This is a genomic window from Candidatus Scalindua japonica (assembly GCF_002443295.1).
In the GTDB taxonomy this organism is placed as follows: Bacteria; Planctomycetota; Brocadiia; order Brocadiales; family Scalinduaceae; genus Scalindua; species Scalindua japonica.
Genome location: NZ_BAOS01000003.1, coordinates 57,672 through 115,342, shown reverse-complemented (window position 1 = coordinate 115,342; position 57,671 = coordinate 57,672). Strand labels below are relative to the sequence as shown.

General features: G+C 38.0%; 47 protein-coding genes, 5 pseudogenes and 1 CRISPR repeat array (2 of these 53 cut by a window edge). Of the genes and pseudogenes, 6 read left to right on the top strand and 46 right to left on the bottom strand.

From position 1 onward, the window contains the following. On the top strand, positions 1–435 hold the 3' portion of the coding sequence (holB, locus tag SCALIN_RS01925; protein WP_096892575.1) for a DNA polymerase III subunit delta'. 603 nt of this gene lie to the left of the window's left edge; 435 of the gene's 1,038 nt are visible here — the last part of the coding sequence; the start codon falls outside the window, past its left edge; the stop codon is at positions 433–435. Between the two features lie 120 nt (positions 436–555). Here holB and SCALIN_RS01920 read toward each other — a convergent pair whose 3' ends face one another. The 4 genes and pseudogenes from SCALIN_RS01920 to SCALIN_RS01905 all read right to left on the bottom strand — a co-directional run. After that, complete coding sequence (locus tag SCALIN_RS01920) at positions 556–1,785, bottom strand: multicopper oxidase domain-containing protein (RefSeq protein WP_096892574.1); 1,230 nt, start codon at positions 1,783–1,785, stop codon at positions 556–558. 384 nt (positions 1,786–2,169) lie between these two features. After that, the gene (locus tag SCALIN_RS01915; RefSeq protein ID WP_096892573.1) at positions 2,170–3,654 is read right to left on the bottom strand and encodes a DUF3482 domain-containing protein; all 1,485 of its coding nucleotides are present in this window, start codon (positions 3,652–3,654) and stop codon (positions 2,170–2,172) included. Between the two features lie 21 nt (positions 3,655–3,675). Continuing rightward, positions 3,676–5,196 (bottom strand): DUF2868 domain-containing protein, encoded by a 1,521-nt coding sequence (locus SCALIN_RS01910; RefSeq protein WP_096892572.1) that lies wholly within the window; start codon positions 5,194–5,196, stop codon positions 3,676–3,678. 177 nt (positions 5,197–5,373) lie between these two features. Continuing rightward, a pseudogene (locus SCALIN_RS01905) lies at positions 5,374–5,843 on the bottom strand (IS1634 family transposase); the annotation flags it as partial. A gap of 439 nt (positions 5,844–6,282) precedes the next feature. Between SCALIN_RS01905 and SCALIN_RS01900 the strand changes: the two are divergent. Continuing rightward, positions 6,283–6,534, top strand: coding sequence for a hypothetical protein (locus SCALIN_RS01900; protein WP_133111605.1), 252 nt, complete (start codon positions 6,283–6,285; stop codon positions 6,532–6,534). Between the two features lie 110 nt (positions 6,535–6,644). On the opposite strand, the gene SCALIN_RS01895 is transcribed toward SCALIN_RS01900, so the two are convergent. Next, on the bottom strand, positions 6,645–7,763 hold the full coding sequence (locus tag SCALIN_RS01895) for an IS91 family transposase (RefSeq protein ID WP_096892569.1): 1,119 nt from the start codon (positions 7,761–7,763) through the stop codon (positions 6,645–6,647). Then, positions 7,760–8,667 (bottom strand): annotated as a pseudogene (locus SCALIN_RS01885) (tyrosine-type recombinase/integrase). Before SCALIN_RS01885 ends, SCALIN_RS01895 begins: the two are co-directional and overlap by 4 nt. Before the next feature lie 141 nt (positions 8,668–8,808). On the opposite strand from SCALIN_RS01885, the gene SCALIN_RS01880 reads away from it, so the two are divergent. Then, on the top strand, positions 8,809–9,327 hold the full coding sequence (locus tag SCALIN_RS01880) for a hypothetical protein (RefSeq protein WP_096892567.1): 519 nt from the start codon (positions 8,809–8,811) through the stop codon (positions 9,325–9,327). 1,022 nt (positions 9,328–10,349) lie between these two features. Here SCALIN_RS01880 and ileS read toward each other — a convergent pair. The 16 genes and pseudogenes from ileS to SCALIN_RS01800 all read right to left on the bottom strand — a co-directional run bounded on the left by ileS (position 10,350) and on the right by SCALIN_RS01800 (position 29,654). After that, positions 10,350–13,163: an isoleucine--tRNA ligase gene (gene ileS, locus SCALIN_RS01875; protein WP_096892566.1), complete on the bottom strand. Its 2,814-nt coding sequence runs from the start codon at positions 13,161–13,163 to the stop codon at positions 10,350–10,352. Further along, positions 13,160–13,444: a DUF167 domain-containing protein gene (locus tag SCALIN_RS01870; RefSeq protein WP_096892565.1), complete on the bottom strand. Its 285-nt coding sequence runs from the start codon at positions 13,442–13,444 to the stop codon at positions 13,160–13,162. Before SCALIN_RS01870 ends, ileS begins: the two co-directional genes overlap by 4 nt. A 36-nt stretch (positions 13,445–13,480) precedes the next feature. Beyond that, positions 13,481–13,759, bottom strand: a complete 279-nt coding sequence (locus tag SCALIN_RS01865; protein ID WP_096892564.1) for an acylphosphatase — start codon at positions 13,757–13,759, stop codon at positions 13,481–13,483. Between the two features lie 317 nt (positions 13,760–14,076). After that, positions 14,077–14,943 carry a cytochrome c biogenesis protein CcsA gene (gene ccsA, locus SCALIN_RS01860; protein ID WP_096892563.1) on the bottom strand — a complete coding sequence of 289 codons (867 nt, stop codon included), beginning with the start codon at positions 14,941–14,943 and terminating at the stop codon, positions 14,077–14,079. 191 nt (positions 14,944–15,134) lie between these two features. Beyond that, a complete protein-coding gene (locus tag SCALIN_RS01855; RefSeq protein WP_096892562.1) occupies positions 15,135–17,012 on the bottom strand; it encodes a cytochrome c biogenesis ResB family protein in 1,878 nt (625 codons plus the stop codon). A 111-nt stretch (positions 17,013–17,123) separates the two neighbouring features. Beyond that, complete coding sequence (locus tag SCALIN_RS01850; protein WP_096892561.1) at positions 17,124–17,801, bottom strand: OmpA/MotB family protein; 678 nt, start codon at positions 17,799–17,801, stop codon at positions 17,124–17,126. Between the two features lie 212 nt (positions 17,802–18,013). Then, complete coding sequence (gene hisI, locus SCALIN_RS01845) at positions 18,014–18,400, bottom strand: phosphoribosyl-AMP cyclohydrolase (protein ID WP_096892560.1); 387 nt, start codon at positions 18,398–18,400, stop codon at positions 18,014–18,016. Positions 18,401–18,513: 113 nt separating this feature from the next. Beyond that, positions 18,514–19,164 (bottom strand): thiamine phosphate synthase, encoded by a 651-nt coding sequence (gene thiE / locus SCALIN_RS01840; protein WP_096892559.1) that lies wholly within the window; start codon positions 19,162–19,164, stop codon positions 18,514–18,516. Positions 19,165–19,269: 105 nt separating this feature from the next. After that, entirely contained in the window at positions 19,270–20,736 is a 1,467-nt protein-coding gene (gene purB, locus SCALIN_RS01835; protein WP_230406538.1) for an adenylosuccinate lyase, read from the bottom strand. 245 nt (positions 20,737–20,981) lie between these two features. Next, positions 20,982–22,498 (bottom strand): annotated as a pseudogene (locus SCALIN_RS01830) (ISNCY family transposase). A 654-nt stretch (positions 22,499–23,152) separates the two neighbouring features. Continuing rightward, entirely contained in the window at positions 23,153–24,745 is a 1,593-nt protein-coding gene (gene groL, locus SCALIN_RS01825) for a chaperonin GroEL (protein ID WP_096892558.1), read from the bottom strand. 13 nt (positions 24,746–24,758) lie between these two features. Next, positions 24,759–25,046: a co-chaperone GroES gene (groES, locus tag SCALIN_RS01820; protein ID WP_096892557.1), complete on the bottom strand. Its 288-nt coding sequence runs from the start codon at positions 25,044–25,046 to the stop codon at positions 24,759–24,761. Between the two features lie 41 nt (positions 25,047–25,087). Further along, on the bottom strand, positions 25,088–25,492 hold the full coding sequence (locus tag SCALIN_RS01815) for a response regulator (RefSeq protein ID WP_096892556.1): 405 nt from the start codon (positions 25,490–25,492) through the stop codon (positions 25,088–25,090). A gap of 368 nt (positions 25,493–25,860) precedes the next feature. Further along, entirely contained in the window at positions 25,861–27,222 is a 1,362-nt protein-coding gene (locus SCALIN_RS01810; protein WP_096892555.1) for a hypothetical protein, read from the bottom strand. Between the two features lie 184 nt (positions 27,223–27,406). Then, positions 27,407–28,513, bottom strand: coding sequence for a 3-hydroxyacyl-CoA dehydrogenase family protein (locus tag SCALIN_RS01805; RefSeq protein ID WP_096892554.1), 1,107 nt, complete (start codon positions 28,511–28,513; stop codon positions 27,407–27,409). Positions 28,514–28,517: 4 nt separating this feature from the next. Beyond that, on the bottom strand, positions 28,518–29,654 hold the full coding sequence (locus SCALIN_RS01800) for a thiolase domain-containing protein (RefSeq protein ID WP_162532106.1): 1,137 nt from the start codon (positions 29,652–29,654) through the stop codon (positions 28,518–28,520). 368 nt (positions 29,655–30,022) lie between these two features. On the opposite strand from SCALIN_RS01800, the gene SCALIN_RS01795 reads away from it, so the two are divergent. Together SCALIN_RS01795 and SCALIN_RS01790 are read left to right on the top strand one after the other, a co-directional pair. Continuing rightward, positions 30,023–30,346, top strand: a complete 324-nt coding sequence (locus tag SCALIN_RS01795; RefSeq protein ID WP_096892552.1) for a hypothetical protein — start codon at positions 30,023–30,025, stop codon at positions 30,344–30,346. Positions 30,347–30,457: 111 nt separating this feature from the next. Beyond that, entirely contained in the window at positions 30,458–30,658 is a 201-nt protein-coding gene (locus tag SCALIN_RS01790; protein ID WP_096892551.1) for a hypothetical protein, read from the top strand. Between the two features lie 212 nt (positions 30,659–30,870). Here SCALIN_RS01790 and SCALIN_RS01785 read toward each other — a convergent pair whose 3' ends face one another. The 3 genes from SCALIN_RS01785 to SCALIN_RS01775 form a co-directional block, all read right to left on the bottom strand. Further along, on the bottom strand, positions 30,871–31,383 hold the full coding sequence (locus SCALIN_RS01785; protein ID WP_096892550.1) for a hypothetical protein: 513 nt from the start codon (positions 31,381–31,383) through the stop codon (positions 30,871–30,873). A 466-nt stretch (positions 31,384–31,849) separates the two neighbouring features. After that, the gene (gene hutH / locus SCALIN_RS01780; protein ID WP_096892644.1) at positions 31,850–33,385 is read right to left on the bottom strand and encodes a histidine ammonia-lyase; all 1,536 of its coding nucleotides are present in this window, start codon (positions 33,383–33,385) and stop codon (positions 31,850–31,852) included. A 17-nt stretch (positions 33,386–33,402) separates the two neighbouring features. Then, positions 33,403–34,092 (bottom strand): DUF1326 domain-containing protein, encoded by a 690-nt coding sequence (locus tag SCALIN_RS01775; protein ID WP_096892549.1) that lies wholly within the window; start codon positions 34,090–34,092, stop codon positions 33,403–33,405. A 607-nt stretch (positions 34,093–34,699) separates the two neighbouring features. On the opposite strand from SCALIN_RS01775, the gene SCALIN_RS01770 reads away from it, so the two are divergent. After that, on the top strand, positions 34,700–35,101 hold the full coding sequence (locus SCALIN_RS01770) for a hemerythrin domain-containing protein (RefSeq protein ID WP_096892548.1): 402 nt from the start codon (positions 34,700–34,702) through the stop codon (positions 35,099–35,101). A gap of 190 nt (positions 35,102–35,291) precedes the next feature. Here the strand turns inward: SCALIN_RS01770 and SCALIN_RS01765 are convergent, their stop codons facing one another. The 21 genes and pseudogenes from SCALIN_RS01765 to nuoL form a co-directional block, all read right to left on the bottom strand. Further along, complete coding sequence (locus SCALIN_RS01765; RefSeq protein ID WP_162532105.1) at positions 35,292–35,666, bottom strand: P-II family nitrogen regulator; 375 nt, start codon at positions 35,664–35,666, stop codon at positions 35,292–35,294. Positions 35,667–35,757: 91 nt separating this feature from the next. Next, positions 35,758–36,132: a P-II family nitrogen regulator gene (locus tag SCALIN_RS01760; protein ID WP_096892546.1), complete on the bottom strand. Its 375-nt coding sequence runs from the start codon at positions 36,130–36,132 to the stop codon at positions 35,758–35,760. A 550-nt stretch (positions 36,133–36,682) separates the two neighbouring features. Continuing rightward, positions 36,683–40,202: direct repeats of the CRISPR family, unit length 30 nt; unit sequence GTTTCAATTCCTCATAGGTAATATAAAAAC. Positions 40,203–40,341: 139 nt separating this feature from the next. Next, positions 40,342–40,608, bottom strand: a complete 267-nt coding sequence (gene cas2, locus SCALIN_RS01755) for a CRISPR-associated endonuclease Cas2 (RefSeq protein ID WP_096892545.1) — start codon at positions 40,606–40,608, stop codon at positions 40,342–40,344. Further along, entirely contained in the window at positions 40,608–41,603 is a 996-nt protein-coding gene (gene cas1b, locus SCALIN_RS01750) for a type I-B CRISPR-associated endonuclease Cas1b (protein ID WP_096892544.1), read from the bottom strand. The genes cas2 and cas1b overlap by 1 nt, the downstream gene beginning before the upstream one ends. Before the next feature lie 6 nt (positions 41,604–41,609). After that, complete coding sequence (gene cas4 / locus SCALIN_RS01745; protein ID WP_096892543.1) at positions 41,610–42,113, bottom strand: CRISPR-associated protein Cas4; 504 nt, start codon at positions 42,111–42,113, stop codon at positions 41,610–41,612. Continuing rightward, complete coding sequence (locus SCALIN_RS01740) at positions 42,106–42,693, bottom strand: hypothetical protein (RefSeq protein WP_230406537.1); 588 nt, start codon at positions 42,691–42,693, stop codon at positions 42,106–42,108. The genes cas4 and SCALIN_RS01740 overlap by 8 nt, the downstream gene beginning before the upstream one ends. 78 nt (positions 42,694–42,771) lie before the next feature. Next, positions 42,772–42,948 (bottom strand): annotated as a pseudogene (locus SCALIN_RS23720) (hypothetical protein); the annotation flags it as partial. A gap of 35 nt (positions 42,949–42,983) precedes the next feature. Then, positions 42,984–44,675, bottom strand: coding sequence for a CRISPR-associated endonuclease Cas3'' (locus SCALIN_RS01735; protein WP_096892542.1), 1,692 nt, complete (start codon positions 44,673–44,675; stop codon positions 42,984–42,986). After that, on the bottom strand, positions 44,659–45,456 hold the full coding sequence (locus SCALIN_RS01730) for a Cas5 family CRISPR-associated protein (protein ID WP_096892541.1): 798 nt from the start codon (positions 45,454–45,456) through the stop codon (positions 44,659–44,661). Before SCALIN_RS01730 ends, SCALIN_RS01735 begins: the two co-directional genes overlap by 17 nt. 21 nt (positions 45,457–45,477) lie before the next feature. After that, a complete protein-coding gene (locus SCALIN_RS01725; RefSeq protein WP_096892540.1) occupies positions 45,478–45,810 on the bottom strand; it encodes a type II toxin-antitoxin system PemK/MazF family toxin in 333 nt (110 codons plus the stop codon). Beyond that, positions 45,797–45,991 carry a hypothetical protein gene (locus SCALIN_RS01720; RefSeq protein ID WP_096892539.1) on the bottom strand — a complete coding sequence of 65 codons (195 nt, stop codon included), beginning with the start codon at positions 45,989–45,991 and terminating at the stop codon, positions 45,797–45,799. Before SCALIN_RS01720 ends, SCALIN_RS01725 begins: the two co-directional genes overlap by 14 nt. Before the next feature lie 50 nt (positions 45,992–46,041). Next, entirely contained in the window at positions 46,042–47,004 is a 963-nt protein-coding gene (locus tag SCALIN_RS01715) for a type I CRISPR-associated protein Cas7 (protein ID WP_096892538.1), read from the bottom strand. After that, entirely contained in the window at positions 47,001–49,022 is a 2,022-nt protein-coding gene (locus SCALIN_RS01710) for a hypothetical protein (RefSeq protein WP_096892537.1), read from the bottom strand. The genes SCALIN_RS01715 and SCALIN_RS01710 overlap by 4 nt, the downstream gene beginning before the upstream one ends. After that, a complete protein-coding gene (locus tag SCALIN_RS23715; RefSeq protein ID WP_096892642.1) occupies positions 49,016–49,135 on the bottom strand; it encodes a CRISPR-associated endoribonuclease Cas6 in 120 nt (39 codons plus the stop codon). The genes SCALIN_RS01710 and SCALIN_RS23715 overlap by 7 nt, the downstream gene beginning before the upstream one ends. A 549-nt stretch (positions 49,136–49,684) precedes the next feature. After that, on the bottom strand, positions 49,685–50,521 hold the full coding sequence (gene cas6 / locus SCALIN_RS01700; RefSeq protein WP_096892536.1) for a CRISPR-associated endoribonuclease Cas6: 837 nt from the start codon (positions 50,519–50,521) through the stop codon (positions 49,685–49,687). A gap of 533 nt (positions 50,522–51,054) precedes the next feature. Beyond that, positions 51,055–51,510 carry a four helix bundle protein gene (locus tag SCALIN_RS01690; RefSeq protein WP_096892534.1) on the bottom strand — a complete coding sequence of 152 codons (456 nt, stop codon included), beginning with the start codon at positions 51,508–51,510 and terminating at the stop codon, positions 51,055–51,057. Positions 51,511–51,649: 139 nt separating this feature from the next. After that, a pseudogene (locus SCALIN_RS01685) lies at positions 51,650–52,174 on the bottom strand (IS1634 family transposase); the annotation flags it as partial. Beyond that, positions 52,158–52,307 (bottom strand): hypothetical protein, encoded by a 150-nt coding sequence (locus SCALIN_RS21900; RefSeq protein ID WP_162532104.1) that lies wholly within the window; start codon positions 52,305–52,307, stop codon positions 52,158–52,160. The gene SCALIN_RS21900 and the pseudogene SCALIN_RS01685, both read right to left, overlap by 17 nt. Before the next feature lie 652 nt (positions 52,308–52,959). Then, positions 52,960–54,411 (bottom strand): NADH-quinone oxidoreductase subunit N, encoded by a 1,452-nt coding sequence (locus SCALIN_RS01680; protein ID WP_096892532.1) that lies wholly within the window; start codon positions 54,409–54,411, stop codon positions 52,960–52,962. 3 nt (positions 54,412–54,414) lie between these two features. Further along, positions 54,415–56,034: an NADH-quinone oxidoreductase subunit M gene (locus SCALIN_RS01675; protein WP_096892531.1), complete on the bottom strand. Its 1,620-nt coding sequence runs from the start codon at positions 56,032–56,034 to the stop codon at positions 54,415–54,417. Positions 56,035–56,062: 28 nt separating this feature from the next. Continuing rightward, on the bottom strand, positions 56,063–57,671 hold the 3' portion of the coding sequence (gene nuoL / locus SCALIN_RS01670) for an NADH-quinone oxidoreductase subunit L (RefSeq protein ID WP_096892530.1). The gene runs 335 nt beyond the window's last position; only the last 1,609 of its 1,944 coding nucleotides appear in the window; the start codon falls outside the window, past its right edge — the gene reads right to left on this strand; its stop codon occupies positions 56,063–56,065.

The window sequence follows — 57,671 nt, the reverse complement described above, 5'->3', positions numbered from 1 at the left end:
GCGCTGAAGCTGCTGGACCAAAATTATTACGAAATCAACAATAACATTGTCTCCCGTTTGACAGAAACAGGTATAGACAACCTTGTTTTTGCGGAGGAAATCATCAATTCGTATTTAAGTACCGGAGAGTCTTTAGAAGAAAAAAGGCAGGTTTTTAAAGGAATCTTAAATTGCATCTTGCAATTCTATCGAGACCTGTTGATAGTAAAAATCAGGAGTAGGAATAATACCCGCCAGAAGAGAATAACACTTTTCAATGCTGACCATGAAGATGCAATGAGAAGATATATCAATTACTTGACCCAGGAACAGATAATAAACATAATTGATGAAATATTAGAGTCTATCAAATTTATTGGCTTCAACCTGAATATTAATTTATTAGTCGAAAACATAATAACCAGTATTACCTTTTCGAATTCTAAAGAAAATTAGATAAAGGTATGCACGCTGACTGCCAAATAGGGAGGAACAGATATTTATCATCCACTCCCCCCCCACAAAAAAACAGTAAAAAACTATCATTTCGTGCTAATCTTAAAACGTCTTGAATCCTTAATTGTTACTCAACATCTTTTCAGTCTTAGGTCTCACATCAAAGATTGTTAAGCCACCGTGAGGATATATTCCTCCACTAACCATTCCCCTCAAATTATGGTCATGAGCGATGGTTATACCGGGACCACGGTTACAAGAGAGGCATGTGGACTGAGATGAAAAATTCGGGATATTATACAAAATATCATATCTTTCACCTGAACCTATTAATATGGTATCTTTCTGATACGGAGCAGGGTGTCTTCTCCCATCTGTCCCAATGATAAGTCCGTGATAACCGTGTGGATGCCATGCAAATATGTGATCATATCCGATTGCCATTAATCTTACCAATACAGTCTCTCCATCGTATGCAACCAGTCTTGTTTTCGGGTCATTAATTGTAGACAAAGGGTTATCCAGCTTATCAGTAAAAATTCTGCCATTCAGGGTAAAGTAATTAGATTTCCAACTCAAACAATCATTTATAGTTCCTTTGTCTCTCAACATTTCCATATATTCACTATCTACCTCAGAAAAGAACAGGGTGTACTCCCTGTCATACTTATAACCATAAATTTCGTTTTTCTCCTTTTCGATGACAACAGGAAAAAAAAGACCTGCCATAATATGGTTGGTTGAATCGACGTGACAATGCCCCATATATGAACCTTCTATATCATCAGGAATTGACAAAAAATATCTGAATGTTTCATGAGGGAAAACAGATGGGTATGGAATATTAGGAATACCATCAACTGCCGGTATTAAATCAAGTCCGTGCCAGTGAATGGTATGTGCTACGTGTGAAATACCTGAGTGCTCTTCTGCTTCATACCAACCTGCATTATGCAAGACCACAATATAGTTCCTACCGGAATGAAAACGCATTTCATCACCAGGGACCTTAATTGGAAGTAGTTTTGCGTCTCTCTCCTCAACTGTTTTAATCTCTCCAACATTCTCCCAGTTCGGTGCGTGAGTAAAACCCCATTGGTAGATATACTCTCCGTCAGCCATCTCTATGTATCCGTCAGTAACATAGATATGATATTCCCTCTCTATTTCGCCCTTCTCATGCAACTTATGGAAATCCGCAGCTACCTTCTCATCACCAACTATCAGCTTTTCAGCAGCACTTGCTACCATAGAAAAACAGATAATAGCAGCAAGCAAGAAAGGCAGTACCAGGCACATACCAGAGACACGTGAAACACCTTTGATAAAATTAGAAAATGAACAGAACATTATACTCCTCCTTATATAAATATACAAAAGTAAAACACAAATAAATACGTAGAGAGATAGCTCGCAATATTCATACCATTAGTTGACCCTGATCTTATCCAAGGAAAGGCAAAACGCTATAAGACTTTCACCAATAATGTATTACCACAACAAACTAAAAAAACTATTACCAAAGAACTGATATGATACAATTAAACTTTTAATAAAAAAAAGATTATACGAAATTATAGCGCAAAGCAATAAGGAAAAAGGACAATTATTGCGAATAATTTGCGCTAATCCAGAAAAGAGAATGTAAGGTTTTCAATACGACAATTTATTCTATTGACATAGAGTTGACTCGTTTTTACCATCAATAAATTGCATTCCCATTAATCAATTGTATCACTTAAAAGTTGGATCAATGTGATATGCTTCTGAATAAAACTCTTTTAACAACTGCTGCACCATATCGGTGAGAAGCTTTTTCGTTTGTACTGTTAATCGAGACGTATTTGTTTCACGTTTACCAGCCTGCCACAGGGCTTTAATCTCTTTTTGCCGCTCATGAACAATTTGCAGGACCGACGACTTCCAAAATTCTGGATATTCACTTTCAGTGTATTCACCTCTGCCTCTTCCAAAATGGGCGACAGCAAGATAGCGGAGTAGTGCTGAACTGAATAATTCCTGATATAACGGCAGTGACCATCGGATAAAAGAGTTGTTATCGCCACGGAAATAGTTGTAACCCCTGGTCAGACCAGCGGCCCCTACAGCACCTAGAATTCCTCCCACCACAGCCCCTCCTCCAAATGTTAAACCTCCAGCCAGAAAATCAGCACCCACACCACTTATCGCACCGGTAAAAAAACCACCTACAATAGCGGAGACTCCCTCATTAACAGGTTTATTTGATAAATAATCACTCGAGAGTCTTTTTAAAATCTCTGCAGCCGCATTACCTTTCAGTTGATGCAATTGAATAAGTTCATCCAGTGAACTTTTTACTTCTCCCTCTAACCTATCGGCCAGTTTTTTCATGGCATCTTCCTTCTCTTTTTTTATATCTGAAGACATTCCGGGTATGGGCACCTTATATTGAGCTAATTCCCATATTGATTTCTGGGTAATATGTTCCCGGTCACAGCATGCGGCTGTAATTTGTCCTGCAAGGGAATCCATTGATCTTTCAAAAACAGAGTTATTATTAATTGCCCAGGCTTTCCAGATTTCATCAAATGAGTTCCGTTTGGCAAAAGGAAGAACACCTTCAATCGTCTTCATGAGTATATTTTCCTGTATCCGGCAACGTGCAAAGGCATCCAGACTCATTACGTATTTCACGACTTCAAATCGTTGGAGGTGGTCTTCCCATAGCTTTTCTTCACCAGCCTCAACAACAGCTTCACGGGGAGGACCAGTCTGATTCAGGAGAACGATGACCGGTTTGCTAAGCCAATCCAATATCTGCATTTCACAATCTACATATCCCGCTTCTATAGGATTTTCAGCAGCGTTGACAAGATATAGAACAACATCCGCATCCTCTCGAACATTTCGTAAAGCTTGTTGATTACACCAGTTTGCACGATCGTCAATTCGGTCCCAAACTTCATTTACAAACCAACCTGTAGGCCTGGGAATATTCTGAAGACGTTTCAGTAATTTTGCAGAATTACCAAAGCCAGGTGTGTCCCACAATCGCAAAACAAATCCGTTGTTCGTCTCCAGCATGATATAAGCTTCACTAGTGTCTGTTACATGAGCATCATCACGGATAACTCCAATATCTTTTTTCAGTAGTGTTCGCGCCAAAGTGGTCTTACCCACATTAGTATGAGAAATCAGGCTTAGTGTGATTGTTTGTTTAGAATCATTTAAGCTCATCCATTAATTCCTTTAAAGTAATTATGTCAGGTTGATTGCGTTCTGCCATTCGTTAGTATCAGGGTTATGAAGATTGACAAAAACAGGTTTAACGTTTTTGCTGGTAATTGTTCGCCTCCACAATTCCCTACGTGATTCGAGCTTCTCTTCGGCGCCTTTCTGTCGAGAAAACCTGGTTTTGAAATCAGATTCATCCACTACAATCAAAATTTGTACAACCATATTGTTATCTGTCACCATTTTAAACAATGTACTGATAAATGCATTGTGAATTTCGGTTTCAGGAGTAGAGGATAAAGAGAACAATATAGCTAAGGACTCGACAGGATCTTTTGCTGAGAATGTAAATTCTCTGCAAAACTGGTCCTCTCTTCCATAGGATATAGTTCTATGAAATTCAACTTGTGCTTTCCAACCAAGCACTTGAGCAAACAAGGAACGCAAAACATCCTTTTGTTGATCTGTAAGTTCAATTGAATATGGAATAATATGCATAAGCTCCCTTTGACCCGGTTTACTAATAAACAGCTTTGTAAAATAAGAGTCTTTATCATATTGAATTGGAAAGTGAGTTCGCAAATGTCTTTCACGGATAAAAGCGATAACAGATAAAAAACATCGAGGAACAATAATAAAAAGAAAAATTGTCTTAGCAAAAAGATGAATCCAGTCAGTAGCGTTTTCTCCTAAGCCACCGTTTCCCCATCGAATGGACGCTACCCGCTCCAATGTTGGAAATTGCTGCTCTGTAATAATGGCAGCCGGCATGAGAGCTATACTCAAAAAATTGTGTACAGTTTCCGTCTCTAAGAATGTGCTCTCCCATCCAGCGTAATATTCTGTAGTCAATCCCCTTAAATACATACCACCAATAATACCTAAGGCAAAGAGTATCGCGCACAGATGAAATACTCTTGAAACATGGATTCGGTAAATTGATGATGAGAGTTTTAACCATTCAATATAATAGTTCCGGAAACATCTATTATATACTAAAGTTTTGTCAGAAGAGTGTGTACATTTTTTTTTTAGTAGTCGTATAGATATATTTGAAATCAAAATCAAAAAGAACCCTTGATTTGTGCCACTGTACCTCTTTCTAAAAATGAAAAAAACTTGTGTAAAAACCTTTAAACTATAAACAAACAAATTCCAACCAAGCATTCCAATAACCGGAAAAGCCAATAAATTCAACCTTTTTCCTGATTCAAATTCATTCGCTATAAATCCTGAAACAGATAACAGAATTAACAGCAACACGGTAAACCAGCCACTCCATTGTATTCTGTTAATGTCTGTTCTTGCTTTAGGGTAAACAACCCCCACTATTTGAAAAAGCAGTTCCGCTCGTTTTGTTAAAAAGGCTTCCTTGCTCTGTTTGGAGATTCTGTTGTTAAGCTGTTTATCAGATACCCTCTGTAATATAGATTGTGTCTTCTGTGTCGCGACTAAACGATCTGCCTTTGACAAAACTTCTCCTGCCGGATCGCCCTCCTCGATTGCCTTTATAAATAACACCTTTTTTGCCGCAGAGTCGTTCAAATATATGTACACTCAAAATTAAGTTAATACTGAATAAATTATAAGATGTAAATTCTAAAAGCAATCTAAAATGATGTCCAGAATAAAAACTTTATTTAGAGTTTTAGCAATAGAAGTATCTTGTATTATTTATAAAGTCTACACTACAAATTGCAATCTTAATACTTCACATTAGCCTTCAAGCGTGTAAGAGTCCTTCGTATTGCCAGGCATTACTTCATACGCCAGAGAAAACCCCTCTGGCGTCACAATAAGCGCTATTACAACCTGAACACAATCCGATCTCTTATCTCTGCTATGACCAAATTTCCGTATCCCTTCATCAGGTGGATCGCATTCACAGTAGGTACTGGTAAAATCATAAAGTAAAACAGCAAATTCAGCATTGAACAGGTTTTGCCATCTCTCTCGGAGAAATGAGAATAGCTCTTCTTTATGTTCAATAAGTTTATCAAGACAACGATATAGTTTGTCCTTTTGGGCCAAACCAAAGTCTTCTCCTAACAAATCTCCCATAGCGCTTTGTTCATACCATAATCTATGTAAACGCCACTCACTCCCAGGGTCTATTAACCGATAAGCGGTGAGTGTTTTAAAAACGTTCAGCCAACGAGCCCTTGTCGACTTGGCAGTAGCTTGTTGTTCCAGAGCAAGGCGTGATGTTTAATGATAAAATAGGGCCAATAGAGACAAATAGGTTTTTGTCGTTTCCATACCGGGTGAGTATAGAACCTGTGAAAAGGCACCAAAAGTGGCAATCTGAACTCAATAATAAAGAGCTTTTAAATTACTTATTTTGATATGAACAAGAACGTTATAAATGGAATTACAATGCTTTTCGATCAGGATCGTGAATTTTATCATGGCTTATCATTTTTATTTTTTGTATTATACCGTGATTGTTACCATCTGATAAGGGCGTTTATGTTGTACTTTCTTATATTAATACAGGTTTATTTGGATATCATTGCAATAATCGCGTTATCCAGAAACTGTTTATCTACTTGTTCGCCCCGCCTTCGGCAGAACGAATGCTGGAGTTGAAGCGCTGTGTTCTTGCCGCCTCAGACGGGGCGAACAAGTCGTTTGAACAGACAACATCTTAGAGATTACTCCTCAACTCCGGCATTATGTCCAATGAAACGTATCGATGCACAACGAATAAGGTTAGATTGTGTGAGGGACGAACCACAATCTGAACCGTTTGTTGGACAAGCCCGTTGTTTGGGTGCTAAACATTGTATAAGAAAATATCTTATGAAGATTGCTTCTCTTTTTTACCGCAGAAGCTATGAAGCCAAAGAAGTGGATTTTTCAATTGCTGTCGTCATGCTTTAGGAGCTACAGAACATGGTTTTTCGGCCATTTTACCTCAAATTTGGGCAAACGGGGGCCATCTCGACCCGATAATGCCGTTTTTGCAAATCTTAGATGCATAGCGGATTCGATTACATAACCAGAACAGCCTCCTCTTTTGTTAACTTGTAGGGGAAAGACCTGGATTTGTGTGATGGAGGTATCATCGTTTTTATGATCTTCATTATTCCTCCACAGCATTTGCACGTAAGCTTTGGACGCTCTCTGAACCAGGCTGACGACTTATTCGGGTTGATACCGGTAAGGTACTGAAGCAATGCAATCAAGCGTTTGCTATTAGGGTGGAGGAAACCAAAGTTCCGTGTTCGCCTGAAACCTTTGGGTAGAACATGCTGGAGAATCAACCTGAGAAACTGCGGGCCGGGAAGTGTTCTTGTGAGCATTTTTTTGCTCTTACTATCCTGGTAACGAAAGGTCACCTGACCATCTTTGCACGTAATAATATCTTTCTCTTGAATGACCCCTTTGTAGAGATAACGACCAAGATAGACCAGTGCCTTTTCACCGTTGCCGACAAATTTGCAATCGACGACCCATGTTTTGGGATAATTAACTGGAAGCGTAAGAGCCGCTTTGTTCACGGCATCGAGCATTTTTGCTCGAAACACTTTAGCCAGCGCTTTGTGATTGAAAAGGTACCGCGTCTTTCCTTCGCTTTTTTTGAAGCTCCAAAGCTTTTTCTTCTGATTGATGGCCCCGGCTGGCATTACCAGATGGATATGCGGGTGGTAATCGAGAGAGCGAGAGTGGGTGTGCAAAACAGTGATGGCTCCAGCGTTTCCTTGTAATACGCTGTCATTTTGGACAAAGGTTTTTACGGTTTCCCAACAACACTGTATCATTATCGAGTAAAGCAAGCGTTGATGCTGCCATGCTAATGATCGAAGCTCTTTGGGTATAGTAAAGGTGAGCATAAAATAGTCAGCAGGCACTTCTTTTTTCAGTTGACGCTCCAACCACTGCTGACACTCATGACTCTGACAATGAGGACAATTGCGGTTACCGCAGGAGTGCGGTACAAAAACCTGTTTTTCACAGTCATTACATTGGACCAGCATGACGCGGCTTTGCGTAGTGCGACAATCCTTCATGGCTGCCAGGGCTTTGAATTGACTTGGCAGGATCGAACCATGATAAAGAGTGATAAAGTCAGCAATGAAGGTCTCAATTATAGAGGAGAGAGATATCATATAACATTCCCCCATTCTATGGAAAAACCATTCATCAAATCATTAATTAATTGCAAGGCATTACGATTTGTATGAGAGGTCAGGTGGGTATATTTGGCAGTGGTTAAAATACTGTGGTGGCCGAGGATTTTTTGTACTTCAAGCAGATCAACACCCGCCTCAATCAGATGGGTTGCGTAGCTGTGTCGCAGACTGTGTGGTGTAATTTTTTTTTAATTCCACACTCCCGGGCTACCTTACGCAGAGTGGCCTGAACGCCATTTCTATTCAGAGGTGTTTTTGCCAGGTGGGCTGATTTCAAGCCACCATGACGGCCTGGAAATAGAAAGACAGGATTGCGATGAACAAGCCAAAAACGGCGTAAGAGATTCAGGGTTACCTTTGGCAGGGGTACGAAACGGTCTTTATTGCCTTTGCTATCGCGGATATGCACCCGCATTCGCTGAGAATCGACATCGCTAACCTCAAGACGTAGTCCTTCACCCAGGCGGAGACCAAGACTGTAAAGAACAAAGTAGAAGGCCCGGTAACTGAGTTTTCTCGTCACCTGGAAAAGTTGGTGGGCTTCATTAATGGTGACAATATCGGGCAAACGTTGCGTTTTGGGTGGTTTAATAAGATTTACTTGCTCCCAACGCTTATGAAGCACATGAGTGTAGAAAAACTTTAGTCCGTAGAGGTCTAATTTGACTGCGCTCCATGAATGGGTATTGAGGAGATTGGAAAAATAGTCAAGTAGTTGCTGTTCAGATAGATCGTGTATCTGATTGTCAAAATAATCACCGATCCGTCGGATGGCACGTGAATAAGCCTCGATTGTTTTTGGCCGGAGTCCTTTCAAGCGTAGGTGCTTTAGATGCGTTTGGTAATTTTTGTTGAAATCGGATTGAGATAATGTTTTCATAGACCTGTAACCTCCTATTTGTTAATAGATTCACCCTCCCGTTGAGGGTGTGAGGTTACATTATATAATAAATTTCCGATTTTGTTCTCCGCGATAGCGGCTTCGTCCAACTAATTTTATTGCAACGAATATGGTAAAAAAATGACTTCAATTAATATTGTTATCCATTATGCCAATGATCCTGCATTTAACAGTCGAGTTAGAGATTTGGTAGAACAGATTTTTGCTACTTGTTTTGAAACATTACAGAATGACCAAGTATTTTTTACATGGGTAGCAGGTACAGTACCAGACAAAGATACTGGAAGAAAACAGTCTCTAACGGAGTGGCATATTAATCTTAATAACAAACTAAAAGCAAATGGTGTGAACGGACAAAGTGCTGGTTATGAGAGCAACATTAATGTTAGTAGTGTCCAATCAGATGCTGCGAACGTAACAGGTGGCGATGCTGATGCTGCTATGGCCAATACCATTGCTCACGAAATAGGCGTTCATGTAATTGCAGATTATGACTGGACACACCCCACACCTGATAGTGTTCTGGATGTTGCAAACGAAAGTACCACGAGGGAACTAGCTCGTCATATAGGTTATTTCTCTTCTATTGTTTGTAGCAATATGCGGATAGAGTTAGCGCGTCTTACTTGGTTAAGTTAAAGATTAATGGAGTGTTTGGCATGAGTATGATTGAGTTATTTATTGGGTTTATTTTTCTGTATATTATCGTGTTTATAGCTTTGGTGCTACGCGGTTGGAATCGAGATTTTATTGTTCCAGTTGCATTTTCTTATGCAAGAAATATGTTGTTAAATCGAATTTTGGCATATATTTTTTCCCCATTATATATTGTTGGTCGATTTATGTTTGGGCTGCGTTTACTGAATCCAGTTTTACGTAGTTTGCGATAGAAGGTAAAATTGCTACTTCATTCAACCGTAGATGCGCCAAACGTGAGAATTGAAGCAGGTGAAACGGGCATCAATATAATAATCTGTAATCTTGAGTTGATGAAGAGATGTCTTGCTCTATTGGAGAGAATTGATCCAGTTCTAATAAATTCCAGAGTTCACAAAATAACCAACAAGCTCCCCATTGACGAGAGTTTCTTATTTGCAGATCATTGAGTCTTACGTTTCCATTACCGATGGCTCTTGCCATTTTTAAATCGTTTGTTACTTCTCAGGAACATGATATGAGTATTATTGCAGAAAAAAATCAAGAAAGATTCAAATTAGATCATAATAGTGAAGATAGATTTCTATCTGGCTGAAGTACATCTGCTTAGGTTTTTGCAGATACCGCTTTTGTCATACCCGAATTCCTTTATCGGGTATCCAGGTGGTTCGTTCAATCTGGATTTCCGCTTAAAGCATGCGGGAATGACAGCTCTATAGCATTAATTTGTAATATACAAAAACCTAACTGGTTACTACTGATCTGACTTGTAATCATATAATGACAACAATACTCTTCAGAGGAAAATCTGAGTTAACCAGATATGCGATTATCGAGGGCTTACGCTTAAACCTGAATCGGTTTATAAGTACATTTTAGCAATATGAAAAATGTAATACCACACGCAACTCTTCATACAGATTCACAAATTAGATGTGTGGGTCCAATCTGGCGTTGACAAACATTATTTTGATAAATAAACCACTACAGAGACTGTTAATTGATTATTTTTTAACCTCAACTTCTGCAATAACCTCTGCACATCGATTACACAGTGTCGGGTATTTTTCTATCTTGCCAACTTCTTTGCGGAAGTTCCAGCATCTGTCACATTTACCGCTATCTGAAACCCGTGTTTTAATAGAGAGTGTATCAAATATTTCTCCATTATTTCCAGAGTCAAGGGGTGAATTGCTTATATTTACTTCTGAAACGATAAAGATCATTGCAAAATCATGCTCGTATTCTTTTAACAAATTAAGTAATCCGGAATCTTCAGAATAAAGATCAACCGCAGCCTCAAGGGAACTGCCGATCTGCCTGGCCACTCTCATTTTTTCAAGTTCTCTTGCTACATCTGTTTTGATCTTGATAATCTTTTCCCATTTATCGTTAAGGGTTATATCTTTGTGTTGCTCAACAGCAACAGGCCATTCTGACAGGTGAACACTACTGCCACCCGGATTGATCTCCATCCACACCTCTTCGGAAGTATACACAAGAATTGGAGCAATAAGCCTAACTAACACTGAATTTATCTTATGAAGAACAGTCTGTGTTGCACGCCTTTCAACAGAACTCTTTGAAAAAGTATATAGCCGGTCCTTCATAATATCAAAATAGAATGAACTCATCTCTACCACACAAAAGTTGAGGATATTGTGATAGACGCGGTGGAACTGGAAAGACTCATACGCGGACGTCACAGAGGTAATGAGTTCATCAGTCTTGTGCAGCGCCCAACGGTCAATCTCCGGCATTTGCGCGTACTCTACCGAATCATTTTCAGGATCAAAATCGGATAAGTTGCCCAGAATATATCTGAAAGTATTTCTGATCCGCCTGTAGGGATCTGAAGTTTTTAAAATTATTTCAGGTGAAGCGTGCATTTCATTCCGGTACTCCATCGAAGCAGTCCACAGCCTTACAATATCGCCACCCAGTTGTTTCAAGGCATCTCCCACCGATACAAAGTTCCCCAGCGATTTAGACATCTTCTTACCGTGTTCGTCCACTACAAAACCGTGAGTCAGTACCGTTTTGAATGGAGCAGTCCCCCACGCGGCAACAGAAAGAAGTAGTGAGAGTTGAAACCATCCGCGATGCTGATCACTTCCCTCAAGATAGATGTCAGCCGGGAAGGATAATGCGTCACGTTTGTTCAACACAGAGTGATGACTGGAACCGGACTCGAACCAAACATCAAATATGTCGTTCTCTTTTTCAAAATTGGTAGAACCACATTTCTGACACTTTGTACCTTCCGGCAGAAACTCATTCGTCTCTTTGTAAAACCAGCTATCCGCGCCATGTTGAAGAAACATGTCACGAACATGATTAACAACATTCACGTCTAAAAGTGTCTCTTCACAATGAGTACAATAGAAAGCCGGTATCGGCACCCCCCAGGAACGTTGACGAGATATACACCAATCCGGGCGGTCTTTTATCATATTTGAGAGTCGAACCTCACCCCATGACGGAATCCAATTTGAATTCTTTATCTGATCCAAAGCGTTTGTTCTGAGGTCATGATGGTCAATACCCACAAACCACTGTTCTGTTGCCCTGAAAATTACCGGTTTCCTGCAACGCCAGCAGTGAGGATATGAGTGACCGATCTTATCCATATGGAACAGAAGACCCAATTCATCAAGTTTTTCAGTGATTGATTTGTTAGCGTCATATATATTCAGCCCTACAAAATCTCCGGCTTCTTGCGTAAAAACGCCAGTTGCGTCAACAGGACTTACTATCGGCAGGTTATATTTCAAACCCGTCTGGTAATCGTCCTGACCGTGTCCGGGAGCGGTATGCACACAACCGGTACCATCAGTAAGAGTTACGTAATTCGCGAGAACAACAGACCCTTCCCGCTTCATAATCTTATGTTGATATTTCAAGCCTTCCAGCGCGCTGCCTTTGACACAACCCAGTCTCTCATATCCCTCTATTTCTCTCAGTTTCATGACGGAGTTCACCAGGTCTTCTGCCAGTATTGAAACCTGTCTTTTTTGTGTTTTCGGATTTATGTATCGTATTGCTGTGTATTGACATTCCGGATGTACCGCGATAGCCAGGTTTGCCGGTAATGTCCATGGAGTAGTAGTCCATATCAACATATGAATATCTTCTCCCCCCATTCCCGGAAAAAGATTTTTGGGCACTTCTATTAATTTAAAGTTAACGTAGATTGAAGGACTGGTCTGGTCCTGATATTCCAACTCTGCCTCGGCAAGAGCAGTCTCACAGCGCATACACCAGTGAATGGGTTTCAGGCTCCTATAAACGTATCCTTTCTCCACCAGCCTGCCAAACACTTCAATGATTCCCGCTTCATATTGAGGAGTAAATGTCAGGTATGCGGAGTCCCAATCACCGGAAACTCCCAGTGCCTTAAACTGATTCATTTGTACTTTCACAAATTTTTCAGCATATTTCTTGCATTTTTTGCGAATCTCAAGTTTTTCCATACCTTTCGCTTTTGTTCCCAGTTCCTGTAACACTCTGTGTTCAATTGGTAAGCCATGACAGTCCCAGCCGGGTATATAGGGAGTGTCATAACCTTTCATTGTATAGAATCTGGTAATTATATCTTTTAATATCTTGTTTAATCCGGTCCCAATGTGAAGATCACCAGTAGGATACGGTGGTCCATCATGTAAAATAAATTTGTCCGCACCCTCTTTAGCTTTCCGAATTTGTGCGTAGAGGCCCTCTTTTTCCCATTTTTTCAGGAATTCAGGCTCTCTTTGAACAAGGTTCCCTTTCATGGAAAACTTTGTTTTTGGTAAATTTATCGTATCTTTATAACTCATATTTTAATCCTGCTAAAATCCTCTTCATTAATATTTCTTATAAATACTTTTTTATCTCTTGATGTTTCACCTGAAATTATCTGTATATCTGAGTTTTTTATACCAAGCCACTGTGAAAGTACTTTAACTACCGCTTTATTCGCCTTTCCCTTCTCTGGTGCAACAGTAACAGCAATTTTTATCTGATCAGCATACTCCCCTACAACTCTCTCCTTACTTGCGTTTGGCTGTACCTTTACTGATACAACGATTCCGTCTTTAACAGCATTTATGTTAATCATGAAGGTACACGAATTTCACTAATTACACGAAGTATTTTAATACCTTATAGAAAATGTATCATACTGACCGGTTGCCTGTTCCCAGACCGTTTCCACATTTCTGACCACTGCTCCCGGAGGCCCATTCTTACACCACTCTATTATCCTGTCAATCTTATCAATATCTCCTTCAAAAACGGCTTCGACTCTTCCGTCTGGACAATTTTTTACCCAACCGGTAAGACCCAGCTTCTCAGACTCTCCTTTTGTACTGGCCCTGAAGAAGACACCCTGAACTATTCCTTCGATAACGATATGCAACCTGGTAATTTCCATTAATTTACTCCATATGGTCGCAGTAGAATTGCTACTATTTTGTATGTCTGACAGTAGGTCTGTCTTACAGAGGTTGAAAGTACGATCAACATTGAAAGATATACGATATTTTTTCGGAACTTGCACAGCTAAAACCTAGAATATAGTTATTTCTCACAAATTGTAAATATAATTTTTACAATTTTAACAAACCGTTTATCTGTGTAGAAGGAGTGAAATAAGAGGAGATATTTAATTCAGACCCTTCAGCACATCTAAGTATGCAACTGAAGGATCTGATAGAATTTTTACTAAAACATGCATTAGTAATTTAAGTTTTATTCCGCATATATGTGGTCACTATCCGCAGAACTTGGAAGCTTATGTAGCCCCATAAAGGTAAACAGAACTATTGGAAAGGCGATCAGGAGGATAATTGAAAGCAATATAGGTCTGAATGATTTCTTAATACTTGTTTTAGGCAACATCAATGGTAGATGCATATAAGTAAGATAAACAAGCCAGCTGATGAGAGACCAGATCTCTTTAGGGTCCCATCCCCAATATGTACCCCATGCCCCTTTTGCCCAGATCGAACCGGTAATCAATCCTATAGTTAAAAAAGGAAATCCTATAGAAACTGCAATATAGGCGAGTTTGTCAAAACTATAGTCTTTCTTTATATGGCTTCCTGCATCAGCTTCTTTTGGTTTGTCAGAAACAAAAGCTTTACGTATTAAATGAACTATCGCAGCTGAGAAAGACATACTCAACGCTGAATAAGAGAGGAAATAACATATTACATGAGTGACCAGCCAGTTACTTTGCAGAGCAGGGGGTAACTCCTTTATTGAATTATCAATACCAAGCGCAGAGCAGATCATCCATGCCGCCAGAACACCTTGCAATGCACCAATAATCCCAATACGGGATTCATGGACTTTGACAATAAAGATAGTAACAAGTTCAAATATCAGATAAACAAGCGCTATACTCCATGCAAAAAAAACAAATGATTCATATTTATCAGACATTGGGGCATGATTTGCTTCGGCCCATCTGTTCAGGACTACAATTGTATTTAATATAAAACCACTGGCAAAAATGCCAAAAGCGATCCAACGTATAGTTTTCGCTCTCCAGACTTCCCTGACGATATAAGCAACTATAGCTGCAATATACACATAGAATGTTAAACTCAGCATAATAAACCTCTCTTCTATATTTTACTAAACAATAATCATTATTTATTAATCATATATTAAAAAATTAACAATTCAACACTATTTTCTACGAAATCATATTTTATGATTTTCACCCACCAACAAAAAATCTTTTAACAGGGAATATGAAATAAAATTATAATTAGTATAATATAAATTTATAAAATCAGGGTTTACTCAATATGTTCCGCTAACATCTCTTCTTCAGAATAATACTCTTCTATCTTTTTCCCTTTATTCAATTTCCTTCTCAGGAAAGGCTTTATATAGAAGATAAATACTATCCCCAGACACAAAAGAATAAATCCGGCATACACCACTATAATACCTGGGTTTTTTGTAACCTGAAGGCCAGTGTATCTCTCCCCCTCCGGGTCATAACTGGACTGGTAGAAAACAAAACCTTTATACTTCAGAGGGTTGTTGACTTCAATAGTCTTTGTCACCATAGTTTGGCCGTTTTCCACAACTCTCAGTATACTTTTATAATCTTTAACCTCCATACCGGATTTTTCATACAATACAGCAAAGTTGTTATCGGGATACCAATGTGGAGGAGTATGTGCAAAGACCCACTCAGCAACCTTCCCTCTCGGCCCTTCCATCTCTATTAAAACAGCAGGGTTTCCGACATGTTCACCAGGACCATGGTTATGGCCCTCATGTCCGCCAACCCTTTTAACAACCATCTTTTTTAAACTATGTGATGGGAAAAACTTTGCAATCCTGATGCTCAACTCTGAATCAACAATATCATAACTTTTGTCAAGTTCCCATTCATTGGTACTAATTACCTTTTCATCCTTAATATAGGTAATTGTCTTTTTTCCACTTTTATTCTGGACAATTCTGATTCTATGCTTTGAGTCTGAAAAGTTCTCAGGCACAGTACAGGAAAGTTTAACATCCTTATAGATTATTTGATGAGACTTATCCTGATAATCCGGATACTTCGCAAACGACCAGCGAGAGTCTTTTCCGTCGGGACCACTGATTTCTACCATTACAGCGGGGTTATTTGGTTCCTGCTCACTTAATGGCACTAATCTCTTGGAGTAGTCCAACACAAACTCTTTTATCTCAATTACATATTCAGCACCTTCTATCTGAATTTTTCCCCCTACTACAACCGGCATACTTTTTACAATATTTTTCCCTTCAATCCTGATCTCCAGCGTCGGTTTAGTGCTCTTACTCGCAGCATTCGCAAGTTTCTCATGCTCCTTATCTGTGTCAGCCCAGACATAGTCTATTTTCAGATTACGCCTTGTATCATTATACCAATTCCGGTCTTTAGCAAGAAGCCAACCTTCTGCAGTAACTTGATCATTCTCTGCAAGCTGAATATATAAAGCCGGATTATCAGGTTTATCGGACAGGTTTATCGGCTCATGTTGAATTTCCGCATCAGATATAAAATCTTTAACGGTAACCGCATAATTAGAGCCGGGGACGCTAATCCTCTTACCAACTTTTGCAGGAACCGCTTTTTGCTTATCTTTGTCTTTAACGTAAGTGATCAGCTTATATTTGGGAGGATGCTTCTCTATGATAAAATCATCACAAAACACCTGAAAACCTAGCGGTACCTTCTGATAGTCAGCCCGATTCAGATAGTAGTCTACCGATCGCCCCTCATAAACATTAACACCACCTTTTACACCTGTAAGAAGGTCCACAACACAGCCTATCAGGATCATGATTATACTGATATGTGTAACCAGGAAACCGATCATGAGTAGCGTATTGCGCCACCTCTTAATAGTACAGCAACCTAAATTTACACACAATAACACCAGAAGGAACGAGAACCAATAGGAGTGAAATATATCGGTAAACTGGATTGCAGAGTAGAATTTAGCAAGACCTGCTCCGTACCTGCCTACATATTCTTCAGGAGATTTCTGTTGGAGAATGACCGTTCCCAAAATACATGCAACGGCCATTATGATGATTATTATAACAGCAAGCCTGACAGAACAGAGTATATCCCAAATCTTGCTATTACTAGTTTTTGCCTTTTTTTCTTGTAGTTTTGCTTCTTTTGACATACGGCCTTACTTTTTCTTCCACAACATCTTCCTCTACTTATAGCAAGGCTTTTAAGCTTTGTAAGAAGTGTTTCAATTTAAATAAAATTTATTTATTACTGTTCAGTTTCTCTAACCGGATTTTGGAGATAAAATAAGAAACTCAACTCTTCTATTCTGTTTCTTACCGGTTTTATTATTATTAGAGGCTATCGGCCTGTTTGGGCCAAAGCCGGCTATGTGTATTCTGTTCTCTTCCAGATGCCCTTTTCCTACAAGATAATGAAAAACACTTAACGCCCTTCCGGCAGATAAATGATGGTTCGATTCCCACAGATATTTTGATTTTACTATAGGGTCATTATCCGTATGCCCATCAACTCTTACTATGGCTGACGGGTGAGATTTCAGATGGCCGGCAATCTTCTCAAGAGCCACCTTACCCTTAGCCTTTAACTTTGCGAGACCGGAATCAAATAAAATTGTCTCCGGAAGCTGAATCATAGGACCCTCAGATGTATCTCTTACAGCAGCGCCTTCTCCGATAGAACTAACAAGTCTTTCCAATTCGGCACGAAGTCTATTCTTCTCTCTCGCATCTGACTGTGCGCGATCTGCATAAGCTCTGTTAACTTTATCGGCAGCTTCTAATTTCGCCCTCAACTTATCAAGCTCAGTCATTTGATCGCGGACGGTAATTGCCTGACGCCTATTGGCAGTCCTCAACTCAGTCATCTCAGCACAACCCTGCACTAACAATACTGCTATCGCTAAAAACACGAGTCCAAAACGACCTATATTTTTATTCATGTCATGCTTCCTCCCCTCACTAATTTCAAAAATATAGTTAGCAAAGACAGACAATATTAAGAAACAAATATAACACGTGATAATACCCTTTGCAAGCAATTTTTGACTATTACCAGGTACTAAATTTTACTAAAAAAAGTAATTAACCTCTACTCCTTTATACTGGGTTTCAGGAACATCTGAAATTGGTAAATTTTCTTATTACAACCTGATTAAGTCTTATAGGTTTTCTCCGGATCGAAGATTTTCTCTTCGTTTATTTCGATACTGTCAGTACTACTATTGTACTTTCTATAGTAACATGACATGTAACCGGCATGACATGCCGCAACATTCTGCTTAACTTTAAGAACTAAGGATTTGCCTTCACAATCAAAGAAAACCTCCTCTACCAACTGTGTATGGCCTGACGTTTCTCCTTTAATCATTAATCTGTTTTGTGAACGTCTAAATACATGTACTTTACCTGTTTCAATTGTCTTGTCCACTGCATCCCGGTTCATAAAACAGAGCGTTAATACTCTGTTATCAGCCACATTTACTATTACGGCCGGTATCAGGCCTTTATCATCAAATTTAATGTTATCAAATAATTGCATCTCCACTCCTGAAAAAATATACTTTTAAAAAATAAATATAGAGTTTTTTACCACCCCATTAATCTAATTATTTTAAGGGATTAATGGGGTGGTAAACCTGGCCTATTGTAATATTATTTCAATTTAAACTCTATAATTTTCCTGTAAATCCGTGTTGCGGATTGTACCGGGCTATCAGACTGCAGTATAGCAGAAATTACGGCAATACCATCAACACCGCTATCAAGCACTATATTTACATTGTTTTCATTGATACCCCCCAACGCAATTACAGGAATATTTATCTGCTCCATTATCTTCCCTATTTCATCCACTCCCAAGGGAGTTAGGTAATAATCTTTATTTGCGGTATCAAAAACAGGGCTAATGGTAATGTAATCCACTCCACTGTTTTCGGCCCTCTCGGCTTCAGCAAGGCTATGAGCCGAAAAACCAATCAATTTATCCTGCCCGACCATACTCCGTACTATGCCTGCTTCCATGGATTGCCATCCAAGATGAACACCATCCGCTCCAACAGCAATTGCTATATCAACCCTGTCATTAATTATCAGCTTTACATTTCTTTTATCTGTTATCTCACGAATCTCTTTTGCCAACCGATACAGAGCTACCGTGCTCAGACCCTTTTCTCTTAACTGGACAGTCCCGATTCCTCCTTCAATTGCCTGTTTTATTATATCCGTGAGATTTGTTTCACAGAGTTTCCTGTCTGTTATCAGAATAAAACCCAATCCTTCTGACGAATCACTCATAATTTTCATAAGTTGAATTCTTAAATTGTGTCAGGTTTTAAAAAGAAACGAATTAAGTAGCAGCATGGCTTTAGCCTGCACAGACTAAAGTCCGCGGCTACAACTTTAAAGTCCTCACACTTTGAACTCTATGTTAACACCAATCAGTTTTTTGAATTTTCTCAGTATGGGAGCTACAACCCCGGAGATATACTCAGTCACCTGCTTTGGAGCCCTGCCTGTAAAGTTTTCCGGTTTTAATATGTCATCCAACCTCTCTTTAATCACCGCAAAATCCTTGTCCTTTTTGACTCGCTCAATGAAATCATTATCCAGTCCCTCTTCTTTGATAAGCGTAACAGTCTCCATAGAGTATTTACGTATCTTTTCATGGAGCTTTTGCCTGTTTCCACCGGCCTTAACAGCTTCCATCAATATGCTTTCCGAGGCCAAAAACGGCAACTCCTCATTAACTCGTTTCTCAATTACTTTCGGATAGACACTTAAATCACGAACAACGCCAAGGACAATATCCAGCATTGCATCTGTCGCGACAAACATCTCCGGCAAGACAAGTCGCCGGTTCGCAGAATCATCAAGCGTTCTTTCAAACCACTGTACGCTACTCGTAAAATCTGTATTCAAACCATTACAGATTATGTAGCGGGCAAGAGATGCCACCCGTTCACAACGCATAGGGTTTCGTTTATACGGCATGGCGGAAGAACCAATCTGCTTCTTCCCGAACGGCTCTTCAATTTCTCTCAAATTATGCAAAAGCCTGAGATCATTAGAAAACTTATGTGCCGATTGAGCGATACCGGACAAAACATCTGAAATCTGACTATCCAGTTTACGAGTGTAGACCTGACCCGCGACAGGCAGGATTTTGTCGAATCCCATCTTTTTTGATACCTGCTTATCAAGCAGTTTTACCTTTTCTTCATCTCTGTTAAACAGGGTCATAAAACTGTTTTGCGTCCCTATCGTACCTTTAGCGCCCCTAAACCTTAAATTATCTATCCGGTTTTCCAGATCCTCCACATCAATAATAAAGTCCTGCATCCACAGACACGCCCTTTTTCCAACGGTAGTAAGCTGGGCCGGTTGGTAATGGGTATAACCCAATGTAATCAACCCTTTATACTCTCTGGCAAACACAACCAACGCATCGATAATATTAATCAGTTTTTTTAACAGGATATTCATACCGTTTTTCATAATTATTAAATCAGCGTTATCCTGTACAAACGCACTTGTTGCACCTAAATGGATTATCGGACTTGCAGCGGGACACTGTTCACCAAAAGCGTGAACATGTGCCATTACATCATGTTTTACCCTGAGTTCATGCTTTCTGGCTACATCAAAATTTATATTATCCTGGAATTTTTTCATTTCATCAATCTGTTTTCGAGATATTGCTTTAATTCCAAGGGCCTTCTCTGTTTCGGCCAACACGATCCAGAGTTTTCTCCATGTGCTATATTTCAAATGATCTGAAAAATTATAACTCATCTCTTCACTCACGTATCTTTCGGCAAGCGGACTCTGGTATTTATGATATTTTTTATCCATTGATCTATTATTTTTCTTCTTCATAATTTTATCCTTTACTGTTCCACCGTTCTACTGCTGAACAGTAAGATGCCAGAGTTCTACTCTAGCTAGAGCTTAGCCGAAAAGGGGTACAGTCAACAGCCATAGGCCTTCGGCATATACCAAAGTGTCTGAATTTACGTTAGTAACTATAATTCATTAAAAATTTATGTGTGTTCCGCATGATTATTGCTTCTGTAGGCATACCAGTACTGTCTATCTTTTTTAGATCTAAAATCTATATACTTCTAAGCTGCTACTTTTTGTAACTCACGCTTTCTATTCTGTTTTTTTACCTCTAATATTCTACAGAAATTGTATGCGATAACTTTCTCTAATAACTCTGCCCTAACATTCTCTATGCCTCGGCGCATCACAACACCAAATTCAAAATTATGTTTTATCGTAAACATCATGGATTCGACTGCCGAACGATTATTTCGGGATTCTTTGTACTCCTCACTCTCCCACTCCTCTTCTGTTATCATGTTTTTACCCTTGGAACCACTATACTAAATATTTCGACTCCTGCTGATAGCCATTTTGTTCGTATCTTTGCATTCGCATATCCATCATCCGTACTAACTTTTTGAGGTATTACTTCTGTCCGCATTATATGATCTTCAATCGTTCCATTCAATTCACCTGAGTCTGCCGCATTTCCCTTTGGAACTACCAAGGTTGATACAAATCCGTTTTTACTACGCCCTAATTGTGGCTTATATCCTATTTTAGGCTCACGACCCCCCTTCTTTATAAATGCTGCGTCTCCATCTGAGAGACTTAACACTTTATCTGATGATTTTATCTTCTCTTCCTTAAATACTCTCTTGGGACAATAATCCATTACCTTTTCTAAATTATTGAGATCCTCTGTTATTAATTCTATTACTCGAATTAGTCGTACCTTTTGTGTAGGTTTTATATCGACTTCTGCCGCAGCTTTCTCTATCCTTTGTAGCTCTTTGCGTAATAGTTTATTTGCTCTTTTTGCGTGCTTTAACAATCTCTTATAGGCCTTATTGCGCTTCGTTTTGGCATTCTTCTTGCCCACATTTAAATCTATGCTTTTACATAAACCGGTCATCTCTTTTAATTTCCATTCGACTTCTGTGCTCTTTCTCGTTTCTATTGTGAATATATTTATCGTTTGAATTCTTTTATAGGCCCGTCCTACCAACCTTGTTAATACCTTTGAATCCGTTGGCCATGATGTATTCCCTTTTACGCTTGTACTATCTATCGTCAACTCTTTAAAGTCGTCTAACTCTTCTCTTAATACCATTCGGATTTGTGCATCAAATATCGCCTGCATTGTTTCACTACTTACTATGTTTACTAGTTCCAGTATCGTGCTAAAGCCAGGCATCTTTACTCCTTTGCCCTCTATTAGTAATCTCAATGTTATTGATTCGCTTATAAACACTTTTGCCTGTTGAGATTTTATACTACCTACATACCCTCTTACCATAGTAAACATAAACACTAAATAGGCAGACATCCGAGGGCGGCCTGTTTTTAACTCTAACTCCTCTGCAACTATCTCATCCTGGTTTACAACCCAGGGAAATGTTTTTGTATGTCGGTTATTCCATTCCTGATCTTTCAGGCGGCTTTTCTTCTCTTGTTTTGCATGTTGGTTTAAATCGCTATTCACCATTTCTAATATTTCGGGTTCCCGTTCTATTAGTTCCTCGCACACGCTTAAGTAATCTCTGAATCCTGTTTCTGCTACTGGTAAGAATATGCCGTTTAGCAGTGAAATTGGCTGAATGTTTTGCATTTAAAATTCTCCTTATTATGTTGATTTGTTACATACTAAGGAATCATTATACCTCTTTGTAAATTGTTGATCTATTATCCTCTCCTGATTTTTTCACATTTTTTTGCAATTTCTCTAATATTTCATTGTAGTTACTATCGAAGCCTGAAGAATTTTGTTTATTTGCTTTTTTCACTATTTTTTGCTGTTTTTATAACATAAAGTGAACACTGGTGTTGCGCTACCGCAAATAGTGAAAACTGGTGAGCTTGCGTTTCCACCGTTTTACTGCTGAACAGTAAGATGCCAGAGTTCTACTCTAGCTAAAACAGTACCATTGAACAATTACAATACACCGTCAGCTTTCGCTCCATGTGGTCATCTGCTACAATTTCATATGTCCGAAAGGAGAACTGTCGGAAAGTAGTCGATCTGTACACAATTCTGCATTAATTATTATTGACTGATAAAATATTTTTCAAGCCAGGTTACGTTCACAACAGGACAATCCTTCGACTCCGCTCCCCTGCCGGCAGGCAGGGGATGACGTCACACTGAGCGAAGTCGAAGAATCATCAAGAAAAAATGCCATCTTTAGTATTAAAGATGGCATTTTCATAATATGAAACCTCTGAATGTTATTCAACGTCTACTTTATTAATTATCCTTCTCAGGAGCGTCGCTGACTATAGCATTGGTTGTCAGCAATAACCCCGCAATACTTGCGGCATTCTGAAGTGCGGTTCTGACAACCTTTGTAGGGTCTATAACACCTGCCTTTACCAGGTCAGTATACTTTTCACTTACAACATCAAAACCGTTATCCCCTTCCATCTCCTTAACTTTCTGAACAACTAAAATTCCATTAAGACCGGCATTGTCGGAAATCTGCCTGAGTGGAACTTCGAGCGCTTTCCGTATTATGTTAACTCCGACTTTTTCATCATCATCAATCCCGGCATCCACTTTTTCCAATGCTTTCACCGACCTTAACAGAGCAACGCCTCCGCCAGGTAAAATTCCTTCCTGAGCGGCAGCTTTGGTTGCATGCATCGCATCCTCTAACCGCGCCTTTTTTTCCTTCATCTCAGCCTCTGTCGCCGCGCCAACATTTATCTTTGCAATTCCACCGGCAAGCTTCGCGAGTCTCCCCTGCAGCTTCTCTACATCATAGTCAGAAGTAGAATTATCAATCTCATTTCTTATCTGTTCAACTCTCCCCTGGATCTCCTTTTTCGAACCACTACCTTCAATAATCATCGTGCACTCTTTATCGATAACTACCTTTTTAGCCCCACCAAGATCAGACAGCTTAAGAGTGTCTAATCCAATTCCCAGGTCCTCAAATATAGCATCAGCGCCCGTTACCGCCGCAATATCTCCTAACATTGCCTTTCGCTTATCCCCAAATTCAGGGGCCTTCACTACAGCACATTTCAATGTTCCCCGCATCTTGTTCACCACAAGAGTTGTAAGCGCTTCACCCTCGATATCTTCAGCAATAATCAAAAATGGTTTTCCCGACTGCGATACCTTCTCTAATATGGGTAAAAGGTCCTTTATTACAGAGATTTTCTTTTCATGAATAAGGATATAAGGATCCTCAAAAACAACCTGCATTTTCTCTGTATCTGTAACAAAGTATGGAGAAAGATACCCCTTGTCAAACTGCATTCCTTCAACTAAATCTACAGTTGTTTCAAGACCTTTGCCCTCTTCAACAGCTATTACGCCGTCGCTACCGGCCTGCTCCATGGCATTTGCTATCTGCTTTCCAATCTCCGGGTCATTATTAGCCGCAATAGTGCCCACCTGCTCAATTTCCTTTTTTCCGGAAACACCTTTACTCCTCTTAATAAGGTCCATGGTCACGGCCTCCACGGCTTTCTCTATTCCACGCTTGATGCCAAGCGGATTTGCCCCGGCAACAAGGCTTTTTAACCCTTCTGTGTATATTGCCTCAGATAAGACCGTTGCAGTTGTTGTTCCGTCACCGGCAATATCATTGGTTTTAGATGCAACCTCTTTTACCAGCTTGGCACCTATATCTTCATAAGCATCTTCAAGCTCTATTTCATTTGCAACAGTAACACCATCTTTCGTAATTGTCGGAGAACCAAAGCTCTTTTCAATAATTACATTCCTGCCTTTTGGGCCCATGGTTATTTTGACAGCATTTGCTAACTTATTTATTCCCGCTTTTATGGCCATACCGGCATCATGACCACATAGCACTTTTTTACCAGCCATTCTGTTCTCCCAATTATTCAATGATTGCAAGGATATCATCTTCAGACATTAACAGGTACTCTTCACCATCAATATCAATCTCAGTTCCCGCGTAAGAAGTAAATACGACCCTATCACCTTTTTTAACCTGAAATGTTGCTCTCTCACCGCTATCCAACAATTTTCCATCACCCAGAGCAATAATTTTTCCCTCTTTTGGTTTCTCTTTAGCTGCATCAGGCAATACAATACCTCCGGCAGTCTTCTCTTCAGCATCAAATCTTTTAACTAAAATCTTTTCTCCTAACGGTTTTGTCTTCATTGCTTATTGTCTCCTTTCTAAGGTTTGATTAACTTAACGGTCTATTTCCAATAATACTTTTCAAGTGATTGTTCTACAGCGTACTTAATTATCTCTTTTTTTATCGGCTTTGATATCAATGTGTAAGCATTCGCTTCAATTGCCTCAAACTTTAAATCTTTAGAGGTGTCCGCGGACACAAAGATACAGGGAATCTGTATCTTCTTTTCCTCCTTAATGAATTCAAACGTCTCAAACCCACTGAAATCCGGCATATGTACATCCAAAATCAGCAAATGCAATATTTTATTCTTCGCAATCTCAACGGCCTCTCTACCACAGCTAGCCAGGTATGTAGTATAACCTTCAGGCTCAAAAATATCGTTCAGGCCGATACGACAATCGTCGTCATCATCCGTTATTAAAATTCGGTAATCCGCCTTATCTCGCTTTAATAGTGTCATCATAAGATATTTAACATTTTTATAATTTACGTATTACGTAAACATACGCAAACAAAATGCCAATATTTATTATATGGTTTTTCAAAATAAATACAACGGAAGCCATTTAATAGAAACTGCTTACATATTTTGACAGGTAATGTTCAATCTGCCACATTGACAAACAAGGCCATAAATTATTTTTTTTGCTGCCATTATGGCATTTGTTACATATAGGTTATAATTTTTGTTGTCGCAAACACATCATTATCAATCATAAAATATTTAGTTCGCAGTTAAACAATGGGACTGTTTATTAACAAGAGGTAACGGTTTTTATATAAAACATTTTGAAGATGATAAAATAAAGAAAAGCATGTAGTAGCTGTTTATTATTTACCGGCATACATCTCACCACGCAGGTGAAGTAGTGTAAAGTTGAATTCTCCCGCCAGCGTTATCGCGGCTGCTGCCGCCGCAAACTCCTTAGACGTCCCTATTCCCATAACCTTGAGAACTTCCCTGGCAGTCGGACAGATCGGTCCTTCTCTGTTTGAAGTGGCGCCAACCTCAAGATTAGGCAATTCTACACCAAAAATCAGTTCATCGCCATTAATCTCAACGTAAACGTTTTCGGTACAGGAGACATTGTACGGGCGCGGGTTGACTTTTGTTCCACGGTAGAGTGCCGGGATAATTTCCCCTCCCATTCCGGAATAGAGAAAATAACCCTGTTCCTGCATGACACCCTGACGATCAATTTCCATGTATGACATTAATTTATCAATACCAGCCTTACTCATTTTCTCATAAGCAGGTATGGATACTTTAACCTGCGCGGATACATAACGTCCACGCCGGTTCCTGGAAGACGGCTTAAGATCGCCATCAAAACCCATTGCAATCAGACTCTGTATGTATGCAATTCCCTGAGAATTAAATTCATCATCCAAACGGCCTCTGGCAAAACCTACGGCCCTGGAAGTATCGCCATGTCCACGAGCATTTTCAAACCTGGTATAAAAACAGATATAGATAAAATACTGCCCGTGATGCTGTCTTCTTACAAACTCAACCTCATAAATTTCTCCTCTGAATTCCGACAGGTATTTTTCCTCCATCTCCTTTCTTAAAGAAGGCAGAGATGTCTTTACAACTGAAACCGCCTTATCGCGTTCTTCTTCACTGGCAAAGATATATCCTAAATTACGCGCAGCTCCAGCCCATTTACCTATTTTCACCTCAGCCCCCCCCAGTTTATTAATACGGAAGCAACCTACGCTTATTCCAATAGAGCCGAATCCCGGGCCATAAGCTAAAATATTTGTAAAAATTTTGTCAATATCACCACGGACCTTTATCTGACCTGCAGATGAGTAGTACTCTTCTCTACCACCAATATAATTGTTGACCAGAGGCAGATATCTTTCTGATTCAGCCCCATAAGGCGCCAGATCAGATCCACACTGAGTACAGGTAGTATCCGCATCCCTCGCTTCCAGTTGCCAGATAGAGTTATCATTCGGACAGCACCATTGCATCAAATAGGGTTTATCAGGTAGTTCCAGATAGTTAAACTTCTGTCCGGTCAGTTCCTCTATGCACTTCCTTCTGCTCAGTGCCGCAATTTGAAAGTGATCCGGAGTATTGACCCTGTATTCTTCCAGCAGAACTGATTCCGTCTTCCATGGCTGGACCTCACCGGTTTTGATTTTACCCGCAAGTTCTTCAACAAGTTTTTTGTTATCATTCATGTTTTATCTTCCCTTCAAGAGACGTAATAAGTAAACATGGTGGGCATTGCCAGCCAAATTCCTTTATTTGTGTTCAATAACCGGTGGGTAGCACCAAACCGACCCATACTTTGCTGACTCAATCATATTAATTTAACCTTAACAGTATAAAAAAGGGGACACAACAGCGTGCCCCCGCGTTATATCAATACTTATAAAATCCAACCCCAGTCTTTCTTCCAAGATTGCCTTTTTCAACCATCTCGCAGAGTGTTTTACATGGTTTGTATTTATGGTCTTTGTAGCCCTTGTACAACACATCCAGAATCGCTTTGCAGACATCAAGACCAATTAAGTCTGATAACGCTAACGGCCCCATAGGATGATTAAGTCCCAGTGTTACCGCTTTATCAATGTCCTCCGCAGTTGAAGTGCCATCAGCAAATTTATCCATCGCTTCATTCAGAAATACCAGAAGAAGACGATTTACTATGAAACCAGGCGCATCACCCGTAATCACCGGTGTTTTATCCAGTTCGAACGCAACCTCCTTAGCATATTCTACTGCTTCATCAGATGTGTTTTTTGACTTTATAATCTCAACAAGTTTCATTCTCGGAACCGGATTGAAGAAATGAAGGCCAACAAGCCTGCCGGGATCTTCAAGCACCTCAGATAACCCAGTTACTGAAAGCGATGATGTATTGGTCGCAAAGATTGTATCTTTGGAACACTCATTGTCGAGCTCCCTGAAAACCTCTTTCTTAAGCTCCATATCCTCTGTCAAGACCTCTATGACAAGATCCGAATGCTCCATTTCAAACAGATTTGCAGTAGCTTTAATCCTACCCATAATCTCATGTTTCACTTCGTCCTTTGTTGTTTTGGAAAGAGCCTTATCGATTTTTACCAGAGCTTTCTTTGACGTCTCTATGTGTCTGTCAATCATGAGAACATGATATCCTGTTTGAGCACAAATCTGAGCGATACCGCCACCCATAGTCCCCGCACCTACTATTCCAACCGTTCTCTCTTTAGCTACCTTTTTAGCCTCTTTCGGCTCGGCCGCCAGAATATCTCCCAGTTCATGATCTGCAAAAGACTTTCGTATTTCAAAATTCCCATATTCGTCCTCCAGCAGAAGATCACAATAAGGAACTCTTGTATGCCCGGGTGAGGGGATCTCTATTTTCGTAAATCCTCTGACAGTGCTCTTCGCCGGTGCCAGTTCCGTAACGTCCCCCTGGCAGAAGATACACTTCTTTACATTATAGTACCATTGTTTATGACAATCTTCACACTCGTATACCATGCTGTCAACCCCTCCTTTCAAGAATATGTACTACGGCCGTTCCACCAACACCGCCGATGTTGTGTGTAAGGCCGATCTCAGCCCCATCTACCTGACGTTCTCCAGCTTCACCTCTTAACTGAGTTGTAACTTCAAATACCTGGGCAAGCCCTGTTGCCCCTATTGGGTGCCCGTCTGCCTTTAAGCCTCCGTCGGTATTTATTGGAACATCGCCTTTGATCGATGTCCTCCCCTCCCGGATCCAATTTTTACTCTCTCCCGGATTACATATTCCCAGGTCCTCCATAGCGACAAGCTCATTGATCGTGAAACAGTCATGCACTTCCACAATATCAAGGTCTTTCGGAGTAATTCCCGCCAGCTCGTATGCCTGAGTGCTGGCCACCTTAGCAGCTTCAAGAGATGTATGTTCTTTTCGGTGCGACAGAGAGATATGATCTGTTGCCAGAGCGGAACCTGTCACTTTCACATCCCTGTCACTATTGCTGTTTTTTGAAATTACAACGGCTGCAGCTCCATCTGAAATAGGCGAACAGTCAAACAGGTTCAAAGGAGAGGCTATCACAGGGGCGTTCTTTATCATTTCGAGAGTTACATCTTTATGATTGAAATGAGCTAAGGGGTTTAATCTGGAATTATTGTGATTTTTAAACGCGACTAACTCCAGGTCTTCATGGGTAGTGCCGTATTTCTTCATGTGTTGTTGGGCAACCAGTGCATAATGCGCTGGAAAAATCAAACCCTGCATCTGGTCAGCTGTCCGGTCCCCCGCCATTCCAAGGTTCTGAGAACTTTCGGCAGATGTGGAACCAGTCATTTTTTCAACACCTACTATCAGAATGTTTTCAAATCGTGATAAAGCTATTATCCCCTGATAGAGAGCGCTGCTTCCGGAAGCACACGCCGTTTCAACACGTATAATCGGCAATCTAAGTTCCGGAAGAAGACTGGAAACGACTGAGTTCAAATGCAACTGTTTCTCAGAAGGACCTCCAATGAAATTACTGACGTAAACCGCACCTATCTCTTCAATTGGAATCGGACTATCATTAATGGCATTATACATTGCCTGATAAATCAGTTCCGGCATGGACTCTGTAAGAGTCCCAAACTTTGTTCTCCCAATTCCAGTAACATACATCTCACGCTCCTCCATTTCAGTCTGATGAGAATTATAGTTTCGCTAATACTTTATGCTAATACTTTATTTTATAGAGAAATTTATTAAAGTCACCAATTTTCTTAATAGTTCCCGGTTATATATTTGTATAATTTATTTTGCTCCAATGTTGTCATTCCTGTCAATTTTCCACTTATAACATTCAGGTATGACAAAAGAGAAGTATACAAATACACAACCGAATACTACATGTTTTAGACTTGCAATTCCATAGGTATTTGCTAAGGTACTTGAAGCAATTAATATTGCAAATCTTTAGTTTCGCTATTAATTCCATAAGTGCAATTTATTCAAATTATTTTAATAAAATAAAGGGGATGGCTAACCATATGGAAACTATGAAGATCAAGGTAACAAAAGCTGAATGGGATTTAAGAGCAAAAACAAAATTTCTGAGAGTGGATGGTATTGTGATGGTTGATTCCTTTGATGACGAGGTAATAGCAGAACAGGATGAAGACCATGCAGTCAACGAAAAGATTTTAACAATAAATATTGCCATTAATCCAAGTGGTGGACCAAAGCAGAGACAACCACTACCTTTCCACTTCGTACGAATGACAGATGGCTGTGAGCCGTGGACACATATACAGGCGAAAGACAGGAGTGGCACAAGTGTCAACTATCCTATAACAAAGATTTCCTACGCGTGAGTCCAAAAAAAATTGTTCTATTATTAAGAAGTCAATGGTATAAAACCAACCGTTATGCAATGGTATTTTTCTAAAATCACAAAATAATTCAAACAAAAGGAGTTTACATAAATGAGTGATTCTAACAGTGATAAAGAAGTGCTGATAGTTACATCCAAACTAAAGAAGTATATCCGTTCTTCATCAGGACTGAGCACTTCCGCCAACGTTGCTCCGGCATTGTCCGATACTATTCGTAATTTATGTGATCAGGCAGTTGAGAATGCAAAGGCGGACAGGCGTAAGACCGTGATGGATAGAGATTTTACCTGAGTCTTCACAGCTCAAATGAAGTGTCCAACAAATAAATATGAGTGGAAAACCTGATTTTCATCAGGTTTTCCATTTAAAACAAGAAAATTTGTGAAACAGAATCGCTCTTAAATGTAGTTATATTCAAAATTATCGCTTACACAACCCTTCAAGGGTTATTGCGTGACGAGCTTTATCATGAAAAAAGATAAATTGATGCCCATACCTAATAATCAGGGATAAACAGCACCTTCCTTTTCTTCTCCAGACCTGCAATCCCATGTAGACCATGGTGTCCAATACACGCATTTCTTTCCATCCTTAAGCCAGAACAGACTTCCCTTTCGCTTGCGAATACATTCCTGTTTACCAAATGTCCTCGTATGAACCTCCTCTATATCACCTTCCAGATAAAAATCGACCTGATGCCATTCAAACGGTGTCTTATCAACAATTTCCCACAGTTCTATATCGGCCATAGTAAGGTCCTTTGCCTCGTATTTACTCTTATCAACTGATACTTTGTACTTAATATGATTTTCTACTTCAATCCATTCCGCTTCAGGAGCACCAGGTTTAACATCTTTTGTCGTGTCATCATTATTTTGATTATTTGGCCCCTTGTCCTGGTAAAGATTGAAAACATCTGTGTGCTGCGCATGAATATCAGTCAAAACAAAGCCATGAATGCAGGCAAAAAAAACAGAGAGAGCCAAAACTATTTTGACTTTTATTATTACTTTCATTAACAACTCCTTTCATTCAAGAAGTCAACTTCTAAAGCTGCCAACTTCTTGTCTTTGTCCGCCCGCCTATTCCGATTGTACGGGCTTCACCCCGCCAAAGATGAGTTCTGTCAGTGCGGTTTCAAAAATAAAGATAATTACTCTATCCCTGATTTAATACAAAGATACAGGGGGAAAACCTCTCTTCCCTGGACAAAAGAGACCAAGAGTCTGTCAAGAGGATTCCAATTTCTGGATCCCTGACAGCAAGAGAGGTGGATCATATTTATAGAAAAATAGAAGATACATTATAAGATTGTTTGGTTTATTATGAAACATTTTTCTTTAAGGAGTGCAGCAACCGTGTCACTCCTTAAATCTGGATCATCAATCCCTCCTGCTATTTATGGGACAGGAACGATACACAGCACTCGATATCTACCGTTAATTTAATGATATTACCTACGACAGACAGGAAATTGTCAGTCTAAAGACTTAGCGCACCGGTCTTTTTTTCTACCGAAGAAACTATAATTCCATCTCTGACCAGATTATGCACTATTTTGATATCATCTGAAATAATTCTATCTTCTTTCAGATGTGGAACATGTTTTCTTATTTCCCTGTAAGCGCAAATGCTTCCGCTGCCGGCTTTGAGATTTGTAAAGAGATCAAGAGCCTGGGCAACACACAACAATTCAATTGCAATTACATTTTCTGTATTGAAAAGCACCTGTCTACACTTCCTTGCCGCAATAGTGCCCATACTTACATGATCCTCTTTATTGGCAGATGTAGGTATGGAATCAACGCTGGCAGGGTGTGCCAGGACCTTATTCTCTGAAACCAGTGAAGCAGCCGTATATTGTGCTATCATTAAACCTGAATTAAGGCCGGGTTCATCTACCAGAAATGCCGGTAATCCGCTCAGGAGAGGATTCACAAGTCTCTCTATTCTCCTTTCTGATATGTCAGCAATCTCAGATAGTGCAATTGCAAGAAAATCCATTGCCAGAGCGACAGGTTGACCATGAAAATTACCACCGTTATTATACACCACATTGGTATCATGAAAAATCAACGGATTACCCGTTGCAGAATTCATTTCGGTCTCTATTACATTCTTGACATAGTTCAAAGTGTCTATGGAAGCGCCGTGTACTTGTGGGCAACATCTTATCGAATACGCATCCTGTACTCTTGAACAATCCTCGTGGGAGGAGATTATATCACTATTCTCTGTTATTCTTCTTAAATTATCTGCGCTGATTCTCTGTCCCTTATGCGGCCTTACATTATGAATTCTCTCGTTTAATTCTATATTCGAACCCCGCAACACCTCCAGGCTCATTCCCGCAGCTATCTCTGCGCTTTTCAGTAATTTGACAGCATCTGCAACCACAATTGACCCAATACCGGTCATCACCTGAGTTCCATTAATCAGCGCCAACCCTTCACCAGCCTCAAGCTCGCGCAACTCAATTCCCGCACTCTTCATCGCTTTTCTGCCAGATAGCACTTTATCTTCAAAAACAGCCTTACCTTCTCCAATTAATACCAATGCCAGATGTGCCAATGGCGCTAAATCGCCACTCGCCCCTACAGAACCCTTTTCAGGAATAACCGGATGTACCCCTTTATTCAACATTTCCACTAATGTCTGTAGTGTCTCAAACCTGATACATGAATGGCCTTTCGCACAGTCATTTATTCTCAGCAGCATTACACCACGGACAATCTCTTCATCAAAATAACTACCCACACCGGCAGAATGGCTTAAAACAATATTTTTCTGCAACTGTTTTCTGTTGTCTTTAGAAATTAACTTCCCACTCAATGCCCCAAATCCTGTTGTCACACCGTAAATCACCTTTTTTTCATCTATAGCTTTCTGGATAATTCTTTGCGCAGAGTTCACTCTTTTTCTCACTTCTTTACCAAGAGATATCTTTACTTTACCTCTAACGACACTCTCTACCTGTGAAACTGTCAGACCCTCACCATTGATAATTATATTTTTCATATCAAAATCATACATACTTATTCATTGTCTTCAAAGTGAAAGTTTGTTGAAAAGCCACTTCTTCCATCATAATTCCACTTATGGCCAACATCCTGGTACCTATGCGTAGAGGCCTTTCCCATATTAAGTGTTGTATCAAACTCATCCGCCCAGACCGGGAAGCTCTTATTAACAATCTGTGTCGGTTTGTCAGGATCTCCCGTGCCCTTTAACAATTCCACATCCAGAATCAGGTTATCTTCTACCACTGCCTTCTTACGCCACGCAGATGACTCCACATGAACAGGCAGATACTTTACAGTGGTCCTCTCTGACGGGACACTGGTAAAACCAAAGACATGATGTTGAAAGATATCTAATAATACCTTGTTTCTGACACTTGTAGATCCGTCTCCATTAATATAAAACACGATCCAATTCTCATCCGGCCCGGCAGTCAAATCGGTAATCCCGATTACAGTCTGACCATCTAATATATTCTGTCCATAGTGCCCTGTATGAATATTAAATACACCGGTTATCTTACATGTTCTATTGTGCGTGGGTTCACTACCAAAAAGGCATGGACAGCCGGGATTACATGTACACCCCTCAAAGTACTCACCCTTAATAGACCAGGAAGTACCAGCAAAGACTTTGCCACTTAAACTTAAAAGGAATAATGAAACAAAGATGCCTATCCATAAATATTTTTTATTTAGAACCATCAGTTTTCTCCCACAACAAAATCACAAAATAATTATCAAGCACCATTAGTTTTCACTTCTTATGGTATCGGTATAACTGTCTGACAGGAGTAAATTACGACCCAGGCGTACTTCAACCACTAATAAACGAAATTCTCCGCTTTTCTCAGAATATCAAAAAATATGCACGCCAATGGTAATCATCCAGTAATGTAAACTGAAAATATACAGAGTATTTGAAAAAAAGCAACTCAAACATCTAAAAGGAATTATGAATTAATAATTACAACAACGCCACTTATTCAACAGATAATTTGAATAAATAATAGAGAAATTCCTATGTTATGATTATCATATCACCCATTATCAAATAACTGTTAATAATATTTTTTGTTGTTATCTAATCCGAATATTGTTAAATTACCCTAAATTGGGAAGCCTTATCCAGGCGGGAGTTATTAAACACAAAACCCAAACACAACCTGACCAAGCCAGATCCAGAAGTGGGGAGAATAAATACATTTATCATTTAATCTCTTTATTGTGTTTTCTCCGTAATCTCCATGTCTCTGTGTAAGGATTCATTTATTCAGAGTTAATTTTTAATATAAATAAGGAGAAGGTCCATATGGGGGCAACTGTAGACGACTTTACAACAATTCACAGGGTAGCAGAAGATTTATTAGAACAAATTAATTCGACGAGTGGACAACAGAGAGTTGATAAACTTAATAGCCTGAAGGAGGCTTTACTGGCACATGTTGGGGAAGAGAACAGTGTAATACAGAAAGCAATGGAAAAACCCGATGCGGATAGTTCTTTTAAATCGTCAGCGCAAAACTTTCTGGATGAACTTGGCAATATTGCTCAGGCAGCGTTAATACCGTTTTTTGATAAATACTCTTCGTGTGATTCTGTTGATAGTAAAGAGTTTATGGGCGATTTTGGAGGTATAAAAGGTGCGGTTTTAGACAGAATATCCTTTGAAGAAGAACATTTCTATCCGGAACTTGAGAGGCATGGCTATTGATGAGAATGCTTTAATCTGTTTGCTGATAAATCAGAATAGAGAAATTGGGAGAACCGCCCCTGATAAAGGAGGCTTTTAAAAAGCTAACACTACAGAGTGATTTAACTGCCTTCTCGAAAGGGAGGACAGTTTTCTCATCATCCATCTGTGCTATTTTGTATAACAAGAGTCTATCTATAATAACGGAATTTCAAAATTCATCTTTCAACTCCTTTTCACTGTAATCACCCATATGTTTTCCACCTGAATGAATATGAACTGAATCACTCATTCCAAATACGTATATACGCCCGTCAGCGCCATGATTGGTTACGGCAACGTTTCTAATTGTCCTTATAACATTGTCGACTTTATCATCCGGTACAACTAATTCAACTTCTATTCTTTTGACCGCATCTGCTCTCTGTTCATAAACTTTTCCACGATATACCTGCTTAACTATTTTTTTACTTTCACCATAACCATGGCAATCTGTAGTTGAAATCCCATGATACCCTGAGCCTGACAAAAGGTCTTTCAGTTCCAATGCCTTTTCTGGTCTTACAATAGCTCTAATAAGTTTCATAACACATCTCCCCATCTTCAATAATGACATTTTGGATTCTCGTTATTACACTACATTTCCTCTAAGACAAAATTACAGATTAATAACACTTTCATATATCACCGTAAAAACCTGTCTCAGTGGAATCGCCTATATGTCTGTCACCTGTATGAATGTGGATCGACTGTTCTATTGGGAGGACATATACTCTCCCATCTCCACCCTCATCAGTTTTTGTAACACTCCTGATAGAGTCTATAACACTTTTTACTCTATAATCGGCCACGACAAATTCCAGTTCTTCTCTTTTTACCGCATCAGTCCTTTGCTCATACACTTTTCCCCGATATATCTGTTTAACTATTTTCTTGTCTTCTCCATATCCAAAAGTGTGTTTTGTTGTAATCCCGTGATATCCTAAATTTGTCAGTAAGTCTTTCAAGTCCATTGTCTTTTCAGGTTTCAATATTACTTTAATAAGTTTCATAACACATCCCCCCCCGTTTCATAAGAATAAAAATGTTTCCGCTTGACCGTTCCGGTTCATTTAACACAATATCAATCTATTTATCATTTATCCAACCTTTCGTAAAGGATATCCTCCCTATCAGCCTGTGCTGTCTGCCTGAAAGATTATCGTCAGCTTGCCTCCCCAAAAGCCCCTTTCGGATTATCTGCAGCTATAAACCATCTGCCTACCTCTATTATGCCAAATCCCGAACAGTACTTACGTGAAACCTCTTTATCGAAACTATTCTCAATTTTATTACTTCCTTTAACAAACAACAATCTGACTAAGCATTACTATTATACAAAAAAACATCTATGTTTCCATTGAGTAGCCGTCACATAAGATGGATAGAGTTTACAACGAAGATTTTATGAAGAAATATCATATACTGATATACATGCTCGTCACAGAGGAAATTCTCTCTCATCAACTATCACTCTGATCAATGAACAAACCCAATTGTATCCCTGAGAAAATTCCATGTCAAGAGTACTCTTTAAGAAGCAGTATGATCTCGTTGAATATTGTTTCAATTCCTCATAGGTAATATAAAAACAAATGGGCGATGCCAAACAAGAACACTTTTAGTATGTTTCAATTCCTCATAGGTAATATAAAAACGAGACAGGAGAGACATTTATCAAGGTGGCAAGTATGTTTCAATTCCTCATAGGTAATATAAAAACAGAGTACACACGCTAGGGTGGCAGGTTATCCCTAGCGGTTTCAATTCCTCATAGGTAATATAAAAACTGTTTTATACAAAGAGACGAAGTTTGGTAGAGCGATGTTTCAATTCCTCATAGGTAATATAAAAACCATAGCAAAAGCCAACACATTTCTTGGCAATACAGGGTTTCAATTCCTCATAGGTAATATAAAAACTTGGCAATTCAGCACAGAATCAACAATCAAGGATATGTTTCAATTCCTCATAGGTAATATAAAAACCTGGTATGCCTTACAATATATGATCCTGGTAGCTTGTTTCAATTCCTCATAGGTAATATAAAAACAATATTAGACAGGAAGATATTTGTCACTTTACAAATGTTTCAATTCCTCATAGGTAATATAAAAACTGACTTTCTAGGTCCAGCATTTCTTCTGCAATATCTGTTTCAATTCCTCATAGGTAATATAAAAACGAGACTATTACGTACAAGCTGCAAAAGAGAAGCTTATGTTTCAATTCCTCATAGGTAATATAAAAACATTATTTGTCTTGATATACTCTTACTGTTTTCCCATGTTTCAATTCCTCATAGGTAATATAAAAACAAAAAAGTGGAAAAAATGATTATTCTGAAAAAATCTGTTTCAATTCCTCATAGGTAATATAAAAACAGAGCTTCGTCGCAAAATATAGGTATCAAATAACCGTTTCAATTCCTCATAGGTAATATAAAAACTTCTGAAGTTTGTTCGACTTGACTTATATTTACTTGGTTTCAATTCCTCATAGGTAATATAAAAACTCATCTGTATTAATAATTGGAGAATCTTGTAAATTTGTTTCAATTCCTCATAGGTAATATAAAAACTTTCTTTTTATTTAAGTTTAAGAAACCTCCAAGATGTTTCAATTCCTCATAGGTAATATAAAAACAGGTTGTATCGAAGGATGCGATCCAGTATTAATCTGGTTTCAATTCCTCATAGGTAATATAAAAACTTTCCTTTCAAAAAAAACCTAGACCAATTGCCTTACTGTTTCAATTCCTCATAGGTAATATAAAAACGGAATTTTTACCCTAAAAACTAATTTTTTTAACTGGTTTCAATTCCTCATAGGTAATATAAAAACGTATTAGAAAAACTAGATGACAATACTGAAGAAAGATGTTTCAATTCCTCATAGGTAATATAAAAACTTTAAAACTGAATTAGCTTTTGCGGATGCTGTTTCGGTTTCAATTCCTCATAGGTAATATAAAAACGAATGCAGTCTTATGACCATGAGTTCTGTTAAAAGAGTTTCAATTCCTCATAGGTAATATAAAAACCATAAGAGCAAATTCTTTTTCTTTATCTCCATAAAAGTTTCAATTCCTCATAGGTAATATAAAAACGTTAAACAAAGAAATATATTCCGACGGAACCGCTAAGTTTCAATTCCTCATAGGTAATATAAAAACCTTCCCTTCACTCTTTGCCTGTTTCCGTCAACCTTGAGTTTCAATTCCTCATAGGTAATATAAAAACTTGCAAGATTCGTGTTACTTTTATGAATCGTACTATGTTTCAATTCCTCATAGGTAATATAAAAACCAGACCCGTGCAATCTTCCTCTTCCCACAGTACCTTGTTTCAATTCCTCATAGGTAATATAAAAACCCTTCGGATACTCTCTGCGCGACTGTTTGTACGTGAGTTTCAATTCCTCATAGGTAATATAAAAACCTGTCAAGATACATGTCAGGCAAAACAGATGCGAAGTTTCAATTCCTCATAGGTAATATAAAAACGTACCAGGTATGATATCCAGCCAGACATTGTAGTTTGTTTCAATTCCTCATAGGTAATATAAAAACCTACTTTGCCGGAACAATAGTCGTGAACTACGGCAGTTTCAATTCCTCATAGGTAATATAAAAACTCATAACCATTAGCCGATGTCGCTACGACTGTAGCTGTTTCAATTCCTCATAGGTAATATAAAAACCCAAAACAGACATGTCATGGTAGAGAATCACAGCTGTTTCAATTCCTCATAGGTAATATAAAAACTGTAAGGAGGGTAATAATGGCACGTGAAATAATGTGGTTTCAATTCCTCATAGGTAATATAAAAACGCTTGAGTTTAAGCCGGGTAAGCTTAAACAGTGGGGTTTCAATTCCTCATAGGTAATATAAAAACGGCAAAGGTAGAAAATATTATAAACGGTCTGTGTGGTTTCAATTCCTCATAGGTAATATAAAAACTAGATTATGCAGCAACTATAACAAAAGTTAAAACACGTTTCAATTCCTCATAGGTAATATAAAAACTGCTGATTGTTCAAAATCTTCGTTGTTAAATATCGGTTTCAATTCCTCATAGGTAATATAAAAACGTTTTTTTCGTGTCTTTCATCTCTAGGAACATTCCATGTTTCAATTCCTCATAGGTAATATAAAAACCAATCCTTTACAGGTGACAGGCGCGGTGATCTGCTTGGTTTCAATTCCTCATAGGTAATATAAAAACGTTTATTTTGTTTTTCACTTGATAATTTATTTATAAGTTTCAATTCCTCATAGGTAATATAAAAACCAGTTCCTGTGGCGGCAACGATTAGATTTCTATAACGTTTCAATTCCTCATAGGTAATATAAAAACTATTATCACGGTACGTTAAATGCGCACTAGCGCAAGTTTCAATTCCTCATAGGTAATATAAAAACGATGCGGTCTGACAATAGCTTGTGTACCGAATCTCGTTTCAATTCCTCATAGGTAATATAAAAACACGTTTTAATTCAATTGCCGATATCACAGAACCCCGTTTCAATTCCTCATAGGTAATATAAAAACGCTGCTAGATTTCCCTGTGGAGTTGTGCCTGATTCGTTTCAATTCCTCATAGGTAATATAAAAACCAATCCTCCAATCGCAAGAGTTACCGCCATAGCGGAGTTTCAATTCCTCATAGGTAATATAAAAACATAAAATTTATTAATTTATCTGTCACCTAGACCAATGTTTCAATTCCTCATAGGTAATATAAAAACCGACACCCAATTTGAAAAAAATAATAGTTTAAAAAGTTTCAATTCCTCATAGGTAATATAAAAACGGAAAGATACAGAAGAACAGGTATTTTGGCTTCTAGGTTTCAATTCCTCATAGGTAATATAAAAACATTAATCATATTTTTTTAATTTCCTTTCTAATAATTGTTTCAATTCCTCATAGGTAATATAAAAACATTAATCATATTTTTTTAATTTCCTTTCTAATAATTGTTTCAATTCCTCATAGGTAATATAAAAACGGAGGTAGTAGCGCAAAAAATGTTCATCAAGGGAAATCGTTTCAATTCCTCATAGGTAATATAAAAACCCGCCTTTTAAGCGGGATACGGCAGATTTTTGCTTATATGTTATAATGTCACATAGCAAATTGATCAATAAAACCATTAGATTATGGTCTGTTTCTGTCGGTCCTCAACCTTTTTTACACTATTTAAGGTCGACAGATATTAGATGAATTTAATATCCTCTTTTTTATCCGTACCATAGACACATCTGTCGTAGTACTTCATGTGCCTGAATTTATAAACAACAATTGAGTCTTCGCTATCTACTTTAATAATTTTTCTCAACTCTAAAATCATTTTTTCATATCCGGCATCAGACATTTCACCTTCAAAAACCGAGTTCTGTACCCACTGGAGATGTTTCCTGCAGGTCTTAAGCATTTTTCCACAGCGCTTACTATTAACATCATAATAAAGAATTACAAACATTACCACTCCATAACAAAGGGTTTGTATTGATCCTCACCCATGAGATGTTTCTCCAGTTTATAAAGTTCCAGCCTCATGAGCCTTCTATAGCTTACCTGCTTCTTCAGGCCGGAGTGTTTAATTGTCTGTTTAAGGCGCTCTTCCATATATTGAATAAATTTTTTCCTGGCGGTGTCTTTCAGCAATATCCCATTCAACTGTCTTTCAAAATCGTTCTCCGTAATGATCTTCTTGTTAATTACCGAGAAGATTGTCCTGTCGCCGATAACAGGTTTAAATATCTCGGCCACGTCAAGATTGAGTGTAAACCGTCTGAAGTTGGTTGTATGTAGAAAGCCAATACGCGGATCAAGATGAGTCTGGTATATCTCTGAAAGCACATAGGTATATATCATTGAATTTGAAAAACTTATCAACGTGTTCAAATAGTCCCTGGGTGGTCTTTTTGTCCGCCTTTCAAAGGAGAACTCAGGATTGTCAATAATATTATTAAAAGTGTTGTAGTATATCTGCTTTATCTGACCCTCGATTGCCATCGCCTTCTCAATACTTTCCTGTTCTTCAAGTTTAGCAAGAGTCTCTTCTATATCGTCAATATGTTGTATCAGGTCTTTTCCCCTCCTTTCATAATATTTCAGGATTTTCAGACAGTTTTTCACGGCACCTTCAATAAATCTCTTAGCGATAAACTTCCTCTTCGTTTCATCGGTATAATGGTCTGCCTGTTTGAGTATCATAAAGCCTGAGTTATAATGCTCCCTGGGGTAAAAGCTACCCGCGTAGTAGCCGAAGTAATTGAAGTATGAGAGGACTATTTCGTTTTGAGAGAGAAAGTTGAGTACCTTAGAGTTCAGGTCGTTCTCACCGAACATAAAGATCTCTTTTGTATTTTCAACAGGAATAAATTTCTTATTCCCATCTTCGGTTTCAAAGAAAAGAGTGTTGTCTTTCCGTTTAAGGCGTCCGTTTGAAAATATATATATGGTTTCTTTCATGATTGTTTATGACCAGCAGAATTCCAGATAGGAACATGTTTTACAAAACTTAATCCATACTTTAGCAGGCGTAGATTCCTTTTGAAGCATACACTTAATTTCTGATATCAAATTTTCCACCTCAACAATGCGTTCATCTGATAATTCCACAGGAATCACCTTTTTTTCTTTTGGTACTCTGATTTCACCTTTGATGGTTTGGCCTTTTTTTGAGAAATTATAGAGATATAAGAGCAGTTGCATCTGTGACGCTTCGAGCATCCGGGAACTCTTTTTAGTTTCAATCAGATTGATAATGCCATTTTTCTGTCTGATGACGTCAATTTTGTTACCGCCTATCATTATCTCTTTCTTGTCCCTTTTGTATGTTTCACCTGAAAGCAAACGGCCGATTGCGATAAATTCATTATACTGATTGCCGGATATATTCCTTGACATAAGCCATGCCTGTCTCGGGCAGATAACAAATGCCTGCAAAATTGAACCTGTTACTCTTGCCAAGTCATACAAAAAGAGCCTCTCTTTCTCCGACTATCCTTTTAAATTCCTCCTGATCAAGTCCCGTCTCCAGGTTGTAATATTTAGGCCAGTTTTCACAATAGTAAAATCCGTACCTTATTTCTTCATCAATTATTTGTTTTAATTTTCCGTACTTTGTATAGCGGTTAAAAATATTTATTGAGTAAGGTATCAATTGTTTTCTAAATTCTTTGATTAGTATCGCATTTTCAAGACATTTTTCTTCGTCAAGGAGCGCTTTGTATTCACTCCATAATTTTTCACCGGTTTCATCATAAGGGATATAAAGAGAAATTGTATCACCTTCAATCAGATGTACATTTCGATCTACCTGTCTTAAAAACAGATTCCTGATATCGGATATGTTTGTTTGAGAGTTATCAATAAATGGTGTCTTGTTTTTTTGATCAATTCCAGTTATAACCCTTTCGTAGAATTCTTTTATTTCACTATTTTCATCAATGATTTTTTTACTAAAGAAGGATTTGACAGAAGTATCATCATTCGTTTCTATTGATTTAGAATCTTTTCTGTAAACGTTTTTGCTTGTACCGTCTTCAAATACAAACATTTCACAGCACTCTTTGCTGCTATTCCTGTTTATCCTACCTGCGACCTGAACGATACTATCGAATGGTGCATAAGCTCTAAACCCTATATCAAAATCAATATCAACGCCGGCCTCAACTGATTGAGTAGATACAAGGATAACCTTCGTGTTTTTATCTTTACATATTTTAAGTATAGCTTTTTTTCTTGTATCTATAATTGTTGAATTAAGTAGGTAAATCTCATATTTTCCAGATATTGTTTTTTCACTCTGTATTTTTAAGTATAAATCGAAAGAGTCTTTTACCGTATTCAGAACGACAAGAATCTTGTTTTTTTATCAAGTTTTTTTATCCGGTTTACCAATTTGTTGAATTTGTTTTTATCCTTTGAATCATTGATTTTTAGTTTTTTGTCAGGTATTATTTTTGTCCTTTTAAACACCTCATGTTTGAATACTTTGCTGGATGTGTCTTCAGGTATTATTTGATGAAATAATGAATTCGAAAGTATATCCAGCCTTGGAAGCGTTGCGCTCATTACGATAAAATGGGTATTAAGAAATCTACCTATTATGTTAAAAATATGAGCGACTTCTGTCCATACAGTATCTTTATATGCCTGGATTTCATCTATTATGACAACACTATTGGCCAATTGATAAAAGTTATAATTGGAGTTTTTGTCATTCCTGAAGAAAAGATCAAAGAATTTTACATGGCTCATGAAAAGAACAGGTTTGTTGAAAAACAGATTTTCAACATAATTTGCAAATACTGTATTGTCGTCCTGATACTTCTCTTCATTGTCTGAAGAATCGATAAATCTCGAATCCAGACGGGCCATATTTCCCAAACCTATAAACTTTCCAAGTGCTTCATAGCTTTGTTCAATCAAATTAATAAAAGGAAAAACATAGAATATCTTTTTTATCTCCCTCTTTTCCATAATCTTTAATGCTAAACGTAGTGAAATATTTGTTTTACCTCCACCCGTAGGTATGTGGAGAAAAAACGTTCTACTATCGGATTGCTCTTTCAGGATATCCTCAATATTGTCTTCCGTAATAACATTTAAAATTGAACGCATCTTGTTGAGCGTTTCTTTCCGCTCCAGATTATCAGACCATTTAAGATCATCAATATTTGTATTCCTGAGACTATTTCTCTCTTTATTAATATTTACATTAAAATTTATTTCCTTTTCTAGATTAATTTCAAATTCGTCAGTTTCATGGAAATTTTTAGAAATTTCTTCATTTAATACATTATTAAGAGTGTCGTAATTAGGTTTTTGTCCTGTCTTATATTCCATTGTTGCAAAATAGTCAGATGAAATCAGGCAGGAGTGAAACATCTTTACAAGGACAAAGAATGACAGGGAGTCTTTCGATAGCTTTCTTACAAGCTCTCTTGTGCCGCGATCGTTCCATTTTTGCCAGAATCCTCTTGCCGACATTATTTCAAGAATATCGTCATTCGGCGCTTCATTAAGTTGTTTAAGAATGTCAACCAAAACGTTACTATCAACCCTGTATGAAAAGTTTTGAATGTCATCAAGTATATCATTTAACCTGCCATGATGTTTGTATACTGAATAGAGAAGAAGGAAAAGTATTATGAACTCTTTGTTGTTGATATTATCAGTTTTTTTCAATTTCAGAACCGCATATACCAAAACAAAAAAACTTTTATCACTATGCGTTGTCTTATTCTTTTCACCATCCAGTTTTGCCTGAAATTCAGGAGTTAATTTGCCAATATCATGAAAAATCACAAATTCCCGCATAATCTTTAAAAGCTTTTCGATGTCAACACTATCGTCCTCATCGATATCTGTTAGTAGCTGGTAGAAGATGCTCTCAATTTCATAAGTGTCTATTATGTCGTCAAAGTGGGACAATGTTTTATCACAATGTATGTGGAACTGCTCCTTAAGGCAATCTTTCTTTGAATGAGCAAACGCTTTAATACCTTTTAAATCTACATTAAATAAACTGAACATTGAACGGTTCTCCTCCGTTTTTAGTTACAAGTGTATAAAAGCCTGTTTTATCTTTTATTATTATTTCTCGTTGAGTCAGGACGAACATATCCTTTTTGTAAAAGCCCCGTTCATCAAAATCGTAAGGAAGGTATTCAAATATTGTATAGCCTTTATTTGATGTTCTTTCAAATGGGTCAAAATTTTCAAAAGTTGTTTCTCTAAAAATTGTTGTATTTTCATCACCTGTTTTAATTAAACTACAGACAGATGCCTCTGTATCGGACAATGGTGTTGCTTCATATTCTTGATATTTCTCATGATAGGCAAAAAACTCATTTTTACCGAAATAGAGAGGATATTCGGATTCTCTGTTTTTTAATAAGTGCTTCAGATTACTCATCAAGTTGTCCTGAATTGAATCATTATTAAGAATAATCACCGTATATCTGATTTCCGGTTCTCCCATAAGAATTTGCTCTCTTATCTGCCATGTCTCGCCTTGTTTCTTTGTACTTCTTGATGCAAGCCCAGAAGCATTATTAAAACCTGTAATAACTTTTTTTAAAGGTTTCTCATAATGGGGAAGTATGGCAATTTTCATATCCATTAAATTTGTGTAAAAGTCAGGATGTTGATTTGACTTGGATTTCGAGTAACCGGAAATTCCAAGGATAGCACCAATAATACCCAATGTCACCGGTTTATGCAGAAAGTTGTAGCTTGTATACACCATGTCATTGGCATCGTTTTTTTTGAAGAATGCCATATCTCCGGCAATGTCAAAAGAGAATACGTTCATTGATTTTCTCCAGTATTCATTTTAATTCTCTATTTTAAACAGTTGTTTTATCTTATAGATTATATTGGGCTTATATGAATCATTCAGCACTCCAAGTTTTCTTGTCAATCTCTCTTTTGAAAGAGTAGCCAATTTATCTATTCTAACAATGGAGGGATATAATAAGCCCACGTGTTTCCAATTATCTATTGCTATATCATATTCGCCTCTTTGTTCCATACTGGTCACCTTTGCCACAACAATGTCCTTTACATCTGTCTGTGCTAAAACAACCACTGGCCTTTTAGTTTCTCCTTTTTCTTCGCTATAGGGAAATTTCACGAGTAATATATCGCCAAAATCATAGTTTGTCATAAGCGGTATCCTTTTCCGAGTATCCCTTCACAAAATCTTCAGCTACAGCGTTTTCCCATATCCTATCTTCTGCGTCATCCAGAAAAACAATGATAACCTTCTTATCCGTTTTGTAAGGAATTTTTTCCAATGGTTCTATTTTACCATCATGACAAACGCCCTGTATTGCAGTAATAGCCATAAAAGTTACCTCCAATATAATATTATTAATGAAATAAATGAGAACAACAATTAATACTTGTTATTTGATTGATGTTTGTTATCAATTTGGTCACAACCTTTCACATCAATCAAAGTGTTATCGTAATACAATTCCATACTCTTTTCTCCATAATTATTAAGCGTTTTCACTACTGATGTAAAATCTATTGTAGGATTTCCACTGTTTTTTGTTATCCTTACAAGACTTTTTAAGGTAGGGATTTGTACTTTTGATCCTTCATTCATCGTTATAAACAGAGTAAGCATGTTTTCAGACCCAACCTTTGATGCGGTGTTCAGGTTTGTTACGGCATTTTTAAGAGCATCTTTCAGGCTGTCTATATCTCCTACCCTAAGCATCATTTTCTCCTGCACTTCGGGATTATCTTCATAATGGTTAAGTATGTTTGAAGGGTTTACTACAAAATCGTACACATAATAAATCTCCTTTGCCTTGTTTTCATTTCCTATTGTTGAACTTTTGTCTCCGGAATCTGTAGCGTATGGAGAAAGTATGTCATTTGAGAAAATAATATTTTCTACATACTTGTTTACTCCATAGCTTATTTGAACAGGGCCGGTAAGAGATATATTTTTACTTTCTCCTTCTGTAGCGGATTGCATTGCGAAGGTAATCCCAAACAGTTTTGTATCAATACATTCCGCGAAAACTTCCAGAGGCGTCTCTTTCTCTAGTTTTTCTTTCATATTTTTGTATCTTTCTTCAAGAGTATATGGCAGATACTTACCGTTATCTTTTCTGAAGGTTTTCCAGACAAAGACATTCTGACTGTTATCTACCCAGTATTTTCTAATGGCATACTTTAATGCCTTATCAGTTGCGTAGATAGTCCCATTTTCATCAGGCAACCTTCTTGGATTACCGGTAAAGTCAGCATTAAAATTACTGTTTTCACTCTTTATTACAATAATTCCATAACATCTGCTTTTGAATTCACTTTCATCTTGTTTTGTTTCTTTAGTTTCGTTCACTTTTCTCCCTCCTTTGACGAAGCATAAAAAATATTTTCGTTACTATTAAAATAACCGGCATAAAAAAGAGTTATTAACTCCCTGGTGAACTTCTCTTCTTTGTTGTCGTAAAGGAATCCCGACATTCCTGAAAACATTTCATTAAATCTTTTAGCATTAAGCGGAATGGCATGTTTGTAGGAATTAAACAATTCCTTAATCCTTTCAGCAAGTAGTCCAAAATTATTCATGTTTATGAATGGCTCTATCATGGCATGTGTTTTTTCAGAGGACTTTGATTGGTTTAAAAGATAGTAGGCTATTTGTCCTGCATAATAGGCGAAACTCTCTTTATCCGTAATCTTCCCCTCCTTTTTAATCCTTTCTACGGTTTCCATTTTTGTCTCCTTTTTGCTGAATATACTGTCTAAATCAAAATAGACATCGCTCATATTTTTAAGGTTGTAATACGTTGTTTTATTATCCTCTTTTTTATCGAAAAACTCCCTAAGTCTCACTTTCAGAGAATCAAAATAGATATCAGCTAAGATTTTTTGTGATAATCCTGTATATTTTGCTCTATAAAAATAATCAAAAAGCTGTTGCCTATATTTGTATACAAGAATATCCATTTGATGATTACCACGTTCGGCACCTTTTGGTACCTTGCTTTCTTTTTTAGAACCTTTCTTTTTTTTCTCTTTAATTTCTGAAAAGTAGTGATTTATAAGTTTTTTATTAAAAAAGAACTTATCAAGCGTACTCTCAATTGAAAATATAATTTCTCCATACATTTTAAATTTAAAACCTGTAATATAGTCAAAGGCGATTATTTTATCATTCCAATTATAAATAATCAGATAAAAGTCTAATTCTTCGTTTGAACTGTTTTTATAAACTTCATGAATAATCTCTTTGAATCCTTTTTTCGTTACCTTACCTTCCTTCTTAAAAAAATTAATGACATTTTCTCTGTCATTTGTATTGATAAACAGAGGGAACAATGTGACCTTAAGTTTGTTTAAAAAATATTCCTGAAATTTATAAATGTCTAGTGAACATGTTTCACATACCTCAATGTTGTAATCGACAAATCTATCATGATGCTTTAAAAAAGGTTTTCCTTGATCCAAATTATGAAATGCATTGGGAATATAAATGCTTATATTTTTTTTATTACAAGCACAACAATCACCCTGTGGATATTTGTCCAATTGTTCTTTAAATATCTTCTTTTGTAGATATTTATCATGCCATATCTTGTAATTGTTTTCTTGTGAATAAAAAATATCAGGAAGTTTAAATATAACAAACATTGCATTGCCAGGAAATTTCCACTCATTCTTTTTTTCATCTAAAACGGATAGCATGTTTTTTAATCCATCAATTTTTTTCCAGATGTCAGTTATATTGGCATCTGAACCTACAGAACTAAACAACTTTAAATAATTATCCTTCAACTCTTCATTTAAATCAGCCGGCAGACCTTTTAGAATATTTGATTTCCTGTATGTGTCTACCAGTTTTTGTGAAAAACCTTGCTTGCAATTAAAGATGTCGCCTTTAAACTTCCTGTTACTTAATGTACCACTGTCAAACTTGCCTTCAAAAATAAGTAGACTGTATGAATTTGTACCTTTGTTACTCCCTATGCTTTTATTACCCTTAGGATCATTAGACGGTTTTTTTGTATAAATAGATAACGACTTTAGTATATTCTGCCATTGTACGTTTTCATTAGAACAATTTTTCAAATTTGATGGGTTGTCTTCGCTATTCTTCATTTCCCATTTGATCTCGTTTTCTTTCTTTCCATCTAAAATGACATATTGCTTTTTTACAGTAACTCCGTTTTCAACCGCCCCATCTTTTATGTCTTTAAAAACAAAATATATATCATCCGTTTTAATTTCTTTCAGATCATCGGTGACCGGAATAACCATAACAGGTTTATCAAGTTTCTTCTCTTCTTCGTTAACCATTTCATAAATCCCGGCATCTTCTAATTTCGTAGAAAACTCAACAATCTCTTTCAGCATTCTTTTATTCCCTTTCTTTTCTCCACTTTTTCAACAAACCCAAACCCGCTGCTATTCCTCGATCTCAATCCAGCCGTAATCGCAAATTGTAGTAACTCCGGTTTTCTTTCCAGCTAGAAGTGACCGGTCCAGACCTTTATGATTGTGGCTTTTAAAAGTCCTAATCCTTTGCACGCAATATATCATCTACACATGATCAATTTTTTTATTACCCAACTAATTACCTATATAATCGGGTATAACCTGATTCCCGTTTTTTGTCTTCTGCCATTTAACATGCTGACTTCTTCCGAGACATTCTACCTGGACGGATGCCCTCAGTTTCTTCAGTGTACGTCGAGTCAAATCTGTGCTTACTCTTCAATATACTAACTGTTTAAACGGGTTAAGTAGCTTAAACCATTCAAGCCAATTAAACAGGTTAAGTTGTTTAAGCAGTTCAAGTGGTTTAAGCTGTTCAAACGGAGCAAATGAATACAAACTGTTCGAACAGTTCAACGTAAGCAATTTTGTCATTCGAATCAGATACTTTGCATCAACAAAAAGGTCGTCAGTCACAAGGCAAATAACAAGTGCGGGTGATCTGCTTTCGTGCCATATATAAATGATTTAAATTGTTCAAACTGTTCAAGTTGTAAAAGCGTTAGAACTGTAAAAATTACTTAAACTCCTGCTCTCTCTACTTTTTCAATAAACCCAAACCCGCTACTATTCCTCGATCCCAGTCCCACTGCGAATGCAAACTGCAGGAACTCCGGTTCGCCTTCAATCCAGAAATGGCCTGTCCAACCCTTTATGACTGTGCCTTTGAAAGACCTTATCCTTTCCCTGCAATATTTAATCTGTACCGGTTCGGTTGTAATATTGTATGGACAATTTTCTTTGTAATATGCTTCCCATTTCTTTCTGAGATTTTCGCTTATTAATTCGCTGTACTCTGTTTCTGATGGAGAGTAGTAGTAGGTTTTTTTACTGCCGTCTCCTTTCAGAAGAGTTGAATGGATTTCTATAGGAGTCAGAGCGTTGATCCTTATCTTGTTTTCTGTTATTTCATCATTCTTTATGATTTCAACTGATGAAATACTCATTTTGTTCTGACCAAACATTATCCTCTCGCTCCCACCAGAAAGATGTCGGGCAGGGAAAACCGTATTCTTTGCCACCTGCTCAAGAATCCAGGAAACAGGGGAAGAAATGTAAAAACTGATTGCGTGAGGAAAGGTAAAAATCACCTTTTGCTTATAATATTTAGCTTTTTCAAGAATTGATGAGAATACAAATAGTTTGAAAGATCGTTTTTCTACTTTAAAACCATCTTCATGCAGCCATTGGGCAGGCACTTTGTCAATAAGCTGATAAATCAGAGCCTGGGTTATGTAGTTAAACTCTTTTGGTAGAACAACTTCTTTGTCCGAAATAAGAGATATTTTCAATTTCATGATATTCAAGTTAAGCCATCGACGAAAATTACTGCGTCGTATTTCTGTCTGATAAAACATGTCGTGTTTCTTATCAGGTGACTTTAAATTTCATCGAGCTTTAGTTTTAGAATTATGCAGGTCGTAATTTAGGATTTTGTAAGATTCTCTTTGATTTGCAAAATTGTTGCCAATTGTTAATTTTAATAGTATCAGTTTCAATATTCGTGTTGGATAAGAAAACCGGCCTTCAAAAAAAACAGAGTTTTTGCAGAAAGAGTTTCCCCTCCTGCCCGGATGAATCAGTTCCGACCGGGCCAGGTTAATCACCTCAGCCTTAAGCTGATTTTAATTTTTTAAAATAACACAGAATTAACACAATATTTTTTTACTTCCATCATTGTGTTACCTTTTTAAACACTATGTTGATTATTGAAACAATTGCTTTTAAGACTATTTTTCCCGTATTTTCTCTACTACACTTGTTCAGATCCTCAGGGCTAAATGGAAATATAAAAAGCCGTTCAAACCGTTTAATCCGATTAAACGGTTTAAGCGGTTTAAACGGATTAAACTTTTTAATCTGTTCTAGCCGTTTACACTGTTTATACAATTTACTTAGACTTTGCTTTAATCTGTTTTACCATTTCATCCAGTTTTTCTTTTGTGGTTTTCTGCTCTGGTATCTTGTATTTAGTACCTTTATATTTACTTCCTTTCAGGTACTCAATAAAGTTATTTATCATGATTGAAAGTTTCCTGCATTCATCAATTAATTGCTCACTCTTTGTTTTGATGATATAGGATTGGTCCATAGCGACGTATAGTTGTGATCTTACTTCGCCACATGATGCTTTTGCTATTGAGAGAAATTGAATAAATTCCTGATTACCGTTTCTTTCATATCCTTCAGCAATGTTTGACATGATTGAAACCGCGGCCCTCCTTATCTGATCACGTAGACCGTAGTCTCTGGCAAATCTGCCATCATTACTTATCTTATAAATCTGATTTGTCAATTTTCTTGACAGTTTCCAGGCTTCTAAATCTTCGAAATATTTAGCAGACATTGTATTACCTCCATGTAAAAATTGTAAAGAAATTGTTTAAACTGTTTAAGCTGTTCATAAAGGAGAACGGTTATTAGCCGAAGTTCAACAAATAAAATTTTCAGCTCTCATAATTACAGGTAATTAAGTTTTCCGTGTCTCAATTTTCGGCACTACATCTTTGCATTTTAACAGATGATTTCATGTATTTCCTTCCTAAAGGTGTATGTTTAATATGTAGCTTTTTGTAAATCATATGCTGCTTTTCTGTTGGTTGTGTATGTTCTGACGTCAATAACGTGTCCATCCTCTGTGTTCATATTGGTTGTTACCCTTACATGTGTTGCAAGAATATTACGAATCGTATTCCAATTATAATGAACATCCGCTGTTCGTAATTTTTTTAATATGCCTGTAAGCATATGATAAGCCAATACTGCGATATGTACATGGGCAAGAGTTGGGATATCGGCATGATGAACGTTTGGACGCAAACCCAGATTGCCTTTCATGTTTCTAAAACTATCTACTCGTGTTGTCAGAGATCTATGAATGCTGGATATCTCCTCAGAACAAAGATCAGGACGGTTTGTCCGTAACACATAGGTACCAAGCGATGCCTCATTTGTGCGCATTGCTCATTTTTTTCAAATTGATTATCAGTCACTTTACCGTCCGTCTGCTTCCTGTTTCTCCTTTGACTTGTAATGCTTGGCTATTATACTACCCCTCTTGCTTCCTTCGAAATAGGTATTCGTTAAATCATATAAAATTTCTATCTCTTTTAGAGAAAATATCTCCTTCGCACGATTCGACAACTCTCGTTCTATTGCTCCTTGCTCATATTGAGTGTTTTCTTTTACTGCAACGTCTTTAATTGGTTAACAATTCTTCAATACAATTGGCAAGCTCTTTCCATTTATCTTCAGGTAGCTGAAGCTATCCAGGATTTAAAACTATTTGCTGTCTCGGGCCTGCTGTGGTGCGAACTGATTCTATCAGCTGATGTCAAATATATATCTTTTTGCCCCTGGACTTTTTTGTCTTTTCGCGAATAAACATAATGATACTGATTATCGCAATGGGGGGCGACTTTGGCAAGCAGAGCAATTTATTTCCAAGAGCAAGTACTACACATCACTGTGACTGGGTAAACAATAAAATTAAATTACAACTTGTTTTTATTTGATTCAGTCGACTTTACACTCTTTTCTTAGAATTGTTTGTCGAACTTAGGTTATGATTCGAGTAAAATGGTTTCAGGCAAGACGTTTCATGTGTCTAAATCCTTTTTTAACTTAAACATCTAGTATAGAATAGCTCTCCACTCCATCCTGTGTGCGGAATAGTTTTATGTATGTTGAATTGAGAAAAAGGTGATAATAATCATACAGTTTTTTTATGTTAAGAAAAAAGAGATTGACAAAGAAGGCTTTAGACACTAATTTCACAAATTAGCACGAGGATATGTTAAAACAAAACAGCAGACTTCTGGGCGAACGCGATTATCTTTGAGGGGAAAATACCGAAAAATATTGTGCCGAAGACGGTAACCAGGATAGCAAAGATGATGAATGGTGAAAGTGAAAGCGGCGTGAATTCTCGTTCAGGGTTTTTCATATAGATTACAACGGTAACTCTTAAATAGTAGTAAACGGATATCACACTGTTGATTACACCAATAATCGCCAGTATGAGAAATCCAGATTTAATAGCAGCACTGAAGATGTAGAATTTTCCCATAAACCCTATTAATGGCGGTATGCCTGCCAGGGAGAACATGAATATGGACATTACTACCGCCAGCAGAGGATGTTTCTGACCGAGACCGCTAAAGTCTTCAATATTGGCGTTCTCCTCTCCTTTTCTACCGAGCACAATGATCACAGCAAATGCACCCAGGTTCATAAATGTATACGCAAGCATATAGAACAGCAGGCCAGCAATCCCGTAATCACCTCCAACAATAATCGCAACAAGCGCGTACCCCGCATGCGCGATGCTTGAGTATGCCAACATCCTTTTTATATTTGTCTGTGAAATGGCTACCAGATTTCCCACTGTCATGGTAAGGACGGCCAGGACCCACAGAATTATTGACCACTTCTGTTCGAGATCTGGCAGGGCCACGAAAAAGACTCTCAGAAAAATGGCAAAAGCGGCTGCCTTCGGCCCAACCGACATAAAAGCGGTAACCGGTGTTGGCGAACCTTCGTAAACGTCAGGAGACCATTTATGAAAAGGTACACACGCAATCTTAAATCCAAAACCAACTATAAGCAGCGAGGCACCGGCAATAATCATTGGGTTTGAAAATCCGGAATTTTCAGAAATGTATGCGGCAATTTCCTTCAGGTTGGTTGTACCGGTCGCTCCGTATAACAAGGCGATACCATAAAGAAGGAATCCTGTTACAAACGCCCCAAGCAGAAAGTATTTTAAAGAAGCTTCGTTTGAACGTACTTTGTCCCGCGTGAAACCGGCCAGTACATAAAGCGAAATTGACATTATTTCAAGCCCGAGAAAAACCGTGAGCAGGTCAGACGCACCCGCCATCAGCATCATTCCAACAGTGGCAAACAGTAATAGCGTGTAGTATTCACCATAATTCACCCCCTCCTGTTTTATATAATTGTCAGACATGAGAATTACAATAGACGTACTGAACAGGAATACCAGATTGAAGAATACTGAAAAGTTATCTACGACAAACATGTCACTGAATGAGTATACGTTTTGTCCTGTCTGTGCATAGGCAATGACTCCCGTAACAGCAACTACGAGAAAACTTATGTATCCTAAACTATCCTTGAAAACCTTCCTGCAGAAGACATCGGCAATAAGTATTAATATCGCCGCGATAGAAATTATCACGATGGGCGCTATACTTTTTAAATCAAATGGAGGAATAACTATTTCCATAGACTAATCAACCTCATTAACATGGTTATATGAAGGCCCACTCATCACGCCTTCACTTTTTATATAATCCGTACTCTTACTTTCACTAACTACAAGTCCATCTTCACTCTTTCCCGACCTATTCAACATCATTTTATATTTTTCATCCACCTGTGTTAAGAGATGATTTACGGATGCATCCATTCGTGACAATAGGGGTTTTGGGTAAATACCAATCCAGAAGACAAGGATCGTTATCGGCAAAAACAGCGCCCATTCACGTTTGTTAATATCTTTCAGTTTCTCATTTTCCGGGTTGGTAATTTTATTGAACATGACCCTCTGGAACATCCAGAGCATGTAGCATGCTGAAAGAATTACTCCGGTTGTCGCAAAAATTGCCAGGTACACGTTTGACTTAAATGTCCCAAGTAATACCAGGAATTCACCTACAAAACCATTTAACCCTGGCAGCCCGATAGATGACAATGTCATAATCAGAAAGAAGACCGCGAACATCGGCATTTTCTTCGTAACACCGCCATAGTCGGCAATCATCCTTGTATGTCTCCTTTCATATAACATACCAACAGCCAGGAACAATCCGCCTGTACTCAAGCCATGGTTTATCATCTGAAGGATCGCACCTTGCATTCCCTGGACATTAAACACAAATATACCCAGTATTACATAGCCAAGATGGCTGACACTTGAGTACGCGACCAGCTTCTTGAGATCTTCCTGTACCATAGCTACAAGCGCTCCATAAATAATACCGGCAACAGCCAGCCAGCCAATAAGAGGTACAAACTGATGACTTGCATAAGGAAACATCGGTAAACTGAAACGGATAAATCCATAAGTCCCCATCTTCAACAATACACCGGCCAGTATAACACTGCCGGCTGTTGGGGCCTCTACATGAGCATCAGGCAACCATGTATGAAACGGAAACATCGGTACCTTTATCGCAAACGCGAAAAAGAATGCAAGAAAGAGCCAGAATTGGGCCCCCATGGGAATGTCAAGGTTGTATATTTTCAACAGGTCAAATGTGTATTCACCTGTTGCGTTGTGATATTTGAAATAAAGGACCAATATGGCAACCAGCATCAAAACACTACCCGCCATTGTATAGACGAAAAACTTTATTGTAGCATAAATCCTTCGCGGGCCTCCCCAGACACCAATTAACAGATACATCGGGATCAGCATTAGTTCCCAGAATACGTAAAAGAGAAAGAGGTCAAGAGAGATGAATACTCCCAGCATCCCTGTCTCAAGAATAAGCATTGCGATCATATACTCTTTTATCCTGTTTTTTACATTCCACGAAGCCAGTATGCAAATCATCGTAAGGAAACTTGTCAACAGGAACAAAAAAAGGCTTATACCGTCAATACCTACATGATAATTTATTCCAAATTCTTTTATCCATGGTACATCTCTTACAAATTGAAATTCAGATGTATCTGATTTGAATAAGAAGAACAGGGGCAGTGAAATTATAAAATCCGCTATGGCGATCGCAAGGGCAATACGCTTGATCCTCTCCTGCTTCTCACCATTAATGAAGAGAAGAAATATCGCCCCAAATAGAGGTAGAAATGTAACTATAGTAAGTATCGGACAAGAACAATTCATTATATATAAAAACCTTAACTACAAATGTTTATAAAAATAATATAGAACAGACTATTATTATAATTCCACCCAGCATTATAGAAAACGCATAGTTACGAACAAATCCTGTCTGGAATAGTTTTAACACTTCTCCTTTGAGTATTACGAGCCTTCCAACCGCATTTACAAATCCATCAATCATTCCCACATCTACTATTTTCCATAAACCTCGTGAAAACCATATAGTCGGTTTAACAAACGTTTCATCGTAAATTTCGTCGACATAGTATTTGTTAAATATGACTTTATACATCCATTTAAAATTTCTGGCTATCGCTCCCGGGAGATCAGGTCTGGAAATATACATTATAAAAGCCAGCATAATCCCTACAATAGCAATACCGGTCGATACACCCATCATAGAGAACATCAGGACGAAAGAAGGATGATGCTCCTCCCCTCCATGAGCCAACCCGTGATGTCCGTCTCCTATAACCGGAGCAAGAAAATTATTTATCGCACTCAATGTTGGAAAACCAAGAAAACCACCGAATACCGAGAGAATGGCAAGTACTATCAATGGAACAAGTATGCTTTTTGGAGATTCATGAACGTGCGCCTCAACATCACTGTCCATCCTTGATTTCCCATGAAATGTCATAAAAAGCAACCTGAACATGTAAAAGGCGGTTAATAGAGCGGCGAAAGCGCCTAGGCCCCATAAGAAAAGGTTTCCTTTTGTATACGCCTCCAGCAGTATTTCATCCTTACTGAAAAAGCCGGCAAACGGCGGTATACCGGCAATTGCGAGTGTTCCTATAAAAAACGTTATATAGGTTACAGGCATATATTTTTTCAGAGCGCCCATCTTTCTCATGTCTTGCTCTCCACCCAGGCCATGGATTACACTTCCTGAACCGAGAAACAGTAATGCCTTGAAAAAAGCGTGTGTAATCAGATGGAATACACCGGTAATATATGCGCCCAACCCACAAGCGAGGAACATGTAACCTATTTGACTTACAGTGGAATACGCAAGGACCCTTTTTATGTCATTCTGAGCAAGGCCAATAGTTGCCGCAAACAACGCAGTGGCCCCACCTATTACCGCAACAACTGACAATGAAAACGGTGACAAGGTATATAATACGTTACACCTTACAACCATATAGACTCCGGCAGTAACCATTGTCGCAGCGTGAATCAACGCACTGACCGGAGTAGGACCCTCCATAGCATCAGGAAGCCATGTATAAAGTGGAATTTGCGCTGATTTTCCAACGGCGCCCACGAATAGCAGGAGTGTAATGATTACGATAATTGAACTACCCGTTTGCAGATGCTCCGGCGCAGCATGAAAAACTTCAGTAAAGTCTATAGTATGAAAGGTGACAAAGATGAACAGTATGGCAAGGATAAAGCCAAAGTCACCTACTCTGTTTACAATAAATGCCTTCTTTCCAGCGGCAGACGCTGATTTCTTCTCAAACCAGAATCCGATTAAAAGATATGAACACAAGCCAACTCCTTCCCATCCTATAAACATCAGAAGAAAGTTATTGGCCAGCACAAGAAGAAGCATTGAGAACGTGAATAAATTCAGATAAGTAAAATACCTATAGAAACTTTCATCTTCATGCATATAGCCTATAGAATAT

Coding starts and splice junctions, on each gene's coding strand:
- groL (WP_096892558.1), bottom strand. CDS start 24,745: ATGGCTGGTAAAAAAGTGCTATGTGGTCATGATGCCGGTATGGCCATA.
- SCALIN_RS01800 (WP_162532106.1), bottom strand. CDS start 29,654: ATGTATGTTACTGGAATTGGGAGAACAAAGTTTGGGACTCTTACAGAG.
- cas6 (WP_096892536.1), bottom strand. CDS start 50,521: ATGTTTTATCAGACAGAAATACGACGCAGTAATTTTCGTCGATGGCTT.
- SCALIN_RS01920 (WP_096892574.1), bottom strand. CDS start 1,785: ATGTTCTGTTCATTTTCTAATTTTATCAAAGGTGTTTCACGTGTCTCT.
- SCALIN_RS01725 (WP_096892540.1), bottom strand. CDS start 45,810: ATGACAAACTATGATTTTGGCGATATATTACTCGTGAAATTTCCCTAT.
- SCALIN_RS01855 (WP_096892562.1), bottom strand. CDS start 17,012: ATGTCAAAAGAAGCAAAACTACAAGAAAAAAAGGCAAAAACTAGTAAT.
- SCALIN_RS01680 (WP_096892532.1), bottom strand. CDS start 54,411: ATGGAAATAGTTATTCCTCCATTTGATTTAAAAAGTATAGCGCCCATC.
- SCALIN_RS01720 (WP_096892539.1), bottom strand. CDS start 45,991: ATGGCTATTACTGCAATACAGGGCGTTTGTCATGATGGTAAAATAGAA.
- cas1b (WP_096892544.1), bottom strand. CDS start 41,603: ATGAAAGAAACCATATATATATTTTCAAACGGACGCCTTAAACGGAAA.
- thiE (WP_096892559.1), bottom strand. CDS start 19,164: ATGAAAATTATGAGTGATTCGTCAGAAGGATTGGGTTTTATTCTGATA.
- SCALIN_RS01675 (WP_096892531.1), bottom strand. CDS start 56,034: ATGAATTGTTCTTGTCCGATACTTACTATAGTTACATTTCTACCTCTA.
- SCALIN_RS01880 (WP_096892567.1), top strand. CDS start 8,809: ATGACTTCAATTAATATTGTTATCCATTATGCCAATGATCCTGCATTT.
- SCALIN_RS01815 (WP_096892556.1), bottom strand. CDS start 25,492: ATGATGACACTATTAAAGCGAGATAAGGCGGATTACCGAATTTTAATA.
- hisI (WP_096892560.1), bottom strand. CDS start 18,400: ATGCAATTATTTGATAACATTAAATTTGATGATAAAGGCCTGATACCG.
- SCALIN_RS01785 (WP_096892550.1), bottom strand. CDS start 31,383: ATGAAAGTAATAATAAAAGTCAAAATAGTTTTGGCTCTCTCTGTTTTT.
- SCALIN_RS01730 (WP_096892541.1), bottom strand. CDS start 45,456: ATGAACGTATTCTCTTTTGACATTGCCGGAGATATGGCATTCTTCAAA.
- SCALIN_RS01795 (WP_096892552.1), top strand. CDS start 30,023: ATGGAAACTATGAAGATCAAGGTAACAAAAGCTGAATGGGATTTAAGA.
- SCALIN_RS01810 (WP_096892555.1), bottom strand. CDS start 27,222: ATGAATGATAACAAAAAACTTGTTGAAGAACTTGCGGGTAAAATCAAA.
- cas2 (WP_096892545.1), bottom strand. CDS start 40,608: ATGTTTGTAATTCTTTATTATGATGTTAATAGTAAGCGCTGTGGAAAA.
- groES (WP_096892557.1), bottom strand. CDS start 25,046: ATGAAGACAAAACCGTTAGGAGAAAAGATTTTAGTTAAAAGATTTGAT.
- hutH (WP_096892644.1), bottom strand. CDS start 33,385: ATGAAAAATATAATTATCAATGGTGAGGGTCTGACAGTTTCACAGGTA.
- SCALIN_RS01765 (WP_162532105.1), bottom strand. CDS start 35,666: ATGAAACTTATTAGAGCTATTGTAAGACCAGAAAAGGCATTGGAACTG.
- SCALIN_RS01870 (WP_096892565.1), bottom strand. CDS start 13,444: ATGATTAACATAAATGCTGTTAAAGACGGAATCGTTGTATCAGTAAAG.
- ccsA (WP_096892563.1), bottom strand. CDS start 14,943: ATGCTGAGTTTAACATTCTATGTGTATATTGCAGCTATAGTTGCTTAT.
- SCALIN_RS01775 (WP_096892549.1), bottom strand. CDS start 34,092: ATGGTTCTAAATAAAAAATATTTATGGATAGGCATCTTTGTTTCATTA.
- SCALIN_RS01710 (WP_096892537.1), bottom strand. CDS start 49,022: ATGCTGAAAGAGATTGTTGAGTTTTCTACGAAATTAGAAGATGCCGGG.
- SCALIN_RS01690 (WP_096892534.1), bottom strand. CDS start 51,510: ATGTCTGCTAAATATTTCGAAGATTTAGAAGCCTGGAAACTGTCAAGA.
- ileS (WP_096892566.1), bottom strand. CDS start 13,163: ATGAGTTATAAAGATACGATAAATTTACCAAAAACAAAGTTTTCCATG.
- SCALIN_RS01735 (WP_096892542.1), bottom strand. CDS start 44,675: ATGTTCAGTTTATTTAATGTAGATTTAAAAGGTATTAAAGCGTTTGCT.
- SCALIN_RS01850 (WP_096892561.1), bottom strand. CDS start 17,801: ATGAATAAAAATATAGGTCGTTTTGGACTCGTGTTTTTAGCGATAGCA.
- SCALIN_RS01740 (WP_230406537.1), bottom strand. CDS start 42,693: ATGTTTGTATTTGAAGACGGTACAAGCAAAAACGTTTACAGAAAAGAT.
- SCALIN_RS01895 (WP_096892569.1), bottom strand. CDS start 7,763: ATGATATCTCTCTCCTCTATAATTGAGACCTTCATTGCTGACTTTATC.
- SCALIN_RS01770 (WP_096892548.1), top strand. CDS start 34,700: ATGGGGGCAACTGTAGACGACTTTACAACAATTCACAGGGTAGCAGAA.
- SCALIN_RS01790 (WP_096892551.1), top strand. CDS start 30,458: ATGAGTGATTCTAACAGTGATAAAGAAGTGCTGATAGTTACATCCAAA.
- purB (WP_230406538.1), bottom strand. CDS start 20,736: ATGAAGAAGAAAAATAATAGATCAATGGATAAAAAATATCATAAATAC.
- SCALIN_RS01915 (WP_096892573.1), bottom strand. CDS start 3,654: ATGAGCTTAAATGATTCTAAACAAACAATCACACTAAGCCTGATTTCT.
- SCALIN_RS01805 (WP_096892554.1), bottom strand. CDS start 28,513: ATGGTATACGAGTGTGAAGATTGTCATAAACAATGGTACTATAATGTA.
- SCALIN_RS01760 (WP_096892546.1), bottom strand. CDS start 36,132: ATGAAACTTATTAAAGTAATATTGAAACCTGAAAAGACAATGGACTTG.
- SCALIN_RS01865 (WP_096892564.1), bottom strand. CDS start 13,759: ATGGAAATTACCAGGTTGCATATCGTTATCGAAGGAATAGTTCAGGGT.